This is a genomic window from Gottfriedia sp. ABJ_BB2_2 (assembly GCF_055484705.1).
The window spans coordinates 461,374-519,044 of record NZ_JBVFKR010000002.1 but is presented as its reverse complement, the minus strand read 5'-3'; the positions used below and the strand labels follow the sequence as shown (position 1 = coordinate 519,044).

The following is a 57,671-nucleotide window of genomic DNA, read 5'->3' as shown; positions in this document are numbered from 1 at the left end:
ATTATCATTTGCAGTTCGAGAATTAAACTGCTTTGGCGGTATTGTTATCACTGCAAGTCATAATCCGCCTGAGTACAATGGTTTTAAGGTTTATGGGGATGATGGTGGACAATTACCTCCTGCTGCTGCAGATCAAGTAATCGACCTTGTTAATTCTTTCCATAATGAACTTGAAATCGATGTGAAGGATGAAAAGGAATTAATCGAAAAAGGTTTCATACATACATTAGATGAAAAAATGGATACATTATATGTAGAAAAATTAAAAACCGTTATTGTGAATAATGAGCTTGTTCAAAAAGAAGGTAAAGATTTAAAAATTGTATTTACACCATTACATGGGACAGCTCTAGTACCAGCAACGATGGCATTAAAAGCAGTTGGCTTTGAAAATGTCACGATTGTTGAAGAGCAAGCAAAAGCAGACCCTAATTTTACAACAGTTAAATCACCTAATCCGGAAGAACATGCTGCATTTGAATATGCAATTCGATATGGTAAAGAAATCGATGCAGATGTATTAATTGCAACTGATCCTGATGCCGATCGACTTGGAATTGCAACAAAGGACCAAAATGGAGAATATGTAATTTTGACTGGTAATCAAACAGGAGCATTAATGCTTCATTACTTACTAAGTCAAAGTGAAAATGTTCCATCGAATGCTGTGTTACTTAAAACAATTGTTACATCAGAATTTGGCCAAGTCATTGCTTCATCATTTGGTACAAAAACAATTGATACTTTGACAGGTTTTAAATTTATTGGTGAAAAGATTAAAGAATACGAACAAACTAACGAGTATTCTTTCTTATTTGGTTATGAGGAAAGTTATGGCTACTTAATCAAACCATTTGTACGTGACAAAGACGCTGTACAAGCAACTGTTCTTGCAGCTGAAATTGCAACTTACTATAAATCAAAAGGTATGACATTGTTTGAGGGATTACATAGCTTATATGAAAAGTATGGCTTCTACTTAGAGGGACTAAAATCATTAACTTTAAAAGGAATAGAAGGTACGGAGAAAATCCAAGAGATTTTAACTAATTACCGTCAAAATCCGCCTAAGCAAATTAATGGTTTAGACGTGCTATCAGTTGAAGACTATAAACTTCAAGAAAAAACACTACTTAAGACGGGTGAAAAAGAAGAAATTCTTTTACCAAAGTCTAATGTATTAAAGTATCATCTTGAAGATGGTTCATGGGTATGCCTACGTCCTTCTGGAACAGAACCAAAAATTAAATTTTATTTTGGCATCGTAGGCGAAAATCATCAGGATAGTATCCAAAAATTAAGCAGTTTAGAACAGTCTTTTATGGAGAAAATTCAAATATTAGTTTAAAAAAAGAGCGACTAATTTAGTCGCTCTTGTATTTTGAAAATGAAATTGTATGCTCTAGACCATTAAAATAGTCTGAAGGCTGGTTATGTGCTACAACTCTAAAGATGAAACAAGTGACTCTTCTTCATAGCTTTCATCTCTAGTTGCATGTTCAATATGTTGAAACATACCTTTTAATTTTTCGTCAATGACGGCAAGATCTCGCTCGTACTTAAAGGCGTGTAAGAAATGTTCAATTCGTTTTGAGAATAGCTCATCTTTTGTATTCACCATTAGGACGATTAGTTTGTCCCATTGACAACAATATGTGTAATACAATGCTAAATCATAATCGGATTGTGCTTGCATTGTGTACCTCCTTCTTAGGGGGTACAAATAGTTTATGAAGAAATGCCTCAAATAGCCTTGAGAGAATTTAACAATGTGATAAACCCTCATTTAAACGGCTTTTATAAATATTGTTAGGAATATAAGTTTAGGAAGAAGGAAAGGAAGAATGACTGAAAAAGCAAAAAGGGATGGAGAATAACGGTAAAGGATAAAGTTACGAATGAAAAAAAGTGTAATTGGAACAATAAATGTAACTATAAACAGTAAACGCTTTATCATTTTATAATTAGCTAACCGTTTTAGCTTTTTTCTAGTCATTGAAAGGTGTAGAAAATGAAATTTTATATTGCTTCTAGTTTAAATAATAAGGAACAGGTTAGGTATTTAGCGTCTTGTTTAAAAGATAAAGGATTTTTACATACATATGATTGGACAAAAAACGAAAATGTAAATACGATTGAAAAATTAGCAACAATTGGTGAAGCTGAGAAGAGAGCTGTTTTGGATGCAGATTTCTTCATTTTAATTTTACCTGGTGGGTTTGGTAGTCATACTGAACTTGGAATGGCAATTGGAAATGGTAAAAGAATCTATGTATACTCAGCAACAAATGAGCCATTTAATCCAGAAAAAACAACAACATTCTATCATATTGATGGAATCGATAAATATATTGGGGATTTTGACCAATTTGTCGGACGCATAATAAAGATGGAACTTGCATACAACGCATGAAGAGAGATCTTCCTGCGTTTTTTTGTTTTCGAAAAAAGACGAATTTTATTCGTGAAACGCATATGTATTAAGTAGTGAACTAACTATTCGTTTCATGAAATGACATTTCTGTTCATAGAATGATGATAGAAGAGACAGGAGGAGAGTGTGATGAAAGCAAGCGAATATAAAGCCTTGGAATATGCGATTGATGAAATTACGGAGATTGCGAAAGGATTTGGGCTAGATTACTATCCAATGAGATATGAAATTTGCCCTGCAGATATCATCTATACTTTTGGCGCATATGGCATGCCAACACGATTCTCTCACTGGAGCTTTGGGAAGCAATTTTATAAAATGAAGCTTCACTATGATTTAGGATTAAGTAAAATTTATGAATTGGTCATTAACTCAGACCCATGCTATGCATTCCTTTTAGACACAAATTCACTAGTTCAAAATAAACTGATCGTTGCACATGTATTAGCCCATTGTGACTTCTTTAAAAATAATGTTCGATTCTCTAATACGAAAAGAGATATGGTTGAAAGTATGGCAGCAACAGCTGAGCGGATCAAACAATATGAACATATATATGGAAAACATGAAGTTGAAACATTCTTAGATGCTGTACTGTCTATACAAGAACATATTGATCCTTCGCTTATTCGTCCCAAATTAGCTTATGATTTAGAAACAGACTTTCCATTAAAAGAGAAAAAGCGAGTTACCCCATATGATGATTTATGGAATATGGATGCAAGTAAAGAAAAGCGAAACGATTCAAATCTTATTCCAATTAAACGTAAACAATTCCCACCTCAACCCGAAAAAGATATCCTCTTATTTATTGAAGAATATTCTAGAGAATTGGAAGAATGGCAACGCGATATTATGACGATGCTTCGTGAAGAAATGCTTTATTTCTGGCCACAGCTGGAAACGAAAATTATGAATGAAGGCTGGGCAAGTTTCTGGCACATCCGAATCATGAGAGAGTTGAATCTTGATTCAAGTGAAGCCATCGAATATGCAAAGCTTAACGCTGGAGTAGTCCAACCATCAAAAACAAGCATCAATCCATATTACTTAGGACTTCGAATGTTCGAAGACATAGAAGAACGATATAATAACCCAACAAGGGAAATGAGAGAACTAGGGATCAAGCCAGGCAGTGGACGAGAAAAAATGTTTGAAGTAAGAGAATTAGAATCTGATAGCTCTTTCCTTCGAAACTACTTAACGAAAGAACTTGTGATGAGAGAAGACATGTATTTATTCCAACGCCAAGGAAAAGAATACAAAGTCATAGACAAGGCGTGGGAAGCTGTTCGAGATCAGTTAGTCGTCAGCAGAGTAAACGGTGGATTCCCTTATATAGTGGTGCAAGATGGAGATTATTTAAAAAATGGTGAGCTTTACTTGAAGCATTCTTATGAAACGATGGAACTCGATATTAAATACGTAGAAAAAGTAATGCCATATATCCATCAACTTTGGGGTAGAGGGGTACACTTGGAAACGAATATCGAAGGGAAGTCAGTGTTGTTTAGTTACGATGGAAAGAATATTCATCGGAAATATATTTAAAACCACCTTAGTGTAGGTGGTTTTTCTCTAGCTTTATCTATGTGGGTCTTTTGATATATAAACAAATTATTTACACATAAAACAAAAATCTTCCTTTCAAACAACTATGAAGAACATTAGTTTCGTGTGAACTGATACTTAAGTTTATTCATTTAAAAGTATAATCACCGAACGAATAGTAAGGAGGGTGACATGATCCTAAATGTTGCTGAGATGGGATTTTATGATCTTTTCTCTATATCCCATATCGTTACGCTAATTGTATTTTTTACATTATGTTTTGTAGGAATCATTTACAGAAATAAAATTGAGCCTTATAAGAAACCGATCAAGTGGATTCTTTTTATTACATTACTTTCATGCTTAATCGGCTTTCAAGTATATCTTGTTTTAATTGATGGCTGGAAACCGAAATATCTTCCATTACAACTGTGTTCATTTAGTGCGTATTTTGCATTGTTTTTATTCTTGAAAAAAAATAAAAATGTATTTAATATTTTATTTTTTATCGGCATACTACCTCCCATTCTAAGTATGCTAACTCCTGATTTGGTATACAAATTTCCTCATTTTCGTTTTATTAGGTATTATCTTCAACACTCAGCAATACCTTTATCAGTCTTATACTTTATCCTCTTTGAAGGGTATAGAGTTTCAAAAAAAGCTATTTGGTCGACCTTTATCTTTTTGAACATACTTGCAATACCAATTTATTTGTTGAATATGGTCATTGATACAAACTTTTTCTTCTTGATGAGTCCGGCACTTGAAAGCAAAACCCTGTTAAACTATTTCGGAAATGGAATTATGTATTATATTAATATCGAAATCGTTGCAGTGATCTCACTTTATATAACATATATACCCATGGGAATTTTAAAGAAAAAAGAGAGAGAGAGTCTGATAAAAGTTGAGGTAGAAGGATAAATACTTAAAAAACCACCTTTTTAAAAGGTGGTTTCATTGTGTAGTTAAAGTCTAATAATACTGGCGATTCAATCGGTTAAGGACTGTATTAGCACAATGTAAGTTCTTCAACAAATTAGTCGTGTTTACCATTATAAAACACATGATCATATTAAAGATTTACCTATTAAAATTATATGTTGCATACTGGTTATTTCTTTTACAATTAACAATGAGATTATGATTATCCTACAATATGTATTTCAACCATTTAAATTATAGGAAAAAGAAGAAATTGAAAAATGTAGCAGATTTCATACTAACAGAAGATGAAAACGACAAAGTTGGTGGACAACATGGAGTTGAAACAATTAGATTATTTTATGGCAATTTGCGAGGAAATGCATTTTACAAAGACTGCAGATAAACTAGGAATTGGCCAACCTACATTAAGCTATCAAATCAAAGCCTTAGAGGATGAACTTGGTATACGACTTTTTGATAGATTAGGTAAGAAAATAGCACTTACTGAAGCAGGAAAAATTTTACTAAAACATTCACATAAAGTCTTTAACACAATCAAAAGTGCTAATGATCAATTAAGGGAATTACAAAAGCTTAGTAGAGGTAAGTTAATAATTGGTGCACTTTCAGGCGATTTAGGCCATATTGCATTAATGGCATTACTGGAGTTTCAATCTATGTATCCACAAATACAGCTACAGTTTTTTGTACTTGATGATGTAGTTGAAAAAATAAAGCAAAATAAATATGACTTAGCATTGACGATCATGCCGACAGAAGAAAATGGATTGAATATGCTACCTTTATATGAAGAGGAATTTTATCTTGTTGTCCATTCCGAGCATTTATTAGCTAACAGAACTTATATAGAACTAAGTGATATTGAAGATATTCCCTTCATATTAAGCTCAAGAGAACATAGTTTTAGAAAGTGGTTTGATGCTGTATGTAGAAATAAAGGCATTATCATAGAACCTTTTATAGAATCGACTGATATGAGATTGATCATGAGTCTAGTTATGGAAGGTAGGGGAGTTACAATTCTATCAAAAACACTTTATCACCTAGAGGATAATGCACAATTAAAAGCAATAAGGCTAAACCCAGCACTTCAAAGAAATGTAACACTTATCCATCATAAGGAAAAACAAATCGGAGCTGCCGGACATATTTTTATCAATTTATTGAATTCATATATAGGAAAAGAAAGACGTAAAGAGAGTCTGATAAATGATTTACATAAATTGTAAAAGATGACTTAATAGAACAGAAGGGAATGAAAATTAATAGCTACATTTTTTAACTTGTATTAATAGACATAAAACCCTGTATCCAAAAGAGGATGCAGGGTTATTTTTGTGTTAATCGTGTATATAATTCTAAGCCTTCGCTACATAGCCAGCTTCTGGTCGTTTTATTACTGTAGTAATCGATAAATGCTTGTTTATCTTTTTCTACATTGTTTAGTACAACGGGGTAATGTGTTTGGCAATAGTACTTGAACTTACCGGGTATGTTCCATATTTCAATAGGCGCTACTTTTGTATCTTCAGCACAAAGCATACATCTTCCATTTTTAAGCATTGTATCGCCTCCCAACAATTTTCCTTATTTTATTATGGTTTTCCTAAAATAATCAAGTGATAGTGTTTATTGTAAAAACATGTGTATCCATCAAACCTGCAAAAGAATTGATGCATTGCAAAAATTCAACATAGACCTTTCACATTCTAAATATAGATAGGCGGGAATAAAATTTTTACATAAATAAATTCATGGAAAGAGTGGGGTCTTATGAGATCAATCAAAAATCTTTCTAATGATCAAATGATTTCAATTATACGTAATGGATTACCTAAATCAACTAATCCAAAACGAATTACGATTGTTGGTGCAGGCTTGTCTGGTTTAGTAGCAGCTTCATTATTAAAGGATTCGGGACATCAAATCATCATATTAGAAGCAAATAATCGTGTAGGTGGGAGAGTTTATACAGAACGTAAAGCTTTTACGCATGATCAATACATGGATTATGGGGCGATGAGAATCCCTGATACTCATCAACTGGTTATGGAATATATTAATAAATTTAATTTACCGATAAATAAATTTATTAATACAACACCTAATGATTTGATGTACGTAAATGGTGTTAAAACGACAAAAGCGAAATATGATCAAAATCCGGATATATTAGGTTTTCCCGTTGCCAATTACGAAAGAGGATTAAACTCTGATCAACTATTAAATTTAGTGATAAACCCAATTATTGATTATATTAATCAAAATCCTGATGAGAATTGGAAAAAGGTTATAAATGATTATGACCATTATTCTATGGATCAAATCTTAAAATATAATCCTATGGGTGTTTCATTGTCACAGGGTGCTGTTGAATCAATAAAAACCATTTTAGGAACAAGAGGAATTACCGAATTAGCATTTACTGCGATATTTAGAGAATTGATGGTTTTCTTTTCTAATCCTACTTTTTACGAAATAACAGGAGGAAATGATCAACTACCTATGTCATTCTTAACACAATTAAAAGGAAATATTTTTTTTAGGCAAAAGATGAACAAAATCGTTCAAGATGAAAATCAAGTAAGGATTCATACAGTAAATGTACAAAGTAATGAAACATTTCAAACTGCATCAGATTTCGCAATTATTACGATTCCATTCTCAACCCTTAATTTTGTTGAAATCATACCTCACAACTTCTTTTCATATAACAAATGGAGGGCGATCAGAACAATTCACTATATGGCTTCTACAAAGATCGGATTGCAATTTAATACGAGGTTTTGGGAAAAAGACGGATTATATGGCGGCATGTCAATTACTGATCTTCCAATCAGATTTTCTTATTATCCTAGTAGTGGTTTTGGCTCTGATGGTCCGGGCATCATCGTAGCAAGCTATACATGGGAGGACGATGCTTTATATTGGGACAGTCTGTCTCAAAATGAACAGATACAACAGGCGTTAAATGATCTTTCATATTTATTTGGTGAACAAGTTTATTCAAGTTTTGTTTCAGGATACACCTATAGCTGGACACTAGACCCTAATGCAGCAGGGGCAGTTTCAATGTTAAAACCAGATCAATTAAAAGATCTTGGTCCCTATCTTGCTACACCTGAAGGTAGAGTACATTTTTCAGGAGAACATACTTCATATACACCAGGTTGGATGGAAGGTGCAATTGAATCCGGTATTAGAGTTGCTTTTGAAATAAATGATTTAACAAAGTGACTACTCAAAGAAATGTAATAAAAACTGCTCTTCGGATGGAAGCTAATGGTAGATCCATTTAAAGCTTTTCGAAGGGAATGCACAACTTATGAACAAGAAATATATATTACGATTTGCACTAATATTGACTTTAATTTTAGGGTCAGTGACCATTTGCGCAAATGCCAATGCGAGCGGGGAGCCTCATAGCCTTCAAATATCCAAAACTAAACAAAAAAAGAAAAAAAAGCATGGTAAAGTAAAGAACGCTATTCGTACGTTTCATGTGAATGTACCAAATGACGAACTGATAGAATTGCGCAAGCGTATTAACGCTACAAAATGGCCTGATAGGGAAACTGTGGTTGATACATCGCAAGGCCTACCACTCGGAACGATGAAGAAACTCGCTCACTATTGGGAAACCGATTACGATTGGCGTAAAGTTGAGGCAAAACTTAACTCTCTACCGCAATTTATCACCAAGATTGATGGTTTGGACATTCATTTCATCCATGTTCGTTCGCATCACAAGAATGCGCTACCGATTATCATCACACATGGTTGGCCAGGATCGGTACTTGAGCAAGTCAAACTCATTGGACCACTGACTGATCCAACTGCGTTCGGAGGAAAGGCTGAAGATGCGTTCGACGTCGTCATCCCGTCAATGCCAGGTTACGGATTTTCAGGTAAGCCAAGTAGCACCGGCTGGGGTCCTGAGCGTATCGGGAGAGCTTGGGATGTACTAATGAAGCGGCTAGGCTACACCCGCTATGTCGCTCAGGGTGGAGACTGGGGTGCAATTGTGGTTGACCAAATGGGATTACAGGCACCTACAGGATTGCTCGCCATTCACACTAACCTTCCTGCAACGGTTCCTGATGATGTAAATAGTTCACTCATGTCTGGCGAACCGACGCCTGCAGGTCTTTCCGTGGAAGAGCAACGCGCCTATGAGCAGCTTGTTAGAAACGAAAAGCAATCTACTTACGCTAAATTCATGGCGGCGCGACCCCAAACCTTATATGGAATTGCAGATTCACCCGTTGGTCTTGCTGCATGGCTTCTCGACCATAATGATGGTGAAGGCCAACCAGCAGCGTCGATCGAGTTGGCATTAAATCGGACGATGAGCTCAACCGGAGAACTGACACGTGACGAAATCCTAGATAATATTACACTCTATTGGTTAACGAACACTGGGGTCTCCGCGTCTCGGCTATATTGGGAATATAAGGGTGGTTATTTCAATGTGAAAGGTGTTTCCATTCCAGTTGCAGTGAGCGTTTTTCCCGGGGAGTTATATCAAGCCCCGCGGAGCTGGACAGAGAAGGCATATCCGAATCTCATCTATTACAATAAGGCCGAAAAAGGTGGCCACTTTGCAGCTTGGGAGCAGCCAGAGCTTTTCGCAGCAGAACTAAGGGCAGCATTTAAGTCACTACGTTAAAACACAGTTAGAAAGAGTGTCCTCATATAAAAACGAAGGCTATGAATTGATATCATAGTCTCTTTTTTGTTGTAACTAAGGATTAACTTTATTCATAAAAACAGGTATCCAATTGAAAATATATGATTTTATTACAGTTTTATCTATTCAAATTCTATGTTTCATAATAGTTGGTTCTTTTACAATTATCCATGAGCTTATCAACGGAAAGTAATCTATTGGATGACATGATAATCAACACGAGGAATTTACTTAAGGTTAAGGGGATTTATATTATCTTATAATTCTTGTATGTAAAGAGAATGAATAACGCGAAATGTTCGAGCTTAAGCTTGGTAGGCTTCTCATCTACTGAGGAGCTCTCTCATTTCAAAAAGAAATTCAAAATAGAAATTTTTTGAGGTCTGCTACCTTATGAATTGCCTATTTGGTTGATATGTATAATCCTGTACCAAAGTTTGATTCGTCTGAATTGAACTTTTAAAGAGTAATTTATAGTTGATTTTATTGTGGAAGCCAACAGAGCTAACTGTTGCATATCTCCGAGTGGCGCCTAGTCCGCTTAGATAATTGGCTTTGCCTAATTCAACAAAAATCTATCAACTAAGAGGAGTTTTAAAAATGACAGCAATAACTGAAAAAAATGCAATTCGTCCTTTTCATGTGAGTATTCCTGAAGAAGAACTTACTGAATTACGTAGACGTATTAACACGACTAGATGGCCAAAGAAGGAAACGGTGTCTGATCAAACGCAAGGTGTGCAGCTAGAGACGATTCAGGAGCTTGCGCGTTATTGGGCGAATGAATATGACTGGCGCAAAATTGAGTCGAAATTAAACGCCTATCCACATTATATTACTGAAATCGATGATCTGGACATCCACTTCATTCACGTTCGTTCGAAGCATGAAGATGCCTTACCGCTTATCATTGCGCACGGATGGCCTGGATCAATCGTTGAACAGATGAAGCTTATTGAACCACTAACTAATCCTACGGCATATGGTGGAAATGCATCAGATGCTTTCCATGTGGTCATTCCATCGATGCCTGGATACGGCTTCTCTGGCAAACCAAAGACGACTGGATGGAATCCTAAACGCATCGCTAGTGCTTATGGAGAGTTAATGACTCGCTTGGGATATACGAAGTATGCAGCACAGGGCGGTGACTGGGGTGCGATTATCGTAGAATTTATGGGAGTTCAGGAGCCAGAAGGACTAATCGGTATTCATACTAACATGCCTAACGTGATTCCACCCGAAGTTGATGCGGCGATATGGTCTGGCAATCCGCTACCAGCTGGTCTTTCAGACGAAGAGAAAAAAGCGGCTGAACAAGTTGGAGAAAATAAGTTCGCCTACGCTTTTATGATGGGGACACGTCCGCAAACACTAACAGGACTGGTGGATTCGCCTGTTGGATTAGCTGCCTTTATGATTGACCACGATTGGAAAAGTCATGCCCTAATCTCGAGATCTTTTGCTGGAGTCAAAGAAGGTCTATCGCGCGACGACGTTCTAGACAACATCACGCTTTTCTGGTTGACGAACACAGCGATTTCTGCTGCTCGTCTATACTGGGAGAACACAGTTGCTGGAATCTCCTTCTTCGCTGTTAAAGGCGTTAAGCTACCGGTTGCTGCTAGCGTATTTCCAGATGAGATGTATGTAGCACCTAAGAGCTGGGTAGAGAAGGCATACCCGAATTTGATCCACTACAACAGACTTCCTAAGGGAGGACACTTCGCTGCTTGGGAGCAGCCAGAGCACATCACTTCTGAACTACGCACGGCATTTAAGTCGCTAAGATAAAAGGAGTTACGTGAACACTGTAAATATATTAATAGACAAGCTGATGGCGTTTATCACAGTAAATAGTGCAATATAGAATTAAACTAAGTCAAGCACCATAGTTACTACAAATCGTCATGAATGATTCAGTAGCATTCATCTTGGACTAGAGTATGGAAGTCTTAAAAGCAGTCTAGAAGAACTTAAAGTTAGATTAGTTTTAAAACTAAACTCCTAATGCTACTAAGCGTTAGGAGTTTTTTTGACTTTAATTAGGTAACATAAGAATGCTCTCTGAAGTATTAAATCATTTATCTCAAATTTTATCGAGGGTTATTATTTTTTACGATTAAATAACATCAGCTATGTGAAATTTGAAACGAAAATAATTCTATTTCATAAAAAGGGGGAAAGCATGTATAAATTGCTAATTGTTGACGATGAACCAATTATGCGACAAGGTATTCAAAGGTTAGTTAACTTTGAAGAATTATCAATTTCGGAAGTATATGTAGCTTCAAATGGATCTGAAGCATTGATGAAGTTTGATAATTTTAAACCGGATATTGTCTTATTAGATATTGATATGCCAAAACTTAATGGCTTAGAGTTAGGAAGAAAGATAAAGAACATCAATGAAAATGTATTGATAGCAGTTATAACGGGCTATGATTATTACGAGTATGCGGTAACTGCATTAAAAATTGGAATTGATGATTATATATTAAAGCCTGTTTCAAAAGATGATATTCAAAAACTTTTATGTAAATTTGTGAACAAGTTAAAATTAAGTTTAAAAAAAGAAGAAGTAAATTTACTTGTAGAAGTAATAATGAAAAAGAATACGATAACAAGGGAACATAGTTATAAAAATATAATGATAAAATTAATAGATGAAAATGTATCAGACCCATCATTTTCATTACCATTTTTAGCAAGTGAATTAAACATTAGTATTGGATATAGTAGTAGTTTGTTTAAAAAATTATTTGGAATTTCTTTTAAAGAATATGTAATTACGGAACGATTAGAAACAGCAAAAATATTATTATTAAGTACAGATTTAAAAATATATGAAATTAGTGAAAAAGTCGGGTTTGAGGATCCATATTATTTTAGTACTGCTTTTAAAAAAAGAATTGGAGTTTCTCCAAATAAGTATAAAGAAAGAATAACGGATAGAGTTCTTTCAAGTGAGGGGAACTTATTAATAAATATGACTTCAAGTAAGAGTGAGAAAGCTAAACTGTTAAAAGTGTAGCAATAAAAAACATTTCCTAAAAAAGCGTAAATAAAAAGAGACTATTTAATTCAATAATAGTCTCTTTTTTATTTTCTTCATAGATTTTTCGGATTCCTATTAGAAAGTAGATTATGGATATTTAAACGATTTTGTTAAAAACTAATAAAAGTAATCAATTTAGGTTGGATATGGCATAAATGAAATGCAAATGAACTTATCCCTTAAAAAGGAGGAAAGCATGTATAAATTGCTAATTGTAGACGATGAGCCAATCATACGACAAGGTATTCGAAAGTTTGTTAACTTTGAAGAATTATCAATTTCGGAAGTATATGAAGCGACAAATGGATCTGAAGCATTAGAGCAATTTGATGAATATAGGCCGGACATTGTCCTTTTAGATATTAATATGCCAAAACTTAATGGTTTAGAGTTTGCAGACAAGATCAAAACTATGAATGAAAATGTACTGATAGCAGTTATAACTGGTTATGATTATTATGAATACGCAGTAACTGCATTAAAAATTGGAATTGATGATTATATTTTAAAGCCCGTTTCAAAAAGTGATATTCAAGAGCTTTTATCTAAATTAGTGAATAAGTTAAAGTTAAGATTGAAAAAAGAAGAAGTGAATTCCCTTGTAGAAGGAATTATAGAAAAGAATAAGATAACAGGAGAACATAACTATAAAGATAAAATTATGAAAATAATAGAAGAGAATGCATCAGATCCTTCATTTTCATTACCTATCTTAGCAAAAAAATTAAATATAAGTACTGGATATTGTAGTAGTTTATTTAAAGATTTGTTTGGAATTTCGTTTAAAGAGTATGTCATAAGAGAACGATTAGAAACAGCAAAAATATTATTATTAAGTTCCGATTTAAAAATATATGAAATTAGTACGAAAGTCGGTTTTGATGACCCAAATTACTTTAGTACTTCATTCAAAAAAAGATATGCAATTTCTCCAAATCAATTTAAGGAAAGAATCAAGGATAAATGAAAAGAAAAAGATTGAAAGTACAAATTGCTTATAACTATATAATCATTAGTTTAATTATATTATTGATTATTGGTAGTTTATTGTATTATCTTGTTTCAAACTTAATATTAAAAGAGTCTATTCAGTCTACTAAATCAGCTGTTAAAAATAGTGGAACATATATCGAAATGTATTTAGATAAACTAAAAAATGTTTCTGATTTAATAATAGAGAGCAATGAAATAAAAGATTTTATCAATAGTGGAAATAGAGAAAGTGAAATAAATGCTTTACGTTTCCTAAATGTAGTTAAATCCTCCGATTCATATATAAAATCGATTCTTATTGTAAGTAAACATGGTAAAGTTCTTTCAAATGAAGGGGGATTATATAAGGATATAAACTCCAATACCAATATGATGAAAGAGTCTTGGTATGTTTCAGCAATAAGGAGTGATAGAAAGCCATTCCTTTCCTCAATTCGTATGCAGAAATTTCCAAAGAATAATGATAATTGGGTAATTTCAATGAGCCGTGAGATAAAAGGGGAAAATAATAAACATTTAGGAGTATTATTAATTGATATTGAATATAAGGTCATTAAAGATTATTTAAATGAATTAAATTTAGGAAAAAAAGGGTTTGCATTTATCTTAAATTCGAAAGAACAAGTTGTTTACCATAAAGATCCCACTTATTTTGAGAATCAAAAGAAACGAAGATACTTAGTAAAAATCAAAGAAATGAAAGAAGGCTATACTAGGAGCAAAAACGTATTAACAGAGCACTATCAGTTAAAAAATGCCGATTGGCTAATAATAGGAATAAGTTTCTTAGATGAATTAACCAAATTTAGAATTCAGTTAATTAGCACCATAATGTTAGTTGGTCTTATGATGCTTTTAATTATTATTACTAGTTCGACGTTGCTCGCCAATCGCATTACGAAACCGATTCGCCGACTTGAACATTTGATGAAGGTTGTTGAAAAAGGTGACTTTAATATAGATTTCACAGAAAATATAAATGGAAGTGTCGAAGTCTATAGCTTGTCGAATCATTTTCACAAGATGGTTTTAGAAATTAAGAATTTATTAAGCGAAATAGAAGAAAAAGAAAAAAATGTTAGATTACATGAATTAAGTCTGCTTCATAGTCAAATCAATCCACATTTCTTATATAATACACTTGATACAATTGTCTGGATGGCAGAATTTGAAGAAAAAGAACGTGTTATTTCTATTACAAAAGCACTCGCTAAATTTTTTCAACTTTCATTGAGTGGCGGAAATGAATTTACAACAATTCAAAATGAAATAGAACACGTTGAACAGTACTTATTTATTCAAAAAGAAAGATATGGAGAAAAATTAGCATATTTCATAGACTATAATCCTGTATTAAATAATGTGAAGATTCCTAAAATTTTATTACAGCCAATTGTAGAAAATGCTATTTATCATGGTATTCGTGAATCCGATATAAATGGGAAAATAACGATACGTTTAGAAAGAGAGAATGAGGACATTTTATTTTTTATTCAAGATAATGGAATCGGATTTGATACAAACAAATTGAATTCTATTAACAAAAATAAAAAATCTAAACTTGGCGGTGTTGGAATAACAAATGTAGATACACGAATAAAACTTTACTATGGAGAAAGTTATGGGGTAACAATTCAGTCGATGATAGGTAAAGGTACTAAAGTAACAATTCGAATTAAAATACTAAAAGCCGATTAACATATTTTAGAAGAACAACTATAAACAGAAATATAAGCAATTGCATAAAATCGGTGTAACGTTTAAAGAAATGAAAAAAGTTGTATCGATTGAAATTGGGGTCTTGTTTTTGTTACCGTACATCGTAGCTACCATTCATTCAGCTGTCGCATTAACTGCTCTGCCAAGGATATTTTCAAATCTAGAGGTCGGCTCAGCCGCGGTTATCGTTATGAGCATCTTCTTGCTCCTTCAAATCGGTTTTTACTTGTTTATTAGAAGGAATTATTTGAATGTGATAAAAAAACATCTATCCTTCAGCTAAAGTAGTTTTATATTAAAAGGCATCCAATTAGAGTAATTGGATGCTTTTTTTGTTTACAATTAAATAGAAGGCGTTGTAACGGAAATAATAAAAGTCAGCATTTAAGTAATACCTATCTTAGGTGAAAATTCGGTCAATTTTTTAAGTACTTACTGTGATAGTTGTGACAAATCGTTAATTTAAAAAAGCAAAAGAATATAAATATTCGATTAAATTTATGTTATTACATGTTTCAGAAAATTTACAACTTAATCTCATTTATTTATAGTTTTGAAACATCTAAAAACTATTATTAAGAAGTCTAGCAAGAAAAGAACTAGAAAATCATCTCGTTACAAACAAAAATTGATTTTCTCGATTAGTGTTGTTTTCAAATACAGTCTTGTTTTTTAACCGCTAAAATTATCTGTTTATCTAATTGGAAAGTTACTTAGAACACTTATTGTATGGACAGAATTTTGTACAAGGATCTACAATCTTCCTTCCATTGAAAATATAAATCATTCTAATCGAAAATCTTGTATTGTTATAAAGTCAGAATAATCTTAATATAAAGCTTAGCTTACCTAGAATATGCATAATGTTTTAAGGTTATTTATTCATTTATATGCCGGTCAATTATTAACACGCACCTTTAACTCATATAGTAATTTCTTATTGAACTAGTTGTACTTGTTTCAAATACCTATCAGATGATGAAAATGACAAAGTTGGTGAAAAACATGGAATTGAAACAATTAGAATATTTTATGGCAATTTGCGAGGAAATGCATTTTACAAAAACTGCAGATAAATTAGGAGTTGGTCAGCCAACCTTAAGCTATCAAATCAGAGCCTTAGAAGACGAACTTGGTATACGACTTTTCGATAGAATAGGAAAGAAAATTGCACTGACTGAAGCAGGAAAGATACTACTAGAACACTCACATAAAATTTTCAATACTATCAAAAGTGCTAATTCTCAATTGCAGGAATTACAAAAACTGAATAGAGGAAAGTTAATAATTGGTGCTCTTTCAGGTGATTTAAGCCATATTGCATCAATGGCATTACTTGAGTTTCACTCTATGTATCCACAAATACAGCTACAGTTTTATGTATTAGATGACGTTGTTGAAAAAATAAAACAAAACGAATTTGACTTAGCATTAACAATCATGCCGAAAGATGATGACGGATTATTTATGATTCCTTTATATGATGAGGAATTTTATCTTGTTGTACATTCTGAACATGTATTAGCTAATAGAAAAATTGTGGAACTAAATGAAATTGAAGATATACCATTAATATTAAACCCTAGTGATCATTTTTTTAGAAAATGGTTTGATGCGATTTGTGGAAATCACGGCATTATAATAGAACCAATTATTGAATCGACCGATACAAAATCAATCATAAGTCTAGTTAAGGAAGGTAGAGGAGCTACAATTCTATCAAGAACACTTTACCATTTAGAGGATAACGGTCAGTTAAGAGCAATAAGAATGAACCCTATTCTTCAAAGAAAAGTAACAATCATCCATCATAAGCAAAAGCATATCGGAGCTGCCGCTAATATTTTTAAAAAATTATTGAATTCATATATTGAAAAATATAGTCGCATAGATAGTTTATTAAGTGATTTGTATAAAAAGGGAAATGAAGTTGAAATGAATTCAAAAGAAATGCCCACGTAATTAGTAACGTGGGCATTAAACATATTTGCTACTACAAAAGATTGAACATGTTTCAGGTAATCAACAGTAGAATTCACCAAGGAATTATCTATTAGAGTTGATTTGAAACACATGGAATGTAACATTAAAACTCATGATTATTTTATAGTTTTACCTATTATTATTCGATGTTGAAAATTAGCTATTTCTATTACAATAAATTTATATTTAGAAAGGAAGTAGATAATATGAATTGAAAATCAGAAAGTCAATAAGGTTATCTATTCAATCTCCTCTGCTAAATTTTTGCAGGCTTTATGGAACACGTTTCAAATTTTACTTACCATCTAGTAAGTAAGATTAAGGAGTATAGTCATTGCAGTAACCGTATTTCTTAATAATGACAGGACATAATACAAATATATATCAGAAAGGAGCTGCTCTGGAGGCTAAATAATGCTCTTTTCATTCTTTAATAGGATGAACTCCAAGTTCTGAACAAATGGTATCATGTCTAACAATATAAACACGCTGAATTAATTTCATATCGGGCTCAAACAGACTAATGATTTAAAAAATATAAAGATAATACTGGAGGAAAATTAAATGTATACAGGATCTGTAAAAGTTATTGGTGGACGTGAAGGGAAAATTACTTCATCTGATGGGAATTTAGAGTTAAATTTATCAATGCCTAAGGCATTAGGTGGTTCAGGTGGATCAGGTACAAATCCGGAACAACTATTTGCAGCCGGTCACGCAGCTTGCTTTGAATCAGCGATCAATTTAGTTGCTCGTACAAAACGTATTAATATTGGAACAACTGAACTTAATTCACATGTAACGATTCAGAAAGGTGAAACAGGTTACTTCCTAAGTGTTGTAATGGAAGCCCACATCCCAGGAGTTTCAATAGAGGTAGCTAGAGAATTAGTTGAAGAGGCACATCAAATTTGTCCATATTCTAAGGCAATAAAAGGAAACGTTGATGTAGAATTAAAAGTTGTTTAACAATGTGTAGGGAAAATTTTTAAAACGAACTCAAACAGTCTTATGATTGATAAAAAATATGAAAAATTAGGGGGAAAATTAAATGTATACAGGATCTGTAAAAGTTATTGGTGGACGTGAAGGGAAAATTACTTCATCTGATGGGAATTTAGAGTTAAATTTATCAATGCCTAAAGCATTAGGTGGTTCAGGTGGATCAGGTACAAATCCGGAACAACTATTTGCAGCCGGTCACGCAGCTTGCTTTGAATCAGCGATCAATTTAGTTGCTCGTACAAAACGTATTAAAATTGGAACAACTGAACTTAATTCACATGTAACGATTCAGAAAGGTGAAACAGGTTACTTCCTAAGTGTTGTAATGGAAGCCCATATCCCAGAAGTTTCTTTAGAGGTAGCTAGAGAATTAGTTGAAGAGGCACATCAAAATTGTCCATATTCTAAAGCAATAAAAGGAAATGTTGATGTAGAATTAAAAGTTGTTTAATAATTTTAGTTGAAAATGGCTGCCTCCTTTCTTAAAAAAGGAGGAGGCTAAAAGACTGAAACGTAAGGAGCTTTAAAAAGACGATTTTAAATTCTATTATGGAATTTAAAATCGTCTAAACTATGGAAAATAGAAAAAAACAAATCATTGATTTAGCAATAAAGTTAATACAACAAAAAGGGTATGTAGGGTTCAGTTATGATGACATATCTAAACAACTCGGCGTAACTAAGGCAAGTATTCATTATCATTTTGAAAAAAAAGAGGATTTAGGAATCGCGATTACCGAACGTCTTGCTCAAAGCTTGAAATCCTTTGAATTTGATTCATCGGTTTCAGTGGAAAAGAAGTTAATGAAGTTCATTCAGTTTCAGGCTGAAAGGTTCACGTATTCTGAAATTTGTCCAATTTCTTCATTACAAACGGATTTTAATTCTTTGCCTGAAGTCGTACAAAAAAAAATTGAGGAAGTCAGTAGATTAGAATTATCGATCATGACAGAACTTGTTGCAGAGGCCCAAAGTGAAGAAATCCTAAACAATACTGATGACAAACAAACGGTAGCTGTAACGATATTATCTAGCATTAAAGGAGCGTTATTATACCGACGTGTTTTAGGCGATGATATTCTACCTGGTGTAATAAACCAATTAAACGATTTCTTAAAGAAATCTTGAGAAAACGTTTTTTGGGAGTTTACTTTACTTTTCTACTAGTAAATAAAAAGAGTTACTGATTTTTAGTGATTAAATAATGTTTGAGCAAGATTTGCTTGATTTACGATAATATAATTTTAATTTTAAAAGATGGATAAAATATCTTTAAATTTTGTGAAACTCAATTATTGAAGGGGTGGGAAAGCTGAAATGAAAAGAATGCTTTGGGTAATACTTGTGATGTCATGTGCAGCAACATTTATTTCTTCTTTATTTCCTTTATACAGTCAGTTTTATAAACTAAACAGTTTTCAAGTTACCATCCTATTTGCCATTTAGGCTGTATTTTTGATACCTACTTTACTAATAGTCAGTTCACGTGGGACTTTTTGGGGATTAAAACGAGTAGTTCGTTACAGTATATGGATTTCGATTGTCTCGACTTTGATTTTACTTGTTAGTTTTGATGCTTGGATGCTTTACGCAGCAAGGATATTGGAAGGCATTGCCTATGGCGCTTTTACTGGTACTGCTGTTGCATTTTTAATAAAAAATACTCCACCTAAAAAAATAGGCACTGCTATCAAGTTATCGGGAATTACCGTCTTAATAGGCTTTGGTTTAGGACCGGCTATTGCAGGTTTAATAGTGCAATATGTGCATTTTCAGCAGCTTCGTTTACCGTATTGGGTTCTTCTCTTCATGTTGTTTAGTTCCTTGCTATTATTGGAAATGTTACCGAAACACGAAGATTCTCAAGCAGAAAAACCAGCTAAAACTAAGTTTACGCTCGGTGTTCCAAACGATATTCGTTCCCATTTTTGGTCTTTTATAGGGCTTCCTATCTTTACAGTTTTTACCTTTGGCGGACTTGTATTTGCTCTTATACCTGCATTTATCAAGAATGTCATTCAAACCTCTAATCTTTCTATTTCTGGGCTGTTAACATTGTTGCTTTTAGGCGGGGGGGCCATAATGCAGTTCTTTCCTTGGCCTCATAATCCCGTTACACGGATGCGTATAGGGATTCTGTTTCTTGCACTTGGATCATGGATTGTTGTTTTTTCTGGTCAGACAGCGAATTTATATTTGCTATTTGCAGGTATATTCATCCAAGGAATTGGAGCCGGGTGGACATTTCAAGTAACTTTAAGATTTGCTAGCCAATTGCCGAAGCCAGAAGAACGTCCAAAAGCAATATCAGCATTCTTTATATGTGCATACTCTGGTTTCATTTTTCCGGTTATTGGTGTAGGTGTGTTGACTCAATTCTTTAACTTGAATCTCTCGTTGATTTTAATGAATTTGTTCTTTGGAATTTTCATTATTTATATTCTGGTGTATTCAATCAAATTTAATCGCTATTATATAAAACACTTTAGTAACTAAATGAAAAAAATTTTACATTAATAAATAACTTCCTTTTTTAATTTCTTTCTTGTATTTAACTTGTGGGAAGCTAAAATTTTGAAAAAAAAACCACCTTTCAAAGGTGGTTTTACATTTGATTAAGAACTAGTCATATGGTTCATTGTTGATTCCTTACATACTATATTCCTTTAATGTAATATGAAAGATTTTACGCTCAACCCTTCCCTTATGACCAATAAGCCTGTACCAGTTCTGCCCAATGTAAAAAGGAGTCGAAATCATCTTTTCTATGTAGTTTGAAATTTCTTCGTTTGTTTCATTATTTTCGTTTTTACAAGACAAAGCAATGACAAAATATGAGTTATCATTCTCTAACTCAAGTAACCTAAGGTGTTTATTGCCGTTTTGTTTTTCATTGAATTCTTTTAATACTTTTAAAATACTTTTATGAATATCTATTTCATAATCTTTAGCTTCTTGCCAGCTTGAAATAAGGGAGTCATTCAGAGAAAGTGTCAGTATATAGTAAGAGGCATAATCCTTAGGGTTAAACGCTTCATTTTCAACTTTTTGTTGATCTTGAGGTGGAACAACAAATTTTTTATAGTTTGCAAAAAAGTTTTCACTCATGTTTTATACCTACTTTCTTATGAAATACCCCAAACAGAAGAAGCTTAAAATGTAAGTTCACTAACATCAAATTTAGTAGTTTTGTCTCGATTAAGGAAGCAACTCACTTTATGAAAACAAAATTTATTTTAACTACTTCTCCACCAAACGACAACGATTGTATTCGGAGCCGTCAATTCTTTGAATAAGGAGCTTATTTATCAGTTTTACCCTTTAACGTCAAAATTACACCTAGCTAATTATGTCCAAACTCTCTTGATGGGATTTTTATTTCTAATGGTATTCAACTCTTCCTTAAATAATATTTATTTATTAAATGCAGAATAATAGTATGTGAAGAATAGGCAACTAAGATGGTGATTCAAGTAGGTATCTGATTAGTTTGATTCGTCATCGATTGTTCGTCAGGAGGTCAGAGATTGAAGTATAGAATTGAGAAAGATTCAATTGGTGAGATTAAGGTTCCAGTAGATAAATTATGGGGAGCTCAGACACAAAGAAGCTTTCAAAACTTTAAAATAGGTACTGAAAGGATGCCAGCTCAATTAATACATGCATTAGCAATCATCAAAAAATGTGCAGCATTGGTAAATAAAGAACTAGGTAAATTGGATAATGAAATAGCCGATGCCATTATCGAAGCTGTAAATGAAATTTTAAGTGGGAAGCTAGATGATCATTTTCCCCTTGTAGTTTGGCAAACTGGTAGCGGTACGCAAACAAATATGAATGTAAATGAAGTAATTGCACATAGAGGAAATCAATTATTGGAGGCACTTGGGAGTAAAAAGAGTATTCATCCGAATGATGATGTGAATAAGTCACAAAGCTCAAATGATACATTTCCAACTGCAATGCATATAGCAGCTATCATTGAATTAAATAAACAATTGCTTCCGACCTTAAATGACCTGAAACATACATTCATGCAAAAGGTAGATGAATATCAGCATATTATTAAAATTGGTCGCACTCATTTACAAGATGCAACGCCTTTAACTTTAGGGCAAGAAATTAGTGGATGGCATCGTATGCTTGAAAAAAATGAGCAAATGATATTGGACAGTATGAAATTTATGAGCGAACTTGCTATTGGTGGAACTGCGGTAGGAACTGGACTAAATGCACATCCCATGTTTGGGGAAATGGTTGCGAAAGAAATTAGTTTGTTGACTGGATATGAATTTACATCAGCAAAGAATAAATTTCATGCACTAACAAGCCATGATGAAATGGTCTATACTCATGGTGCGCTCAAAGCCTTGGCAACCGATTTAATGAAAATTGCCAACGATATCAGATGGATGGCAAGTGGACCGAGAAGTGGAATTGGTGAAATAACGATTCCTTCAAATGAACCTGGAAGTTCAATCATGCCAGGCAAAGTAAATCCAACACAATCTGAAGCAATGACAATGGTAGTAACTCAAATCGTAGGAAATGATATGACAATTGGGTTTGCTGCGAGTCAAGGAAACTTCGAATTGAATGTATTTAAACCAGTTATTATCTATAATTTTCTTCAGTCGATTAGACTACTTTCAGACGCGATGAACTCCTTTAACGAGCATTGTGCGAGCGGGATAGAAGCAAATTTAGAAGTCATTAAAAGGCACTTACATCATTCTCTTATGCTAGTAACTGCACTAAATCCTCACATTGGCTATGAAAAAGCAGCTAGTATTGCCAAATTAGCATATGAGGAAGGTAAGACCCTAAAAGAAGCAGCCTTAAAAACAGGATACCTTTCAGAAGAAGATTTTGATCGAATCGTTAGGCCAGAAAATATGACTAAACCAAAAGAATAAATGATTTCAACAAATCAATTAGAAAAATACATTAAATGTTGTGTCTTAAAAAACTGAAAAGTCTAACATTTACTAAATGGGTTGACTCGATTTTTTAAATCGGTTAATCTTGGTTCAATCAGTCGGAAATTTAATAAATACATAAAAATAATCTTATCCAGAGAGGTGGAGGGACTTGGCCCTATGATACCTCAGCAACAGGTTCGTTCCTGAACACTGTGCTAATTCCATCAGGGTAATACCTGAAAGATAAGAAGAGTTGAAATGCTTTTAGTCCTCTTCTATCTTAGAAGAGGATTTTTTTATTAATTTATGTTAAGGATTTAATGCCTGAATAAAAAAATATATCATTTCTTACCCAAAGAGCTGGAGGGACAAGGGGATGGATCTGCATAATTGTAAAACCTAGTATTCTTATGTGAAAAGTATAATTTTTATTTGGAATAGATGTAAATATTTTTGAATCTAAGGAGGAATTGAATTGGAAAATATGTTGAGAAAATTGGTTGAAACTCGAAAAAATGATCTAATTAATAAACTGATAAAAGTTGGAGTATATAAAATAGAATCCTCTCATTTATTTGAAATAACACTAACAGAGTTAGAAGAAGAATACAATCGAGTAATGAATGAGAAAAAGCACAATAAAGTTCATTAATCTGTTAAAAAACTTATTTTTAATAAAGTGAATATGAGTATGAGGGCATTAATCATATATAATTGAAAAAATGAAGCTACCTAAAAAAGGTGGTTCATTTATAGTCAAATTAAAAAAACTAAGAGATTCAGACTACCTGAAAACGCTTGTCTTGCGAAGAGCGGAGTTACCTTTGACGGTAATGAGCACCGCAAGCAGGAGAAGCAACGAAGAAAGCGAGCGTTTGGGCGGGTAGTCTGAAACCACCTATAAAAGGTGGTTTTACTGTAGTCCTCTATTAATTGCTCCCCAAAAATCTGGTCCTTCCATTCCAAGCGCAAAAATAGAAATACCACCTAAATTATATTTATTTGTATACTGAGCTTTTTTTGAAATACTTGTAGCGTCATCGTACCAAACCTCGTGGGTGTGACCTTTTTGATCTTTATAACTAAAATGCATAGAAGCAGATGCTTTGTCTCTAATCGGTGTTGCTCCTGTGCGCTCAAGTAATTGTGGAATTTCACTTAAAGGTACTCTTCTATTTTCTGTTATTTTATGACTCGTGATATTCCAATCATTTCCGTAAGCACCTATACCCATTAAAACTTTTTTCGGATTTATAACGGTTACTGCGTATTTTAGAGATGCATTGATCCATGGAAGACTAGCTACTGAACCTGGGAGATTCCACCAATAACCTGTTTCATCATAGGTCATTATTTGAATAAAATTTGCGCATTTTCCTAGTGTTTTAAAGTCGTATGCTCCTGACCAAGAATCTTTTGGATTATCCTTAACTTTTGCTGGAACAGATACCATTGTTAAATAACCTTCTGCGGATAGCTTCTTTGATACTGCTTGAATAAATTTACTAAATAAAACTCGGTCCTTTGGTGATAATGCTTCAAAGTCTATATTGACACCTTTGTATTGATTTGCTCGAAGTAATGACAATAAATTAGAGATAAATTTTTTTCGGATGTCCGTGTTTGATAAAATTTTATGGGCAAGAGCAGTATCCCAATCAGTTTTCCCAAAGTTCGAGACGACTGCAAAAGGTTGGACATTTTTAGAATTCGCAAGATCAACAATCTCCTTTGGTGCTGTTCCCATGACTTTACCAGTAGCGTCAAACTTATAAGTATCAGTGGCGATTTGATTCATAAATTTATGATTTGTTTGAAAAGAAATCGTTGAACTAGGTTTATTTGTATAATAACCAAGAATTAGTTTTTTTGTCACAGCTGATGGTTGTTCTGGCAAAGTTGATAATGTAAGAAATATAACAGCGACAATTACCGCAAGTCTACGCATCTAAGTGTCATCTCCTTAATAAGTAAGTAACAAGCTCAAAATATGAATTCTAAAAATCTGTTATTATCTGTCATTATTAGTTGTATCGACACCTAATATTCTATATTTAACTGAATATTTAAAATGAATTATAATTTTTGTTTATATTATCAATTATTTTCAAATTCGTTTAATGACTATAAAAAGGAAAGCATATAAAGAGGAGTTACACATATAAAGAAGGATATTTATTGGTAAAGCACGGGTTAGGATAGAAGTTAAATAGTTATTCTTTGGCCACTTTTTGAAAAGTGGTTTTTATTTCGTAGTATCATAAAGCGTTTTCAAAATAGGCAAATAAATGAATTGTCCACTAATAACCATTTTTAGATAATTTCATATAGTGTTATGTAACTTAAAGGAGGGTTTTAATTTGTTTTATAACAATGACGAATATGAATATTACCGTAGTTTATATGATTATTATTATAGAGTAGGTACAGCACCAACTTTAGTTCCACAAGCTACAATTGAAGATCAAATTAAGTTAGGAAGACTAGGGCATTGCTTTAAATCTTTTTGGGGCGGAAGAGAACATACATTTAACTTATTAGGAATAAATGCGGCTACAGGTATGGTTAATATTATGGAAAACGGTATGGCCAATATGGTTCACAAAAATGATATGGTCGGCTTACAATATTTAGGCGTACAATGTCCGCAAATGGGCGGAGGTATGGGCCAAGGCGGAGGTATGGGCCAAGGCGGAGGCATGGGCCAAGGCGGAGGTATGGGCCAAGGCGGAGGCATGGGCCAAGGCGGAGGTATGGGCCAAGGCGGAGGCATGGGTCAAGGCGGAGGTATGGGCCAAGGTGGCGGCATGGGCCAAGGTGGCGGCATGGGTCAACAATGTGGATGGATGATGACGAACCAAGGATGGAAATGGATTTGTAGATAATTGCTTTACGGAATTAATAGATTTGTCTTTAATAAAATAAACTTTTATATTGTGAATAAAAAAAACGTAGGATAGTTAGTACAGTCATGTGTAACTATCCTTTAAATATTCTCTTAGGACAAGTCTTTGAAAATATGAAAAAGACTACAGGCTTCTTTTCACTTAATAATTGTTCTGTAAAGGTCTTAATTCTGATCTAACGTATCAATAAACTGTCTAAACAAAAATTGAAATGTTCGAATGTATACAAGTCATATTTAATAAAGTTTACTAAACTCCTTTATTTTCATATTTGAGAAGACAATTGAATTTGTTTTTTAAGGGGGCTGGTAAATTGAGAAAGAAAAAAAATACGGCTCTGATCTTTTTCTTAGTTCTTTTTTTAATCGTTTTTATCATCGTAAATGCTATTCGTCATATTAAAATCTATATGGTATATAGTTCTGGACTAATGCCGTTTATAATTGTTGGAATTACATGTCTCGTCATTATTTTGTTATTTTTTGGTGGTTCGAGACAAAGGAGATAATATTCAGTTGAAAAATTCATCTAATTGAAGATGGTCTATGAAAGTACTGTGGGAGCCTGTCTATAGGTTCTTTTTTATTTGGACATTTACAATAAAATTGTTTAAAAATTAAATTGACAATGATAATCATTATCATATATCATAATAAATGAAAATGATTATCAGTTTCAACTGATTGAGGATTATCTTTTTTAGAAAGTTAGGATATAAATAGGAATCTTTATAACAAACCAATATAGGAATGTAAAAAAAGTATAGATAAGCAAAGGAGTACAATTATGGATAAAACTTTTATGATACTTGAAACATTTCAACAGGAAGTAACGTGCTGTTGTCCTGGTCAAAAACATCAACATAAAATAGAGTTTCATGAAGGGGATATTTGGACAATTACAAATGAACGTAAATATGTAGATTGCTTAGGATGGCATTATTTAGTAGAGAACAATGATGAATTTGAGTTTTATATTCATGTAGAAGATTTGGATTCATTACATTCAAATGGAAGTATTTGTTCAGCCTGGGATATAGACCTAAAGCTAAATCACTTACAATTTAAAGTTAACGAGGCACTTGATCAAAATAATAGAGAAGCATTTATTTCTAATGCAAATGAACTTCGTTTGTTAAAAGAAATGAAAACGAAAATGATGGAAGCATTTGCACAGACTATTTAAATAATAAAATTGAATGTAAGGGGAGAATACACATGTCAAAAATTTTAATCGCATTCGCTAGTATGTCTGGAAATACAGAGGAAATTGCAGAACTAATCAAAACAAGTATAGAACCTTTAGGTCATGAAATAGAAATGAAGGAAATTGAAAACATCAACACTCAAAAACTATTAGAATACGATGGTATTATTCTAGGTGCGTATACTTGGGGAGATGGCGAGCTACCTTATGAAGTAGAAGACTTCTATGATGACATCGAGACAATGGATTTAACAGGGAAAAAGGTTGCAGTATTCGGATCAGGTGACCACGCTTATCCAAAGTTTTGTGCAGCTGTTGACATATTAGAGGAAAGATTAGTGGCATGTGGAGCGGAAATTGTTGAGCAAGGTTTAAAGGTAGAACTTGCACCAGAAACAGAAGAAGATATTGAACGATGCGTTACATTCGCATTTAACTTTGCAGGGCGATTAGAGGGCGCGGCACTATGAATAACTTACTCAGTTCTACAGCGGTAACAAGAACTGAAGAAGGTAGTATCGTTTTAGCTACTAGTGAGAATATTTTCATAGAAGAAAATGGAAAGTGGATTTGTACACTATCATTATCAAACTACCAAATTAGAGATTTGACTTGTTCAGGCGGAATCATATATGGTGCTGGCGATAATGGAATATTTATTCGAAGTACAAATGGTGGAATTGATTGGTTAGTAGAGCATTTTCCAACTAAAGCAAACGTTTGGAGTATTGTTAGTAATGGAAGAGGGTTAGTAGTTGCCCATGGAGAAAAAGTAATTTACATATCAATTAATTATGGAGAGACTTGGAGTGTTTTATCACCTTTTGGCGTTCAAAATCCTCCATCAATTCGTTCACTTTGCCTATATGAGAAGTATTTGTTTATAGGAACAAAGATTCATCCAGAAAACGGTGGAGTATGGATGATGGATTTAACATCTCATAAAATAACAAAATTGAATGCAAAAACGAATCAAATGATATCAGCAATGCTTGTTACGAATCAACAGTTAGTAACAGTAAGCGGTTCTTGTCGAGGTAAAGACGGAATCATTGAATTTATTTCTTTACATGATATCAAAAGGAAAACAGAATATCATTGGAATCAATGTCATAGCACGGATGTTCAAGGTAGTTATTTAGATATTAGTGCACATAATGGTGTCTTATTTACAACTTCAAGTCAAAATGAATCAGGATATAGTACGGTTTCTAGAGTATATTTAGAAAGTCAGCAAATTGTACCATGTGATTATGTAAGAGGGCATGGCTGGAGAATTTGCAACGAAAACGAGAATTATATAGTTGCTGCACAAAATGAAACAAGATTTTTTGAGAAAAACTCACAAAGAGTTTGTTAATATGAAAAAGGAAATTCATCAATATAAAGATGAATTTCCTTTTTTTATTGTTGATTATCGATTTTATATAAAATAAAACAAACTGGGTTTTAGACAGTCAATATATCTGCAATTGCATATGTAGATTTACGTCGCTCTTTTCGTAAACGTGCTCGTTCATTACCTCCGAAATATAAAGCATACTCTTCATCAGTAGAAGGACGAATTTGTGGAATTGGACGAGGTTTTCCATTTTCATCTAAGGCAACGAATGTGAGAAAAGCAGTAGCAGCGAGTTGCTGTTGACCAGTCCGTAAATTCTCAGTAGTGATTTTTACAAATACTTCCATATACCGTTCATCAGTCCAACTAATAAAACTTTCTAAACAAACAGCATCAGTAGGTAAAATTGGACGTAAAAATTCAACAGAGTCTGTTGAAACTGTTGCACATTCACATAAACATAACTTTGCTGCAGAAATACTAGCAACTACATCGATTTCATACATTAAAACGCCGCCAAATAATGTATTGAAGTGATTAATTTCATTAGGAAATACTCTTTTTGTTCGGATCACTTTTGTCTCATGGCAATATTTATCCATAGATCATTCCCCTCCATATCTCGTACTGTGAATTGTATGTCATAATTTTCTAAAAAGTCATACTCTTATTTTAGCTTGTGACGAAACATGCGTAAACTATTAGTTTTCATAATGGACCATGCGGATGTAGCAAGCCGTCATAAAAAAAGATGCTGGTACAATCGTACCAACACCTGTTTTTTAATATCGATCGGATTCATGCCCCATCGATTTCGATTTATCTACTGCATTGTCTGCTGCATGATTACTTGTATGATCAGATCGTTCACGATTCGCTTTTTCCAAGCCTTCACGAACTCTTTTTCCATAATCTGCATCAGCTTCTGTAAAATAACCAACCATTGTTTTTTGAATATGTGGCTTACATACTTTTAAAGCGTCTACAAGGTTTGAGATTAATTCACTTTTTTCAGTTTCATCGAAAGCACGGTAAGTATCACCTGCTTGAGCAAAATCATTTGGTCTGTCAATTTTTTGACGTACTAATTTTGCGTTATAACTTGGTTCATGATCTTTACCTGTTTTTTGTGCTTCTTTCAAACCTCCAAGAGATGAAGGCTCATAGTTCACATGTGGGTTTTGTCCCGGTGCCATGTCAACTTTATATTCCATTTGGCCGTCACGTTGGTTTGTAGCAACATGTGTCTTAGGTGAATTAACTGGTAATTGTAAATAATTCGTACCCACACGATGACGTTGTGTATCAGAATAAGAAAATGTACGTCCTTGCAAAAGTTTATCATCTGAAAAATCAAGTCCATCTACAAGTACACCAGTACCGAACGCAATCTGTTCTACTTCAGCAAAATAATTCTCTGGATTTTTATTTAATACCATTTTCCCAACTTTTAAAAATGGAAACTTCTCTGGATCCCAAAGTTTAGTAGGATCAAGAGGGTCAAAATCAAGTTCAGGATGCTCATCATCACTCATGATTTGAACACATAATTCCCACTCTGGAAAATTTCCTTGTTCAATTGCTTCATATAAGTCTTGCGTTGCATGATTATAATTTGTAGATTGTATTTCATTTGCTTCACTTTGAAGAAGATTTTTTATTCCTTGATTAAGCGGCTCCCAATGATACTTAATTAGGACTGCTTCTCCTTCTTTATTTACCCATTTGTATGTATTAACTCCAGAGCCTTGCATTTGACGATAATTTGCTGGAATACCCCAAGGTGAAAATAAAAACGTAACCATATGAGTAGACTCAGGTGTTAAATGAAGAAAATCAAACATTCTTTCAGGGTCAGGTAAGTTGGTTACTGGATCAGGTTTAAATGAATGAACCATATCTGGAAATTTTAATGGGTCACGAATAAAAAATATCTTCAGATTGTTTCCGACTAAATCCCAGTTACCATCTTCAGTATAAAATTTAACTGCAAATCCCCGTGGATCACGCAAAGTTTCCGGAGAATGCCCACCACCAACAACTGTAGAAAAGCGTACATAGACAGGTGTCTGTTTGCCAGCTTCCTGAAATAATTTTGCTCTAGTATATTTAGAGATTGCTTCCTCTCCGACCTTCCCATAGGCCTCAAAGTAACCACTTGCTCCAGCACCACGTGCATGTACAACTCTTTCAGGAATACGCTCTCGATCAAAATGAGAGATTTTTTCCAAAAAATCATAGTTTTCTAATGTTGTCGGTCCTCTATTCCCAACAGTTCTAACATTTTGATTATCAGTAATTGGATGTCCTTGACGATTCGTTAATATTTCTTCTTCGTTGTGATGAGTGTCCATTTGTATGCCTCCAATAAACAAATTCAAAGTTTAGAGTGTCCATATATTGGAAGGTATATACAAATATTCCCTACTTACTTTAGTTTTTATTACTCAATTAAGTTCTTATCTTTCGATCTGATTAGCCTATGAATGTTTACAACTTCGAAACATCTGATGACTTATTTTGAAACAACATTGCCATATGATGTAACTACTAAAGGAAAGGAGAAAACAAACATCTTAGACAAAAACAACTAATTTCCTTTTTCAATTACGTAAAGAGACTGAAAAAATTAGTATTAATGGAGGAATAGCTATATGAAAAATAGATTAATAAAAGCATTTGTTTCAACAATCGCATTAACTAGTGCCATAACATTTTCAAGTAGTGGGGTATTATCTTCTCAAAAGGTAAGTGCAGCAGTTATAGATGCACCAATTAGTGTGTATGAAGTAACTGCAACTAAGTTGAATGTTCGTTCTGCTCCAAGTACAAACTCAAAAATAGTTGATTCATTAAGGAAAAAAGATCAAATAGAAATTGTTAAATATACAAATGCAAGCTGGGCTCAGATTAAAACTACAACAACAAAAAGTGGCGTAGCATATATTAGTACAAAGTATTTAGCAAAGGTACAATCAATCATTAAAACGAAAGCGAGTCTAAATTTACGTACTGGTCCAAGTACAAAATACAAAGTATTAACTGTTTTACCTAAGGGGGCAAATGTAAGCTTCTTAGGGTATGCCAAGAACAAAACATCGGTAAATACAGGTTGGGCAATCGTAACTTACAAAGGTCAAAAAGGATATGCAAGCACAGCTTATTTAGATATGAAGTAAAGACATTTAACCAGGTATAAAAAAGAATAAAAAAATGGCAACTAATGAATAAAGGATTAGTTGCCATTTTTTATGCAGTAGAAGGTACCAAATATTAGGTCTGATTTGACCAACGCTTTTTAATTACTCCGGAAGTGTTTCATATGCTAATTTTCTGATAATGTCTTCATGCTCGGAATATTGATCTAATAATTCATTTTGAGTAAATAACTCAAAATCTTCAAATGCAAAACCTGGAGAAACCATACATCCAACTAAAGAAAATGTATTTTGTTCCATTACAGATGAACCAAAAATCGAATTTTTAGGAACTAAATATTGAGGTACCTCTCCATTTTCTAGATTTAAACCTAATTTTATTTCTTCGTACTGTCCGTTTTCGTGGATTACATGAATCGTTAGAGCACTTCCTGCATGGAAATACCATAACTCATCAGATTTTAAACGGTGAAAGTGAGAAACATCCTCAGATTTTAGTAAGAAATAAATGCTAGTGTAAAGTAAACGGTTTCCATTATATTGAACAGATAACTCATGATCAGTAATTTGTTCGGTTGAGTGATATGTAGATTTGTAGTAGCCTCCTTCAGGATGTGAGGTCAAATCCAATTTTGAAATCCAGTATTCAGGTTGATGATTCATCTTGAAATCAATTCCTTTCATATGTAAAGTGTTCACTTATTTATCATAATACCCAAGCAAATGTTTGTTAAGCAATGTAACATATAACGATTGCATGTAGTCCCCTTGCGTACTTACATTGTATATATATAAATTAATAAATTAGTATTCACCTTAATAAAATGAACTAATGATACATTATTAAGGAGGAGAAAATGGACAATTTCATCCAAACTGCTACATACGAGCATTCCTTTTGGTTACATGTATTAAGAGACCACTCTCAGTTTATTTTAGATGGATTGGCTGAAAAAGAAAAAGAGGAGATAAAGCAAGCAAAGGCGTTTAAACATGCATTTCATGAGCTGCTAAATCGTTTGAACACAGGAAGTAATATTGAAGAAATTACAAAAGATGCAGAAGAAATGACTACAGCTTTAAGAAATTTTAAATTGTCCTTATTACAGAAGCAATTAACATCGGATATTACGATTCATCTAAGTCCAACATTTATCAATCATATGGTAAATGAACTAGAAGAGTATGTATTAATCCTTTCTTATTTAAAACAAAATCAAATTCCACCTATTTTCCATGAATTGCATCATCATCTTTTATGGGTATTAGATGCAGCTGGTCATGCTGGCATTATTTCAGATACACTTGATGTCGTTGAAAAAAAATTAAAGAAAAAAAGTGATAAATTCGCAACGCACTTTGAACATTTCTATCTCAAAGCAGTTGAACTTACTGGTTACTTAAGAACGAACCTTAATACTTTTCCTGCACTAAAAAAGATGAATCGTGATATAAAATTAGAAATAGAACTTTTCCAAGTATTTCTAAATGAATTGGAAGAATTAGAAATATCAAACGAAGTACTCGGTACATTCTCGGCTTTAATGGCTGATCACATGATGAGGGAAGAAATGTACTACTTAAATAAATTAGCCCAATCATCGAGTGCCGAACACAATAATGTAGAATGAATAGAAAAACACCTAAAAAAAATAGGTGTTTTTTCATTGGTACAATCGATTTATAGGTCATACTCAGTGTTTTTATAGTTCTTTTGTACTATGTATCATAAAGGGTTGAGAGCGTTCTATTAAATTTATAGCTCATAATTTTCCCAATATACAATTGAAGAAAGATAGCTTACATTAGAATTAACAAAAGACATATGGAGAGTAAGTAAAATGTTTAAAAAAGGAATTCTATTGATTGTTGCAATTTCAACATTATTTTTAATTATTAATGAAACAATTTTGACAAATGAAGAAAAACCACAGGTGAAATTTGTACTAGCAGATAAAGCAATTCCTTATAAAATAACAAACTATTCTTGGGGAAAAGCGCTAAATAAAGATAAATTAATAATGAAAGATACATATAGCAGTGTGAAAGGGGCAGACGGAACAACAGCATTTATGGGAGAATATGTTCATATTCATTTTTCTGATCGTCCTGAAAATGTTGAGATTTTAGAACATAAAAAACATAAAAAAAGTTATATCTATGATCGAAATACAAATGATTATCAAGGTTATGCGTTTCAAATAGATTCACAGAAGGGCGAGAGGGTTTTTGAAGTAAGAGGGATTTGGAAAGGAAATAATTATGTTACATATATCATAAAGTTAAAAGTGAGTTAGTTATTTTTACGGTAATCCTAGGTAAATGTAAACTTCAATTTTGGAAGTAGGGATGATATGAAGAATGAAACATTGTATTTTACTGAGAACTTCTTTTCTACAGGAATGACAGATATATATAATGAAGCAAAAGAAAAAGTAGGGAAACTTGATTTAAAAAGTATGTTTTCCTCTGGGGTGGATGTACTTGACTTACAAGGAAATATTGTTGCGAGCGGGAAGTTCCCATTTTTAAGCTCTAAGTGGAAGATTAGTAATCAATTGAGTCAGGAGATTGGTTGTTTAAGAGGAAGGTTTTCTTTATTTTCTAAGAAATATGAGTATGATGCTTATGGTAACAATATTTATGAGATTAAATCAGGTGGATTTTCTAAACTGTACGAAGTTTTTAAAGATGAAACAACATTAGTATGTAAATTCGAGAAAATTAGTGGATTTTTTTCCTCTCCTGCATTTTGTTTAGAAAGCTTCTCGAGTGAACTTTCACCCGAAGAATTAATCCTAATAGTCATGGGTGTTCATGCTATTCAACGACGAAATAATAGCAGCGCTAATAGTTCCTCAGCAACAATGTGAGTAAATTTCCTTCCAATTAACTTAAAAGAGCCTATTATAGTAACTTCGTATGATAGACTTTGAATTCTAAAATAGTTTTCTTTTTTCCTTCATTTATAATAGAATGAGAATGTGTGTTCTATTATTGTGAGTTTACTATGGAGGATTTTTCAAGATGATAAATGGAGTAGAATTACAACATTATAAACCTGTATTTTTTGAATCGTTAAGTGAGTTTAGTTTACCGGAAGAGCAAGAAAGGTTTACCTCTTTGCCAACAGCAATGTTAGAAGCTTCAGAAGGACGGCATCCAATCGTTATTTTAAGCGAGTCTCGACCAGTTGGATTCTTTATATTACATTCTAGTTCGAGGGTTCAAGATTATACAGATAATCCTAATGCCATGTTATTAACATCATTTTCGATAGACTTTAAGCAACAAGGAAAAGGATATGCAAAAAAAGGATTACTTCAAATTGATCACTTTGTTAGAGAATTTTTTCAACATTGTAATGAAGTCGTCTTAGCAGTGAACCATAAAAATATTGCTGCTAAAAAAGTATATGAAAAGGTTGGTTACCAAGATACTGGTAGAAGGAAAATTGGTAAGATTGGTGAACAATTTATATACAGCTATCCTTTACATAGAAATTAGTAATAATTAAATAAAAAACATCAAAAAAGCTCTTGTTGGAGCTTTTTTTTCATTCGGTTAAAAAAATCGAAGCTAAAGTATCACTTTATACGTCTAATATATGTGGGATGTGGAGGTGCAAAGGATGATTCAGTTAGTTAAGGAAGCGCAAAACGGAGATGATCATGCATTTTTAAAACTGTTCCAAGAATATGAAAATGATATTTATCGAACAGCATTTGTTTATGTGAAAAACCAAGAAGACGCTTTAGATGTAGTACAAGAAACGGCGTATCGTGCATTTAAATCAATCAAAAACTTAAAGGAACCAAAATATTTAAAAACTTGGATTATTAAAATTGCCATCAGTTGTTCGATTGACGTATTACGAAAGCAAAAAAAAGTAGTTGAATTAAAACCGGAAGTTGAAAAAGTGCTTACGTATAAGGAAGAAAAAGATTTATCACTTTCTATGACTTTAGATGATCTAATCGAATTATTAAATGAAAATGAAAAGAAAGTAATTATATTAAGGTATTATTTTGATTTTACAATTAAAGAAGTCTCGGAGACTTTAAACATTCCACTTGGTACGGCAAAGACAATATTGTACAGAGGATTAAATAAACTTCGAAAAGAATTGAATGGAGATGAAATGTATGAGCGATAAAATTAAACAAGAAATGAATCGAATTCAAATTCCAAATGAACTTCATGAAAGAGCAATAATTGGTGTAAAGAAAGTGAAAGGTGAAATAAAAAAACGTAAAAATTATTTATATAAAGTTGTACCAATAGCTGCTAGTATTGCATTTCTATCGATTGGTGGATATAGTGTTTGGAATGCTAATCATCAATCATATGAAAATCAGAAAATAGTATCAAGTCTTCTTGATAAAAGCGGAGTTAAAATACCTGCGATTGAATTACCAAAAGGTGGAGAAACAGCAAAAATGATGCCTTTATTTGTTTATAAAGGAAGAGTATATACGCAGTCATCTACTAAAATCGATTCATCGAAAGTAACAAATTTGTTAGGTGAAAAGCTAGGAAAAACAAGAGCTGGTCTTGATGAGTGGAGTAATCAAGATGATTTTTCAGTCGAATTCGCCTCATCAATTGGAGAAGTAGATGTTTATTCGGTAAATGGATATCAAAAAGAGTTTAGATTAATGACATATGACGTAAGCAGCGGATATGCTGAAGTCTTTGAATGTTTAAATGGTGTGACCATTAGTAGTGGAAGTGAGATCGTAGAAAAATTACATTTGATGAATACCGAAAAGGCAAAATCGAGAACTTACGATGACTGGAACACTAGTACTGAAAAATATACAGAGATAAATGATAAAGAACTATTACTTTCTTTTATAAGTGAATTAAATCATTCTATACCTTATTTAAGAGAAGATGTTGATGCTAAGTTAGGTAACTTTCAAAATAATGAACAATATAAGGAACTAACTTTTTCTCTAACTGATGGAACGAATGTAACATTATGGCTTGTTAAAGAAGGTTATATTAGTTACGGCAATACGCTTTATTTGAAAATGGATCATGAAGTATTTACAAAACTTTGGAATCAAATGAAATAGTAAAGTATATGAAGAAAAATTGTGATCTAACTTTAAAAGCATCCTGACAATCTGTCGGATGTTTTTTGTTTTACATTTCGTAGATTGGAACATAATGATATAGATTCATTCGTTTATATTCGTGAAAAATTTTAAAAATAAGGTATAATATAAGATAGATTATTTGTTAATGTGCTAATAGATTGAGTTAAACTCTATTGAAATAGCATTAGCAAATTATATAATAAATTTGATTTAATGTTGAAAGAGAGTGGAACAAGATGGGGCGTAAGTGGAATAATATTAAAGAAAAAAAAGCATCAAAAGATGCAAATACAAGTCGTATTTATGCAAAATTTGGTCGTGAAATATATGTAGCTGCAAAACAAGGCGAACCTGATCCAGAATCGAATCAAGCTTTAAAAGTTGTGCTTGAACGTGCAAAAACTTATAGCGTACCAAAAACAATTATCGATCGTGCAATTGAAAAAGCAAAAGGTGGTTCTGAAGAGAATTTCGATGAACTACGTTATGAAGGTTTTGGACCAAATGGTTCAATGGTAATTGTCGATGCATTAACAAATAATGTAAATCGTACAGCTGCTGAAGTGCGTGCGGCGTTCAGTAAAAATGGTGGGAATTTAGGTGTAACTGGTTCAGTTTCTTATATGTTTGATGCAACTGCAGTAATTGGTCTTGAAGGGAAAACAGCTGACGAAGTACTTGAAATCTTAATGGAAGCTGATGTTGATGTTCGTGATATTTTAGAAGAAGATGATGCAGTAATTGTATATGCAGACCAAGACCAATTCTATGCAATTCAAGAAGCATTCAAGAAAGAAGGTATCACAGAATTTACAGTTGCAGAATTAACGATGCTTGCTCAAAATGATGTAACATTACCAGAAGACGGTCAAATAAAGTTTGAAAAGATGCTAGACGTACTTGAAGATATTGAAGATGTTCAACGTGTTTACCATAATGTAGACTTAGGAGAATAATTGAAAAGTAGACCTTTTTAAAGGTCTACTTTTTTTACGAGTTCAGGTATTATACACAAGTTGTTTTCTTTTTTTGAAGGTTATGAGTTATGTTGTTTCCGCATTCATTGTTACATTGCCCATTTTCCTAGGAAGTTAGTTGAACTTTTTAAGCAAGTCTAAGTAAATTTAAACCTTGAATGGAGTGGAAAATATGGAATCAAATTCATTCGAAACATTAAAGTTAGTCCATTATGAAGAAAAATACAAAAATGCTGTAAGAAATTATGATTTACCTAAAGAACAGGCAGTTTATACTTCATATCCAATAAAAGCAATAGAGCAAATTGAAAGTGAACAAGAAATACCAGTGCTGATATTTCAAGAAAATGAGGTTGTAGGATTCTTTATTTTAGATGGAAGAACAAAAGCAAATCAATATACAAACAATTGGAATGCAATTGTATTTAAGTCTTTTTCGATCGACATACGATTTCAAGGAAAGAGCTTTGGAGAACAATCATTGAAGGCATTACCTATTTTTACGAAAAAAATGATACCAAATAAAGATGAGATCATTTTAACAGTACATCATACGAATATTCCTGCAATCTGTTTATATAGGAAATGTGGTTTTCTAGACAAGGGAATTAGGTATGCTGGAGAGCATGGTGAAGAATTGGTATTTCATTATGAAATTTAATTTTGTGTTAAAAATTCAGAAAATTGGATAAAATAAATGTGAAAAAGCCATTGAACATTAAGAAAATTTAATGTAATATAGGAAAGTACGTTCTATCAAAGAACATAAGTTCTTGTTTTTGGCATAAACTATAAATTGTTACATATGTTATTTTGACTAGAAAAATAAAATAATTATGGAGAGGTAAAAAATGACGACAACTACAACTAATCCTTCGATGGCATCAATCTTAAAAAATCGTTTTGTCCAGACGATACTGTCAGCTGGTTTATTCATCCAAATAGGTATATGGGTCCGTAATTTTGCCATATTACTATTTGTTATGGAAAAAACGGATGGTGACGCAACAGCAATATCACTTATTTCAGTTGCTGAATTTGCACCGATTTTTATTTTTTCTTTTATTGGCGGAACGTTTGCCGATCGTTGGCGACCAAAGCGTACGATGATTTGGTGTGATCTTTTAAGTGCAGCATCTATTTTTGTTATATTACTAGCGCTATTATATGGAACTTGGAAAATCATATTCTTTGCTACTTTAGTGTCTGCAATTTTGTCTCAGTTTTCACAGCCTTCAAGTATGAAGTTATTTAAAGTACATGTACCAGGGGAACAAATGCAAGCTGGTATGTCTTTATTTCAAACAATGATGGCAATATTTATGATTTTAGGTCCAGTATTAGGTACTTTTGTTTATCAACAATCAGGTATCTTTATTTCAATGGGAATCGTAGGAATTGCATTTTTATTATCAGCTCTTGTTTTAACGAAACTTCCAAAAGATGAAGTTGAAGAAAAAGCTGAGAAAACAACTTCTGTATGGGAAGAAATGAAGCTAGGCTTTCAATATGTCTGGTCTCGTAAGGTTTTAGTTATATTAGGCGGTGTATTTACAGCTGCAGGATTAGCCTTAGGTTTTATCCATCCTTTAGCTATATTTTTAGTAACTGAAAGATTAGGTTTAGATAAGGATTATTTACAATGGTTATTTGCAGCAAATGGGGCTGCAATGATTATCGGTGGTGGTGTTATTATGGTTATTTCTAATAAACTTGCACCACATGTTTTATTAATGCTTGGTATGTCTGTTTCAGCCATCGGCATATTTGTAATGGGTTGGTCAGAAATTTTCTGGATCACTTTAGTCGCTGAATTTTTTATGGGATTATTTATGCCAGCATTACATATTGGAATTAATACAATCATCCTGAAAAATACAGAAGAGAAGTTTGTCGGTAGAGTAAACGGCATTTTAACGCCTTTATTTATGGGCTCTATGGTCATCACAATGAGTTTATCAGGTGTTTTAAAAGAACAGTTCTCATTATTCTCGATGTACCAATTCTCAGCTTTACTATTCATCTTCGGTATTCTTGTCATGATACCGATGTTCAAGATCATGAAACATGTTACTGTTGAAGCAAAATCATAAATAAATCTTAAAACCGATTACCACTAGGTAATCGGTTTTTCTTTGATATGAATACTGTAGTTTTACGTATATACTTATTACCTAAATTTTCTTATAATTAGTTTTGAACGATTTAAAAGTACGATTCATACAAGGAGGATCAGTAGTGGAGGAAATCATTCAGAAACCAGGTTTTACACATAGGGAATTGGCAGTGAATTGCTTTAATAAGGTATGGGATTTGCTTGTATTGGAAAACAGGTCCGAGAAAGAATCAGAAGAAATGGTTCATTTATGTCATAGTTCATTTTGGCATTGGACACAGGTACAGGAGCATACACCTACCAATCTATCAATTGGATATTGGCAATTATCGCGAGTATATTCTGTGATCGGAAAAGAAGACATTGGTTTATACTACGCTGATAAATGCATTGAAATTAGTACAAATGCTGAATTGGATCCATTTTACATAGCGTATGCCTACGAGGCTGCAGCTCGAGCATATAAAGGGCTAGAGGAGAATGCAAAATGTAATGAAAGCTTGAAAACTGCTTTTCATTTTACCAGTCTAGTGGTAGATGAGGAAAGTAAAGGATGGCTTACGAAGGATTTAGAGGATATTCAAAGTTGAAATATAAAAAAAGGATTACTTTACAGAAGTAATCCTTTTTTAAGCTAAATTATTTGTACATTATGTACTTTTTTAATTGTCCATCTTTTATCAATCTTTATTAAATCTATTAGAACATTACATTTGTTTTTTCCTTCATTATAAATTCCTTCAGGATTATAATCTTCCTTAAAGGTTATTTCGTACTTTACTTTTATTGAAACTTTACGATCATTTTTAAGTAAATGAATTGCGGACAGATTATCACCGACATATTTTGAGTCAGTTACATTTGTCATTATTTTAGTAAAATATAGCGAAGACGAATTAATTTTTAATTCATCCACCATTACTGAATTGTATTTTTCTATATCCTGCTTTTTTAATGAAGATATATAGAATCTTACAGTATCTTGGACATTTTGCTCTTCTGTCAACTCAGTAGTTAGTTCATCATCTTTTGTTGTTTGTTTTTCTTTTTCAATATATAAATTTAATGCAAAAAGAAGTATAATAGATATACCAAATATTACCAAATGTAATGAAGCTGGTTTTTTAACCATTGGAATCCCCTTCAAGTTATATTCAAATTAAGGATAATATTTACTGTGTATTAGAATGATTTGATTTCAAGGAATACTTGAAAATATAGTAACAAAACAAAAAAATCGCAAGATGTAGCAATTACATCTTGCTTTAAATTGTTATTAAATGGGGGTGCATTTAAATAATACTAAAAAAGAGACAAAAGTTAGTATCGTTTAATTGCTTATACATAAATGATAGCATTCTCTAAGAGAATTTTGTATTGGGAAAATTTTTAACATGAAAATCGAGGATTTTACGAAAAAATTAATGTATTCGACTGATGAAAAAATGCTGAGAAAAATATATATTTGAATATATAAAGATATTAGTATAATAAAATATAATGGTGTTTTTTAAATGGATCGATTATTTAGAACAGGAGATTCGATATGCAATACGGCAAAATGATCTATCATCATAGAAAGAGATTAGGCTGGACTCAGGAAAAGTTATGTGAGGGCATTTGTTCTGTTTCACATTTAAGTAAAATAGAAAATGGTAATAAAGAGGCTGGGATAGAAACGATTGAACTGCTTCTAAAGAAAATGAAAGTTGAAAAAGAAGATACGATTAATTTAGAAGATGTAATGATTCAGTTAAAAAGACTATGGAATTTAATTGAAAGAGCGGACTACCAACTTAGTAATCAGATATTTGATGAACTTGTCTTAAAGGAGGAATTAATCCATTATACTAGTATATCAAATGAGTTTTCGATTGTTATTTGGAGATACTATGTTTTTATTGAAGATATGGAGAACGCTAGGAAAAAGTGGAAGCAACTTGAGAAAAAGAGGAAAAAATTTTCCCAACATGAATTCATAAAATTTTTGTTTACTCTTTCGATATTTTATATTAAGGAAAAAAGATATGATGATTCACTTTTAGTTATGGATGAAGTACAAGACCTTGTGCCAAATATAGAAGTCGAATTCCAAGAGTTTTGTTTTTATCGAGCATTAATTTATCAAATAATGAATCAACCTTCACTGTCAATGTACTTTTGTAATAAAGCTTTACCCATCTTTATTCAGAATAATAATATCAAACGAATTTTAGAAACTAAGATGTTACTTTCTTTACAATTAATTAAGAGTAAATTACTAGATAAAGCAGAATTATTATTAGAAGAAGTCATAGATAACTCAACTATATTAAATGATAAAACAATCTACATTAATGCACTCCATAATTTAGGTTTTTTATACTATCATTCAAAACAAAATAAAAAAGCCTTAATTTTCTATCAAAGATATTTGGAGCATATTCAGGTAGATACAGAAGAATATTTCACTGCCATTTCAAATATTGCTAATAATATGATTATCTTAAATCAACATTTATCCGCAATGGAATTATTAGAAGAAAATTTATCAAAATTTGAGGATTCAAATAGCTCTGTTTATATCAAAATGAAAGTATTGTACCTTGAGGCTAAGAAAGAGGAAAATCAATTAGTTAATTATTTGCGTGAAATTGCATTTCCAATTTGGGTGAAAAATAATGAAAGTCATAAATTAATTAAATATTATAATTTTGTTAATGAATATTACCTAAAAAATGGTAAAATAAAAGAGCAAAATGTTTTGTTACAAGAATACAATTCGGTTTTGCTTTCAATTTTGGACAAGAAAGGAAATTAGTATGAAGAAAATATTAGTAATATTAAGTGTAATTACTGTTTTAATTATTGGTGGTCTTAAATTTAATCAGAATATATCAGTAGCGATAGACGAGCCTATCAATCCAAAATCAATTAAAGGATTAGCTATAGATGATCCAATCAATCCGAAAGTAATAAAGTTAATTAACCAAGTAGCGATGGATGACCCAATCAATCCGAAGGTAATAAAATCATTTAACCAGGTAGCGATAGATGACCCAATCAATCCAAAAGTAATAAAGTCATTTAACCAAGTAGCGATGGATGACCCAATCAATCCAAAAGTAATAAAGTCATTTAATCAAGTAGCGATGGATGACCCAATCAATCCAAAAGTAATAATGTCTTTTAACCAAGTAGGATAGATGATAAATCATCGTTAATTAAATAGCTGTTTCGTTTTAAGAACAAGAATATAGTAGATTAGTAATTAGAAGGCCAAATCGTATATGATTTGGTCCTCTTTTTTTAATAAGAAATTGGGGAATCCCAAAAAAGTAAATGTAAGTAGTATTAGATAGTTTCTCGTATAGCCACCAAATTGGTGCGCAACTCCTTTGGGAGTTGTGGGACAAATGAGACTCAACAGGATGTGGGGCATGCATACCTTACGACAGGCCGTCGTGGTTTTAGGGTGCATACCTTTTTAGATACTAAATGAAAAGAGGAATTAAAGACGCATTGTGAGATAGACTGATTAAAGCTCTTATTTCAAATTTATCATTTTTACAAACTCAGAAAACAATGGCTTTTTACTTTGTAATTTTTCATGAGTAAGAAGGAATTTTTATTAAACATACGAAATTAACAATCTAGTGAGAAACTATTTAGGAAAGCCTTATTGCTAGTAAAATTTTATCAAGTTGTAGCTAGTAATGAAACGGCGTTCCTACTTAAATACATTAAAAAAGTATATGAATTGGAGAGTAAGATGTTAAAAGGCAAAATTATTTTATTAAACGGTGTATCAAGTTCTGGAAAATCTACTTTATCAAAGGAATTAGTAAAAGAGCTCCCTAATTTTTTTCATTTTAGTATTGATGACTACGATATCATGATAGAGAGAGTGGAAGACCGAGAAAACGAACGATTAATTCCGATTCCTACGGAGGATTTTTTTCACGATACAATTAGAATGTTTTCTGATAAAGGAATAAATCTAATTATTGATCAAATTTTACATAATGATTTTACGATGGAAGATTGTTTGTTTAAATTGAAAGATTATCCAGTGCTTTTTGTAGGTGTTCATTGTCCAATTGAAGAACTTGAGCGTCGAGAAGTGAATAGGGGAGATCGGGCAATCGGACAAGCAAAATCTCAATTACAATACGTACACCAACAAAACGAACTATATGATATTGAAGTTGATACAAACTTAGATAGTATTGAATGTTGTGTATCTCGTATAACTGAAAAAATAAATGGAGATTTTTTGCCTCTAGGATTTGAAAAAACATATGAAATGTTTTTTAAAAACAAATTAAATAGAATGGGAAGCTGATATGAAACAAAAAATTTGAATCATAATTGGCCCAGGATGAAACATGTTTTTGATTTTTGAATACACACCTAATTTTTACGATTTCATACTAAGGTCTGATTTCATTTAATGCGTAAGGCCATTATCTAATAAAACATATATCCATAAAATGAGTGTATGAGAAATCTTATTTATGGAGGCTATAAAATGAAAAAATCATTTTTTATTGCTGTATTACTGGGAACGACATTAGTTGTTACAACAGGTTGTAATATGTTTACAAATGGAAAAGTTAAAGAAGAGTTAATCTCTATTGAAAAAGATAACGCAAAATCATTGGACGTTAATGTGGACTTAGGTGCTGGGAAGTTGAATGTAACAAAAGGCGGAAATGAGTGGGTAGAAGGTATTACGGAATATAGTCATAAACAGCTTAAACCTAAAGTATCCTACAAATTGAAAGGGTCAAAAGGCAAAGTGCAGATCGAACAAGGAAAACATAAATTGCCAAATATGAAGATTGGTAAATTTAAAAATGAATGGAACTTAACGCTCACGGATCAAATTCCTTTAGATTTAAACGTTAATGCCGGTGCTTCAAAAACAGATCTTGATTTGAAAGGATTAAATCTTAATTCTTTAGATATTGAGAATGGAGTTGGAGAACTTACAGTAGACTTGGGTGGAGACTGGAAGAAAGGCTTTAAAACAGAAATTGAAACGGGTGTAGGAAAAACAACAATTATATTACCTGCAGACATCGGTGTGAAGATACATTCAAATAAAGGAATTGGTAAGGCAAACGTGGTTGATTTTATTTCCAAAGGTAATGGTGTTTATGTAAATGAAGCTTATGAAAGTAGTAAAGAAACATTAACTGTTGATATGGATATGGGTGTAGGAGAAGTTTCATTTAAACTAGATTAATAATATTATGTGGGCTGTTTACGAAAACAGTCCATTATTTATATTGGGCAATAAAAGGGGGGCTTATGTTGCAATCAAAAATCGATTCTGTTGTAAAATGTATGACATCAAATAATGACATGTCCGACATCCAAAGAATTCAGACTGAACATCGATTCAAACTGGTAGAATTTTGGGAAATAAAAGAAGGGAGTAAGGTGTTAGAAATAGGTTGTGGACAGGGGGATACAACGGCGGTATTAGCATATACTGTTGGTAAAAATGGATTCGTTCATGGAATTGATAAAGGATCAAGGGATTATGGAAGTCCATCCACATTAGGTGAAGCAGCGGATCATTTACTGAGTTCACCACTAGGAAATCAAATAAAAATGGAATTTGAAATTGACTTACTATCACCTCATTTTGATTTTCCATTGAATACTTTTGATTATATCGTCTTGTCACATTGTTCATGGTACTTAAGTTCAAATGATGAATTAAAAGAGATCCTGAAAAAAGTAAAAAAATGGGGAAAAAAATTATGTTTTGCAGAATGGGATACAAGATTTAGTGAGATAGAACAATATCCTCATTTATTATCAATATTAATTCAGGCACAATATGAGTCTTTCAAGCAAGACAGTGATTCGAATATACGAACACTGTTTACTCCAAGCGATTTGAAAGTTATTACTGAGGCAGCAGGATGGACAATCATTGATGAAAAAACAATTACATCTCCGGATTTACAGGACGGTAAGTGGGAAGTGTATAAAACAATAGATGACATCAACAAAGAACTAAATACAATTCATGATATGCCCGTCAAATTTAGAGATCTCATTCATTCTGAAATGAAAATGTTAGAAGATAGTATAAATTCAAATGGGATTAAACCACTATCTATTTTTGTTTTTGTTGCAGTGTAAAGAAAAAGCATCTAATTTTAGATGCTTTTTTTCGTTTAATACCTATAAGGATAATTTCTTGGATATACATAAGGGTTGTATGAATAATTTCTTGGATCTAGATAAGGGTTGTATTGGTAATTCCTTGAATAGATATATGGGAATGAAGGATAGTGATAAGGGAATAAGTATACTTCTGTTACTGATGATAATGGAACGAGGACCCTATTATAACGACGATATCTTGGTCCAAAGGTTTCGCTGCCATGGCGTCGCTCTTCGTAGTCTGAATCTGGTGGTGCAGGGAGGTCTTCTGGTGTAAGTAAGGTAGCACTTTCATCACTTGATTCTAATAAAATGCCTTCTAATAACGCTCGTTCATTCGTTTGGAACACTACATAACAGTCTTTATATGACTTACATTTGCCACTCAAATTTCTGATGTTTTCGCTCATGAAATCCCTCCCATGATGTACTCTTTACTTAATGTATGAAAACAATGAATGCGCTAGAATATTGTCCAAAATGATTGATTCATACGAACATGCTTCATAAAAAATCGAATGAGATGTTTCGAAATTGTAAATTTTTATATTTTACAAAAAATAATTTAGTAAATGACATATAAGTTATCTATAATTTTAACTTAAGGATAAAATAATTTAAATATGTATGAGTGACAGTGGTTAGTAAGAACACTAAATATAAAAATGGATTTAGGTGAGCACATGCAAGAAAAAATTCTAATCGTAGATGATGAAAAAAGTATTTTAGATCCATTATCATATGCGTTTCGAAGAGAAGGTTTTATTGTAGAGACAGCAGTAAATGGGATAGATGCATTATCAAAAGTTCCTATATTTAAACCAAACATTATGATTTCAGATATCATGATGCCAGAAATGAATGGATTAGATTTATGTAAACAAATAGAAAATAAAGACGGAATGGGGATCATTTTACTGACCGCAAAAGATGATATTATTGATCGAGTTTTAGGGTTAGAATTTGGAGCTGACGATTATATTACAAAACCGTTTGATATCAGAGAATTACTTGCCAGAACGAGATCATTATTAAGGAGACTGAAAAAGTCATCTCATAATGAAGAACAGAAAATTAAAGTTATCACTATTCAAGAACTTGTCATCAATCTTGAACAAAGGAAAGTAAGTATTAGTGGAAATTCAATCGAATTAACTCCAAAAGAATTCGATTTATTAGCATTACTAACTACAAATATAGAGCGTATTTTTCGTCGTGATGATTTACTAGATTTAGTATGGGGAATAGAATACATTGGTGGAACGCGGACTGTCGATATTCATATTCAACGTTTACGTAAGAAGCTTGGTAAGACGCACCAGCATTTAATTCAAACTGTATTTGGTATTGGTTATAAAATGTCAGAGGAAATAAAATGAGGTCCAGTATTAAATTTAAATCAAGTTTGTTTTTAGCCATTCTCCTAATTGGAACTGTCTTTGGATTAAGCTTACTTATTCTAAAAGGGATCCATGAAAATCAAGAAAAGCAAACAGAAGAGATGTTAGCTCAGCAAAGTAAACTTGCAAATGTATATGTAAAACAAGTGTATCTTAGTCAAACTTCAGAAAATCCAAATGAATTTTTTAAACGTTACGGTTTTGAAATTGCTAGACAAATAGGTATTATCAGTAGTCTACATGTAACGATTTATAATATGACTGGAAATATTGTTGGGGATTCTCTTCCTCTAGAGACTGTAACTAATAAAGAGATTGAAGATACACTTCAATTTGGACTAAAAGGCAAAACAGTCTATCAGGAAGCTAATGAAATGCTAAATTATTTCGCACCTATATACAATGCAAATAACCAGATTGGTGTTGTTCAATTTGACTATTCATTAGTTAAGAATAATGAATTTTATGATGATATCATTAAGCTGTTTATAAAAATAGGTATCATCATCATTGTATTAAGTTTTATGATTGGATATTTTTTCTTCAATTCACTCGTTAATAATATATTAAAGCTAAGAAAAGTAACCGAGGAGATACAATCTGGGCAATACCCTAATCGCTCAATTTTAAATCGAAATGATGAGTTAGGTTATTTAAGCCAAGCGATATATTTTATGAGCAATGAAATTCAAAAAAATATAAAGGGCATACAACAAGAAAAAGATAATCTTCAATTGGCCGTTGATAAGCTGAAAATTTTAGAACAACAGCAAAAACATTTTATTGGGTCAATTACTCATGAATTTAAGACGCCACTAACAGTTATTAGAGCTTACATTGATTTATTGGATATGTACGCCGATGATCCTAAATTAATTGATGAAGCAAAAGAAAATATAGGCAAAGAGTCTCGACGCCTTTATGAAATGGTAGAGAAGATTTTAAAGTTAGCTGAATTAGAAAAATATGATTTTGAATTAAATAAAGAAAGTTTTGATGTAAAGGGACTTTTAGAAGATTATTGCTTACGTATGAAAGGGAAAATCACAAAATTTGGTTTAACAATTCAAACTCATTTTCTACCGGCTAATATTTATATCGATAAAGAAAGTTTTACATTAATTTTTATGAATCTATTGGATAATGCAATTAAATATAACAAAACTAATGGTACAATCATCGTTTCAAACGAAATTGTAAATAATCGTGTATTCATTAGTATTAGAGACACGGGGATTGGAATACCTACTAATGTCATTGATAAAATTTTTGAACCGTTTTATACAGTAAATAAGGATCGTTCGCGCCTATCAGGTGGCTCTGGATTAGGATTAGCGTTAACGAAAGACTTGATAGAAAAGCAAAATGGGACGATTACAGTTGAATCAAAAGAGGGAATTGGCTCTAATTTTATTATTGCATTTCCTAAAATAGATTAAATAAATTTACAATTTAGAAACATCTAATGCGCTAAATTGAAACATGAAAAACATATCATACAAATGGTAAGAGATAAGGAGAGTGATATGGTGGATATAAAGAAGGTGAATATATTGATTTTGATCATAGCATCTTGTTCATTTATCTTAACTAGCTGTGGGTTGCAAAATGAAAATGATAGTGTAGTCATAGAGAAGAAAAATAAAAAAATTACTGTTCTTACTAAAAATGAAGAAGTTGTTACGAATGAACTTGCGTTAGAAAAAATAGACAGATATGAAGGTATTCGAGGAACGGATTGGTTAAGTGAAGATTCAATTTTAATTGAACAAAAAAATACTGAAATACCAAAGACATCAATGACTGATGAAGGGCAGTACGTTCATCACGTAAATTTATTTAGTTACGATATACTAACAAAAACAGCTAATATTATTTCCGGAGAAGAAAGTGGACAGATAGGTGCAATCGTCTCTCCTGATAAAAAGCATATTTTTTATAAACAATCGATCGATGGAACTACTGGGACTGGTTATATCATTAATATTGATAGTAAGAAAAAAGTAAAAGTAACCGATGTAGATAGAATTTTTGCATTTTCAACTGAAGGTAGATGGTTAAACAATAGAACAGTCATCTTTCCAACTATTGATCAACAAATGTATACTGCAGATGTTTTTGGAAAAGTAACGAAAATAGATCCAAATAAAGATGTAGTAAATGTTTTAAAAAAGAAATTCGGTGGAATAAAAGTTGAGTGGGTCATACCGTCACCGAATAATAAAAAATTTGTAGTTGTAAGGAAAATATCTCAAACGAAAAGAGAAATACTAATCTCTGATGTAAATGGCAAAAAAACAGTTTCATTAGCTAAAGGTACTCAAATATTTGGATCTAGCTGGTCACCGAATTCAAAAACAATCGCATTTTCCGTTATTTCCGAAGATAAAGGGGAACGTGGATTATTTGTTATTGATGTGAATACGAGGAAGATTACTCAACTTTCCACTGATTTAGAGGAAATTTCAGGACCAATTACTTGGAGTCCATCCGGTAAGAAATTACTCGTCTCAAAAGTAATCAAGAAAAATAATCAAAATGAATTTGTAGCGTATGTTTTAACTTTAAAAAGTTAGAAATGAATAAATTTAGATTCAAATCAAGTGAGTGACAAAAAAGCTCACTTTCTTTTTTTTACAAAATTTTTAAAAGATGTTTTAATATAGTTAGGTATTATTTAATTATTTTAAATATTTTAAAAATATTCTACTTGATATTCTTTAATACAATATAAGGAGATTTATAATATGAGGAGCAAAAAAAATAATCCGAGGGGAAGCAAGAGTAAAAAAACTGTAGTTTGGATAATGATTTTAGCTCTATTTGGATTTATTACGATTATTAGTCATTATGTATATTCAACCATAATAGATCACCAACAGAATATGGCAGAAAATAAAGAAAATCAAAAGTCTGCTGAAGATAAAAGTCCAATTAAAAAAGCAGAAAATAAACCAGAAGACAAACCAATCGTAAAACCACCAGTAAAGAAACCACCTGTAAAACCAGTTACAGAAACAACAATCAAAGTTAGTGCAGCTGGAGATTTTACAATAGGAACTGATGAAAATTTTTATTTTACTGGTTCATTTGTGGACGAGGCTAATAAGCATGGATTAGAACATTTTGTAAAAAGATTGGATAATATTTTTAAACAAGATGATTTTACAACAGTTAATTTAGAAACAACTCTTACAAAAGCAACAAAGAAAGCAGTAAAAAAGTTCCGCTTTAAAGGGGATCCTTCATACGCTAAAATATTAACTTTTGGTGGAATTGAAGCTGTCAATCTTGCAAATAACCATAGCCACGATTATTTACAAAAAGGTTATGAAGACACAATTGTTTCTTTAAAAAAGGAGAACATTGGTTATTTTGGCTACAATGATTCGTATATAACTACTGTAAAAGGAATAAAAATCGCAGCACTCGGTTATGAAGGATGGAATGACTCACCGGAATTACGAGTTAAAATAAATAATGACATTCAACGATTAAGAAAAGCTGGAGCCAAGATAGTACTCATCCATTTTCACTGGGGGATAGAAAGAGTATATGTTCCAAATCAAACACAGAAAAATTTAGCGCATTATGCCATTGATCATGGCGCAGATCTAATCCTTGGTCACCATCCTCATGTAGTTCAAGGGATTGAGGAGTATAAAGGAAAATTCATAGCATATAGTTTAGGAAACTTTATGTTTGGTGGAAATAAAAATCCAAGTGATAAAGATACATTCGTATTCCAGCAAACTTTCCATTTTAAAAATGACACTTTAACAAATCAAAAACAGATTAAAGTAGTACCTTTTTCAGTTTCATCTGTATCATACCGAAATAATTATCAACCAATGTTGTTAAAAGGGTCAGAAGCAAAAAGAGTTAAAAATAAAATTATTAATGTTTCAAATCAAATTAATGGGTCTGCTTGGACTAAATATGAAAAATAACGTGTTCGGATGAAGATAAAAATAAACAATCATAAAAAGCATTGCTTTGAGAGCAATGCTTTTTATGATTGTTGTTATTTTGACATGCAACTTACGTTGGCTGTATAACAAAAGTTACATTTATGGTTTGTATTATTGTAGGTATTCTTTCTTAAAAATGGAAAGCTTCTTTTTGATAGAAGGAATTTGATAAATTTATAGAGAATCAAAGTTAATACCAGTAAAGTTAGAGGATTACCAAATAAAATATAGGAGGAATAAGAATGGATTTACAATTTATTGCTTTCCTTAGTTTTATTTCCGTATCACTTATTTTATCAGTTTGGTTAGAGGTCAAAATGCAAAAAAATACGAATAGTATTTTGGCTACTATGTCGATTGCATTTAATATTAATTTACTTGTATTGGGTAGTGGGAGTGTGTGGTTATTATTAAATGCAGATTATGGCTTTAATATTTATTCAGGTATCTATACATTAATTGTTGCTTTCATTGGAATATTCATGATCAATATTTTGGTTATGTTTTTCTTAAGACAGAGAACGGTTGAATAACATTACTTTTATAGAAATCGGATGAGCATTACTTCTTTTTTAAGGGGTAATGCTTTTTAATTACATGTTTTCGGATTTGTTGCCGTTTTAGAATTCATAACATCGGTATGAACCATTTCTGCTCTTGCTCAAGCTTCCTACATCTCCAAAGGAGTCTGGCACATTCCGATGTAATCAACTCTTAGACTTTAGGCTTTAACAAAGAGGAATTTCGATATAGTACATAGAAATTAGTTTCATTGTTAAAATGGGGGGATTCACATGTATATTGTAAACGTTGAAGCTGCAATCAACCATGAAGGAAAATGGTTAATAATAGAAAGAAGTAAGAAAGAAGAGCATGCAGGTGGATTGCTTTCATTAGTTGGAGGAAAAGTTGAACAAGAACAACAACCAGTAGAAATTTTAGAGAGCAATCTAAAGAGGGAAGTTCTTGAAGAAGTAGATATTAAAATAAAAAATGTAAACTATCTATATAGTTCTTCTTTTGTAACAGACAAAAATGAACATGTTTTGAATATTGTATTCTTATGTGAATATAAATCAGGCATTCCTTACCCAAAAAGTTCTGAAGAGGTGGAAGATGTAAAATGGATGTCATCAGATGAAATAGAAAGTCATAGTAAAGCACCTGTTTATTTAAAAGAAAGTATTAAACAAGCCGATTTAAAAATAGGTTTGAATCGAGAAATTAGTTTGTAGGAGAGAGCCTGTATGAAGAAAATATATATTGTTAGACATTGTGAGGCAATCGGACAACCACCTGAATCTAATCTTACTCAAAAGGGGATTGAACAGTCTTTAGAGCTAAAACAGTTTTTTTCTAAGCTTCAAATTGAACGCATCATTTCTAGCCCTTATTTAAGAGCGGTTCAAACAATCCAACCAACAGTTAATCAGAAAAAACTGAAGTTAGAAACGGATAATCGGTTGGCTGAACGAGTGTTAAGTACTGAAGTATATCAAGATTGGCTTTCGAAATTAGAAGAAACATATAATGATTTAGAACTAAAGTTCGAAGGTGGAGAATCAAGTGAAGAAGCGATTGAGCGAGTTCTTTCATTAGTTGAAGAAATCATCAATCATGAAAGTGATCATACGATTATTGTTACCCATGGTAACTTAATGTCATTATTGCTAATGCAATTCGATTCAGAATTTGGATTTGCGCAATGGAGAAAGCTTAGTAATCCAGATGTATATGAACTGAGCATTGATAATCACCAAAATAAGTTTAAACGGATTTGGAAGGTGTGAAGATAGACCGTTAAACAAAAAAGCGAGGAATGACAGATACATCTGCTGCACGTTAAAGCAAATAGCCATGAGCTGGAATTAACAATATGAAAGAGCCTATCATAATGGTAGGCTCTTTTGTGGTCTTTCATTCCTATTTCAAAATTGATTTTATTTCAAGTAAGTCATTAACGATTATATCTGCGTGTTTAAGCTCAGCCTCTAGTGCAAAATCAAATCGACAGCCGATAGCAGTTAAGGAATTCTTTTTAGCAGATTGAAAGTCTGAAAGTCGATCACCTACAACAAAACCTTCTGACAAATGATATTTATTAAGAATCATTTTTGCTAAAAGACCTTTATCAAGTGAGTCTATTTGCTGGATACTAAAAATCTCTGTGACATATGTATTTAATTGGTAATAGTTTACGATGGTTTGAAGATACTCAGTTTGACCATTACTTGCAATGAAAATTAAATAATCTTGTTCTAATAAGTGTTCAAAAACTTCAATCACGTTAGCATATAAAGCTCCATTGCCCAATTGTATGTTCTTGATTAGGCGCGTATGGAAAAATGCATTCGCCTGCTCTCTATTGACATTTGAATGATTCGGTAATAAGGTTTCCCAAACAACAGGTAAAGGTACACCCATAATTTCGTTATATTGATCTAATGGTGTAATGCTATCCCACAATTTTTGTTGACGTAAGGACTCAAAGACATCTTCAAGAGAAGTAGCTAAAATTCTTTGCGTTTGGAATAATGTACCATCCATATCAAATATTGCTGCTCGTTTCATAAACAAATTCCCCCAATTTTGCTTTCTTTCATTAATGGTAGCACATTTGGCTTTAACGAATTAATATTTTGTATTAGCACCTTCAATCAGAAATAATAAGTTGATATATAAACAATACTGATTGAAGTATTGTTTGTTTTTTATTCATAGAAATAAAATAGTTGGAAAACATAGTTGTGAAAATATTGTTGACATGAAACCAAAAGGTTGTATATAATTCGATATGTAACCAAAAGGTTTTATATTAATGAAAGAGGGATCGGATAATGAGCGTTCAAAATCAAGTAGAAGATATTAAACAAACAGTCGTTTACAATGCACCAATTCAAAAGGTATGGAATTTTGTTTCAACTGCAGAAGGTATTTCAGCATGGTTTATGCCGAATGATTTTCAGCCGGTTGTTGGACATGAGTTTCACTTACAGTCGCCATTCGGACCATCTCCTTGTAAAGTATTAGAAGTAGATGAACCAAACAAAATTACTTTTAAATGGGATCTTGATGGTTGGGTTGTTTCATTTCTATTAAAAGAAGTTGGAGACAAAACTGAATTCACATTAATTCACGGTGGTTGGAAAACAGCAGATGAGATTTTACCAAAAGCACAAGAAAAAAGTGGCGTTATTCGCGAGCGCATGAATGGCGGATGGGTTGGCTTAGTTGCGAGACTTAAAGAAGTTGTTGAGAAATAGTGTCTACTTCCCCACAAAAATATGATGTATTCCAAGCAATAGCTGATCCGACTAGGAGAGAAGTTCTCAGATTACTTGCAAACAAAGAGTTACCAATTTCTGAGATATCAAGTAATTTCCCGATGAGCCGAACTGCAATTGCTAAGCATTTGCATATACTTTCTGATGCTGAGCTAGTAACTGATCGGAAGGTTGGAAGAGAAAGAAGATATACATTACAACCTGAAGCTTTTCGTGAATTGAAACAATGGATATCATATTATGATCAGTTTTGGACGAATAAGTTATCCATTCTCCAACATCTTGTTGAAGACAATGATGATAATAGTATTAAAGTTGTACAGCCAAAAGATGATAAAGATTGATAATTAGTTTGATAAAAGACGAGCCTAACATTAGGTTCGTTTTTTTAATGTGGTGCTTTTAAAGTTCACATTTTTACATGGAACCTTATTTTACATAGACATTTGTATCGATAAAGCTATAATAAAATAATGTGGCAAAAATAAAGGAATAGAAAGCTCATGTTTGAGAGGTATTGAAATGCATAAAGGTATTTATATTTTAGCAATAGCTACGTTTGTAGCAGGAACCGTAGAATTTATTATTACAGGGTTATTGGCAATGATTGCAGGTGATTTACATGTTTCAGTAGGAATCGTTGGTCAATTAGTTTCGATCTTCTCCTTAGTTTTTGCTATAGGAGCACCCGTTTTTATCGCGATTACATCAAAAATCGAACGAAGAAAGTTATTATTAATAGCAATGACAGTATTCTTAATTGGAAATGTCATATCTATCATTAGTCCTAACTTTACTATATTATTAATAGCTCGAATCATACTTGCAGCAAGTTGCTCAGTCGTTATAGTTGTATCAATTACTACCGCAGCAAATATCGTGTCTAATGAAATTAGAGGCAGAGCAATTGGTGTTATTTTTATGGGAATTAGCTCTTCTTTAGTATTTGGAGTTCCTTTAGGCACATTAATTGGAGAACATTATGGATGGAGAATGACGTTTGCTTTAGTTGGCGTTTTAAGTTTATTATCTATGGTCGGAATCATTAAGTTTCTTCCAAAGGTTAATCCACAGCCTTCAATTCCATTAGTAAAACAAATCGCCACATTAAAGAACAAGCGCATCTTATCAATTCAGTTAATTTCATTTTTGCAGTTAACAGGTCATTTTACAATTTATACGTACTTTACTCCTTTCCTGCAAAGTACGATGGGGTTATCTACCAAAATGATTAGTATTTCATTACTGATTTTTGGGGTAGCTGGTATTTTAGGCGGCTGGATTGGTGGTTGGTGTACAGATCGGTTTGGTGGAGCTAAAACGATTTTAATTATACTAGGCTTGTTAGCTATTTCAATTTTATTACTTCCGATTGCAACAAATTCTATTATCAGTTTAATGATGATTGTCACCTTATGGGGCTGTTTATCTTGGTCTCTTAGCCCAAGCATTCAGGATAGTCTTGCAAAAGCAGCGAAAGATTCAGCTGATATTCAAGTAGGACTAAATAATTCGTTTTCACATATTGGAATCGCATTAGGTTCAAGTTTGGGTGGGATACTTATAAACGAGTTTCCAGCTAGGACGAACGCAATAGTAGGAGGAATGATTGTCATTTTAGCATTGGTCTCAGCGGCCTATTCATTCTCACTAAACAGCAGGGCAGTCATGAAAACGAATTAGGTATAATTTCATAAGAAATTTAAAGAAAGCGATATGTAAATGTATCGCTTTTTTTTATTTTTTTGTCGATTTATATTTTTAAATACCTATAATTTGACTAAATTCTGTAGTAAAGATAGCCGATAAAATGAATGAAAATATAAAACATGTTATCTTTGGGGGGAGCATCCAGTGAAATGGACGATAGGTAAAAAATTATTTACTACATCAATGTTAATCATGTGTATCATGGTTATATTAAGTGCTTTTTCATTAAGAAATACTTATACGCTAAATAATAATACACAGCAATTAAGTAAAACAGTCTTACCAAAAGTCTCACTCATAGGGGATATTAATTATTATACCGAGCATGTTATGACGTTAACTCAAAGTCACTTATTAAATGAGGATCAAGTAACAAAAGACGAATATGAAAATAAAATAACTGAAACAACAAATGCATTAGATGATACATTTCAAAAATATGGTAAGTTAATCGAAAGTGAAGATGAAAAAAACTATTATAATCAATTAAAGGACCGATGGACTGTTTTTTTAAATAAGAAAGATAAAGTGATTAGTGAAAGTAATGGCAATAACAAGGAAGTGGCTAATCAAACATTTCGAGATGGTGTTCTTCTTTTTGATAAGATGCAAGGCGATTTAGATACATTAACAAAGCTTAATAGCCAAAATTCAGATAAGATTACGGTAATGAGTGATGAACAATCTAAAAATGCGTTAAATATCAACTTTACTATCGTTTTAGGTTCCCTGATATTTACAATCTTAATTACATATTTACTAGTTCGTAGTATTAGAAAGCCACTAATCTTATTATCTAGTCAGGTAAAAGAAGTAGCTGAAGGTAATCTAGGAATAGAACCAATTCACATTAAAAATAAAGATGAAATTGGTGAGCTTGCAACTCATGTCAATTTGATGACAGAGAATTTAAAAGACTTAATTGAAAATGTAATGTACAACTCTCAGCTAGTTGCTGCGACATCTGAAGAACTTTCTGCAAGTGCTGAAGAGACAAGTCGTGCTTCAGAACAGATTACTAGTTC

General features: G+C 32.4%; 60 protein-coding genes, 1 pseudogene and 1 riboswitch (2 of these 62 only partly in view). Of the genes and pseudogenes, 51 read left to right on the top strand and 10 right to left on the bottom strand.

The features are described from left to right. Positions 1-1,348, top strand: partial view of a phospho-sugar mutase gene (locus ACX6U0_RS07535; RefSeq protein ID WP_464959340.1) — the 3' portion only. Its footprint begins 380 nt before the window's first position; the window shows 1,348 of its 1,728 coding nt (coding positions 381-1,728); its start codon lies beyond the left edge, outside the window; the stop codon is at positions 1,346-1,348. Positions 1,349-1,438: 90 nt separating this feature from the next. On the opposite strand, the gene ACX6U0_RS07530 is transcribed toward ACX6U0_RS07535, so the two are convergent. Continuing rightward, a complete protein-coding gene (locus ACX6U0_RS07530) occupies positions 1,439-1,696 on the bottom strand; it encodes a YhdB family protein (RefSeq protein ID WP_464959339.1) in 258 nt (85 codons plus the stop codon). 315 nt (positions 1,697-2,011) lie between these two features. Between ACX6U0_RS07530 and ACX6U0_RS07525 the strand changes: the two genes are divergently transcribed. From ACX6U0_RS07525 to ACX6U0_RS07510, 4 genes are all read left to right on the top strand, one after another. Next, on the top strand, positions 2,012-2,413 hold the full coding sequence (locus tag ACX6U0_RS07525; RefSeq protein WP_464959338.1) for a group-specific protein: 402 nt from the start codon (positions 2,012-2,014) through the stop codon (positions 2,411-2,413). A 150-nt stretch (positions 2,414-2,563) separates the two neighbouring features. Beyond that, a complete protein-coding gene (locus ACX6U0_RS07520) occupies positions 2,564-3,985 on the top strand; it encodes a SpoVR family protein (RefSeq protein WP_464959337.1) in 1,422 nt (473 codons plus the stop codon). A 192-nt stretch (positions 3,986-4,177) separates the two neighbouring features. Beyond that, positions 4,178-4,912, top strand: a complete 735-nt coding sequence (locus ACX6U0_RS07515) for a YwaF family protein (RefSeq protein WP_464959336.1) — start codon at positions 4,178-4,180, stop codon at positions 4,910-4,912. Positions 4,913-5,247: 335 nt separating this feature from the next. Further along, positions 5,248-6,165, top strand: a complete 918-nt coding sequence (locus ACX6U0_RS07510; RefSeq protein WP_464959335.1) for a LysR family transcriptional regulator — start codon at positions 5,248-5,250, stop codon at positions 6,163-6,165. Between the two features lie 100 nt (positions 6,166-6,265). Here ACX6U0_RS07510 and ACX6U0_RS07505 read toward each other — a convergent pair whose 3' ends face one another. Then, positions 6,266-6,499 carry a hypothetical protein gene (locus ACX6U0_RS07505; RefSeq protein ID WP_464959334.1) on the bottom strand — a complete coding sequence of 78 codons (234 nt, stop codon included), beginning with the start codon at positions 6,497-6,499 and terminating at the stop codon, positions 6,266-6,268. 210 nt (positions 6,500-6,709) lie between these two features. Here ACX6U0_RS07505 and ACX6U0_RS07500 point away from each other — a divergent pair, with 210 nt between their 5' ends. The 12 genes from ACX6U0_RS07500 to ACX6U0_RS07445 all read left to right on the top strand — a co-directional run bounded on the left by ACX6U0_RS07500 (position 6,710) and on the right by ACX6U0_RS07445 (position 20,880). Then, positions 6,710-8,173 (top strand): flavin monoamine oxidase family protein, encoded by a 1,464-nt coding sequence (locus ACX6U0_RS07500; RefSeq protein WP_464959333.1) that lies wholly within the window; start codon positions 6,710-6,712, stop codon positions 8,171-8,173. Between the two features lie 88 nt (positions 8,174-8,261). Next, positions 8,262-9,605 carry an epoxide hydrolase family protein gene (locus ACX6U0_RS07495; protein WP_464959332.1) on the top strand — a complete coding sequence of 448 codons (1,344 nt, stop codon included), beginning with the start codon at positions 8,262-8,264 and terminating at the stop codon, positions 9,603-9,605. A gap of 621 nt (positions 9,606-10,226) precedes the next feature. Then, entirely contained in the window at positions 10,227-11,420 is a 1,194-nt protein-coding gene (locus tag ACX6U0_RS07490; RefSeq protein ID WP_464959331.1) for an epoxide hydrolase family protein, read from the top strand. 394 nt (positions 11,421-11,814) lie between these two features. Continuing rightward, a complete protein-coding gene (locus ACX6U0_RS07485) occupies positions 11,815-12,660 on the top strand; it encodes a response regulator transcription factor (RefSeq protein ID WP_464959330.1) in 846 nt (281 codons plus the stop codon). Positions 12,661-12,880: 220 nt separating this feature from the next. Then, on the top strand, positions 12,881-13,651 hold the full coding sequence (locus ACX6U0_RS07480) for a response regulator transcription factor (protein ID WP_464959329.1): 771 nt from the start codon (positions 12,881-12,883) through the stop codon (positions 13,649-13,651). Continuing rightward, entirely contained in the window at positions 13,648-15,375 is a 1,728-nt protein-coding gene (locus ACX6U0_RS07475; protein WP_464959328.1) for a sensor histidine kinase, read from the top strand. Before ACX6U0_RS07480 ends, ACX6U0_RS07475 begins: the two co-directional genes overlap by 4 nt. A 40-nt stretch (positions 15,376-15,415) precedes the next feature. Further along, a complete protein-coding gene (locus ACX6U0_RS07470; protein WP_464959327.1) occupies positions 15,416-15,679 on the top strand; it encodes a hypothetical protein in 264 nt (87 codons plus the stop codon). A 722-nt stretch (positions 15,680-16,401) separates the two neighbouring features. Then, positions 16,402-17,358, top strand: a complete 957-nt coding sequence (locus ACX6U0_RS07465; RefSeq protein WP_464959326.1) for a LysR family transcriptional regulator — start codon at positions 16,402-16,404, stop codon at positions 17,356-17,358. Between the two features lie 585 nt (positions 17,359-17,943). Further along, a complete protein-coding gene (locus tag ACX6U0_RS07460; RefSeq protein ID WP_464959325.1) occupies positions 17,944-18,348 on the top strand; it encodes an organic hydroperoxide resistance protein in 405 nt (134 codons plus the stop codon). A gap of 82 nt (positions 18,349-18,430) precedes the next feature. Next, positions 18,431-18,835 (top strand): organic hydroperoxide resistance protein, encoded by a 405-nt coding sequence (locus tag ACX6U0_RS07455; protein WP_464959324.1) that lies wholly within the window; start codon positions 18,431-18,433, stop codon positions 18,833-18,835. A gap of 122 nt (positions 18,836-18,957) precedes the next feature. Then, positions 18,958-19,512 carry a TetR/AcrR family transcriptional regulator gene (locus ACX6U0_RS07450; protein WP_464959323.1) on the top strand — a complete coding sequence of 185 codons (555 nt, stop codon included), beginning with the start codon at positions 18,958-18,960 and terminating at the stop codon, positions 19,510-19,512. A 327-nt stretch (positions 19,513-19,839) separates the two neighbouring features. Further along, complete coding sequence (locus tag ACX6U0_RS07445; protein WP_464959322.1) at positions 19,840-20,880, top strand: MFS transporter; 1,041 nt, start codon at positions 19,840-19,842, stop codon at positions 20,878-20,880. Positions 20,881-21,033: 153 nt separating this feature from the next. Here ACX6U0_RS07445 and ACX6U0_RS07440 read toward each other — a convergent pair whose 3' ends face one another. Continuing rightward, a complete protein-coding gene (locus ACX6U0_RS07440) occupies positions 21,034-21,492 on the bottom strand; it encodes a hypothetical protein (protein WP_464959321.1) in 459 nt (152 codons plus the stop codon). Positions 21,493-21,911: 419 nt separating this feature from the next. Here ACX6U0_RS07440 and fumC point away from each other — a divergent pair, with 419 nt between their 5' ends. Beyond that, positions 21,912-23,300 (top strand): class II fumarate hydratase, encoded by a 1,389-nt coding sequence (gene fumC, locus ACX6U0_RS07435; RefSeq protein WP_464959320.1) that lies wholly within the window; start codon positions 21,912-21,914, stop codon positions 23,298-23,300. Positions 23,301-23,450: 150 nt separating this feature from the next. Next, a riboswitch (SAM riboswitch) is annotated at positions 23,451-23,556 on the top strand. A 234-nt stretch (positions 23,557-23,790) separates the two neighbouring features. Further along, a complete protein-coding gene (gene fbpA, locus ACX6U0_RS07430) occupies positions 23,791-23,958 on the top strand; it encodes a Fur-regulated basic protein FbpA (RefSeq protein WP_464959566.1) in 168 nt (55 codons plus the stop codon). 261 nt (positions 23,959-24,219) lie between these two features. Here the strand turns inward: fbpA and ACX6U0_RS07425 are convergent, their stop codons facing one another. Further along, on the bottom strand, positions 24,220-25,254 hold the full coding sequence (locus ACX6U0_RS07425; protein ID WP_464959319.1) for a glycosyl hydrolase family 18 protein: 1,035 nt from the start codon (positions 25,252-25,254) through the stop codon (positions 24,220-24,222). Positions 25,255-25,666: 412 nt separating this feature from the next. Here ACX6U0_RS07425 and ACX6U0_RS07420 point away from each other — a divergent pair, with 412 nt between their 5' ends. The 5 genes from ACX6U0_RS07420 to ACX6U0_RS07400 all read left to right on the top strand — a co-directional run bounded on the left by ACX6U0_RS07420 (position 25,667) and on the right by ACX6U0_RS07400 (position 28,778). After that, positions 25,667-26,191 (top strand): hypothetical protein, encoded by a 525-nt coding sequence (locus tag ACX6U0_RS07420; RefSeq protein WP_464959318.1) that lies wholly within the window; start codon positions 25,667-25,669, stop codon positions 26,189-26,191. Positions 26,192-26,525: 334 nt separating this feature from the next. Then, complete coding sequence (locus tag ACX6U0_RS07415; RefSeq protein ID WP_464959317.1) at positions 26,526-26,720, top strand: hypothetical protein; 195 nt, start codon at positions 26,526-26,528, stop codon at positions 26,718-26,720. A gap of 278 nt (positions 26,721-26,998) precedes the next feature. Next, positions 26,999-27,397 carry a hypothetical protein gene (locus tag ACX6U0_RS07410; protein WP_464959316.1) on the top strand — a complete coding sequence of 133 codons (399 nt, stop codon included), beginning with the start codon at positions 26,999-27,001 and terminating at the stop codon, positions 27,395-27,397. A gap of 32 nt (positions 27,398-27,429) precedes the next feature. After that, entirely contained in the window at positions 27,430-27,888 is a 459-nt protein-coding gene (locus ACX6U0_RS07405) for a flavodoxin (protein WP_464959315.1), read from the top strand. Next, a complete protein-coding gene (locus tag ACX6U0_RS07400) occupies positions 27,885-28,778 on the top strand; it encodes a WD40/YVTN/BNR-like repeat-containing protein (RefSeq protein WP_464959314.1) in 894 nt (297 codons plus the stop codon). The genes ACX6U0_RS07405 and ACX6U0_RS07400 overlap by 4 nt, the downstream gene beginning before the upstream one ends. 89 nt (positions 28,779-28,867) lie before the next feature. Here ACX6U0_RS07400 and ACX6U0_RS07395 read toward each other — a convergent pair whose 3' ends face one another. Further along, positions 28,868-29,362 (bottom strand): acyl-CoA thioesterase, encoded by a 495-nt coding sequence (locus ACX6U0_RS07395; RefSeq protein ID WP_464959313.1) that lies wholly within the window; start codon positions 29,360-29,362, stop codon positions 28,868-28,870. Positions 29,363-29,542: 180 nt separating this feature from the next. Then, positions 29,543-31,102, bottom strand: a pseudogene (locus ACX6U0_RS07390) (catalase); the annotation flags it as partial. 312 nt (positions 31,103-31,414) lie between these two features. Here ACX6U0_RS07390 and ACX6U0_RS07385 point away from each other — a divergent pair. Next, positions 31,415-31,939 carry an SH3 domain-containing protein gene (locus ACX6U0_RS07385; protein ID WP_464959312.1) on the top strand — a complete coding sequence of 175 codons (525 nt, stop codon included), beginning with the start codon at positions 31,415-31,417 and terminating at the stop codon, positions 31,937-31,939. A 123-nt stretch (positions 31,940-32,062) separates the two neighbouring features. On the opposite strand, the gene ACX6U0_RS07380 is transcribed toward ACX6U0_RS07385, so the two are convergent. Further along, on the bottom strand, positions 32,063-32,581 hold the full coding sequence (locus tag ACX6U0_RS07380; RefSeq protein WP_464959311.1) for a cupin domain-containing protein: 519 nt from the start codon (positions 32,579-32,581) through the stop codon (positions 32,063-32,065). A 194-nt stretch (positions 32,582-32,775) separates the two neighbouring features. Here ACX6U0_RS07380 and ACX6U0_RS07375 point away from each other — a divergent pair, with 194 nt between their 5' ends. The 10 genes from ACX6U0_RS07375 to ACX6U0_RS07330 all read left to right on the top strand — a co-directional run bounded on the left by ACX6U0_RS07375 (position 32,776) and on the right by ACX6U0_RS07330 (position 40,706). Beyond that, positions 32,776-33,549, top strand: a complete 774-nt coding sequence (locus tag ACX6U0_RS07375; protein WP_464959310.1) for a DUF2935 domain-containing protein — start codon at positions 32,776-32,778, stop codon at positions 33,547-33,549. A gap of 210 nt (positions 33,550-33,759) precedes the next feature. Further along, the gene (locus ACX6U0_RS07370) at positions 33,760-34,215 is read left to right on the top strand and encodes a hypothetical protein (RefSeq protein ID WP_464959309.1); all 456 of its coding nucleotides are present in this window, start codon (positions 33,760-33,762) and stop codon (positions 34,213-34,215) included. Positions 34,216-34,272: 57 nt separating this feature from the next. Beyond that, on the top strand, positions 34,273-34,791 hold the full coding sequence (locus tag ACX6U0_RS07365; protein ID WP_464959308.1) for an LURP-one-related family protein: 519 nt from the start codon (positions 34,273-34,275) through the stop codon (positions 34,789-34,791). A gap of 154 nt (positions 34,792-34,945) precedes the next feature. Continuing rightward, the gene (locus ACX6U0_RS07360; RefSeq protein WP_464959307.1) at positions 34,946-35,425 is read left to right on the top strand and encodes a GNAT family N-acetyltransferase; all 480 of its coding nucleotides are present in this window, start codon (positions 34,946-34,948) and stop codon (positions 35,423-35,425) included. 124 nt (positions 35,426-35,549) lie between these two features. Next, positions 35,550-36,074 (top strand): sigma-70 family RNA polymerase sigma factor, encoded by a 525-nt coding sequence (locus ACX6U0_RS07355; protein ID WP_464959306.1) that lies wholly within the window; start codon positions 35,550-35,552, stop codon positions 36,072-36,074. Then, positions 36,064-36,999 (top strand): hypothetical protein, encoded by a 936-nt coding sequence (locus ACX6U0_RS07350; protein WP_464959305.1) that lies wholly within the window; start codon positions 36,064-36,066, stop codon positions 36,997-36,999. Before ACX6U0_RS07355 ends, ACX6U0_RS07350 begins: the two co-directional genes overlap by 11 nt. 260 nt (positions 37,000-37,259) lie before the next feature. Next, the gene (locus ACX6U0_RS07345) at positions 37,260-37,979 is read left to right on the top strand and encodes a YebC/PmpR family DNA-binding transcriptional regulator (protein WP_464959304.1); all 720 of its coding nucleotides are present in this window, start codon (positions 37,260-37,262) and stop codon (positions 37,977-37,979) included. 193 nt (positions 37,980-38,172) lie between these two features. Beyond that, a complete protein-coding gene (locus tag ACX6U0_RS07340; protein WP_464959303.1) occupies positions 38,173-38,661 on the top strand; it encodes a GNAT family N-acetyltransferase in 489 nt (162 codons plus the stop codon). Positions 38,662-38,851: 190 nt separating this feature from the next. Continuing rightward, entirely contained in the window at positions 38,852-40,093 is a 1,242-nt protein-coding gene (locus ACX6U0_RS07335) for an MFS transporter (protein ID WP_464959302.1), read from the top strand. Positions 40,094-40,238: 145 nt separating this feature from the next. Then, positions 40,239-40,706, top strand: coding sequence for a hypothetical protein (locus ACX6U0_RS07330; protein WP_464959301.1), 468 nt, complete (start codon positions 40,239-40,241; stop codon positions 40,704-40,706). Between the two features lie 44 nt (positions 40,707-40,750). Here the strand turns inward: ACX6U0_RS07330 and ACX6U0_RS07325 are convergent, their stop codons facing one another. Then, on the bottom strand, positions 40,751-41,248 hold the full coding sequence (locus tag ACX6U0_RS07325) for a hypothetical protein (RefSeq protein ID WP_464959300.1): 498 nt from the start codon (positions 41,246-41,248) through the stop codon (positions 40,751-40,753). Positions 41,249-41,662: 414 nt separating this feature from the next. On the opposite strand from ACX6U0_RS07325, the gene ACX6U0_RS07320 reads away from it, so the two are divergent. From ACX6U0_RS07320 to ACX6U0_RS07300, 5 genes are all read left to right on the top strand, one after another. Continuing rightward, positions 41,663-42,916 (top strand): helix-turn-helix domain-containing protein, encoded by a 1,254-nt coding sequence (locus ACX6U0_RS07320; RefSeq protein WP_464959299.1) that lies wholly within the window; start codon positions 41,663-41,665, stop codon positions 42,914-42,916. 1 nt (position 42,917) lies between these two features. Next, on the top strand, positions 42,918-43,301 hold the full coding sequence (locus ACX6U0_RS07315; RefSeq protein ID WP_464959298.1) for a hypothetical protein: 384 nt from the start codon (positions 42,918-42,920) through the stop codon (positions 43,299-43,301). 566 nt (positions 43,302-43,867) lie between these two features. Next, positions 43,868-44,440 (top strand): chloramphenicol phosphotransferase CPT family protein, encoded by a 573-nt coding sequence (locus tag ACX6U0_RS07310; protein ID WP_464959297.1) that lies wholly within the window; start codon positions 43,868-43,870, stop codon positions 44,438-44,440. 186 nt (positions 44,441-44,626) lie between these two features. Then, positions 44,627-45,346, top strand: a complete 720-nt coding sequence (locus tag ACX6U0_RS07305) for a toast rack family protein (RefSeq protein ID WP_464959296.1) — start codon at positions 44,627-44,629, stop codon at positions 45,344-45,346. Between the two features lie 65 nt (positions 45,347-45,411). Then, a complete protein-coding gene (locus ACX6U0_RS07300) occupies positions 45,412-46,257 on the top strand; it encodes a class I SAM-dependent methyltransferase (protein WP_464959295.1) in 846 nt (281 codons plus the stop codon). A 35-nt stretch (positions 46,258-46,292) separates the two neighbouring features. On the opposite strand, the gene ACX6U0_RS07295 is transcribed toward ACX6U0_RS07300, so the two are convergent. Next, the gene (locus ACX6U0_RS07295; RefSeq protein ID WP_464959294.1) at positions 46,293-46,691 is read right to left on the bottom strand and encodes a hypothetical protein; all 399 of its coding nucleotides are present in this window, start codon (positions 46,689-46,691) and stop codon (positions 46,293-46,295) included. 273 nt (positions 46,692-46,964) lie between these two features. On the opposite strand from ACX6U0_RS07295, the gene ACX6U0_RS07290 reads away from it, so the two are divergent. The 7 genes from ACX6U0_RS07290 (at position 46,965) to ACX6U0_RS07260 (ending at position 53,442) form a co-directional block, all read left to right on the top strand. Next, complete coding sequence (locus ACX6U0_RS07290) at positions 46,965-47,660, top strand: response regulator transcription factor (RefSeq protein ID WP_464959293.1); 696 nt, start codon at positions 46,965-46,967, stop codon at positions 47,658-47,660. Beyond that, positions 47,657-49,120: a sensor histidine kinase gene (locus tag ACX6U0_RS07285; protein WP_464959292.1), complete on the top strand. Its 1,464-nt coding sequence runs from the start codon at positions 47,657-47,659 to the stop codon at positions 49,118-49,120. Before ACX6U0_RS07290 ends, ACX6U0_RS07285 begins: the two co-directional genes overlap by 4 nt. A gap of 90 nt (positions 49,121-49,210) precedes the next feature. Next, positions 49,211-50,257: a TolB family protein gene (locus ACX6U0_RS07280; RefSeq protein ID WP_464959291.1), complete on the top strand. Its 1,047-nt coding sequence runs from the start codon at positions 49,211-49,213 to the stop codon at positions 50,255-50,257. A 309-nt stretch (positions 50,258-50,566) separates the two neighbouring features. Continuing rightward, a complete protein-coding gene (locus ACX6U0_RS07275) occupies positions 50,567-51,631 on the top strand; it encodes a CapA family protein (protein WP_464959565.1) in 1,065 nt (354 codons plus the stop codon). A gap of 263 nt (positions 51,632-51,894) precedes the next feature. Then, a complete protein-coding gene (locus ACX6U0_RS07270; RefSeq protein WP_464959290.1) occupies positions 51,895-52,185 on the top strand; it encodes a hypothetical protein in 291 nt (96 codons plus the stop codon). A gap of 261 nt (positions 52,186-52,446) precedes the next feature. Further along, on the top strand, positions 52,447-52,887 hold the full coding sequence (locus ACX6U0_RS07265) for an NUDIX hydrolase (protein ID WP_464959289.1): 441 nt from the start codon (positions 52,447-52,449) through the stop codon (positions 52,885-52,887). Positions 52,888-52,899: 12 nt separating this feature from the next. Continuing rightward, positions 52,900-53,442, top strand: a complete 543-nt coding sequence (locus ACX6U0_RS07260; RefSeq protein ID WP_464959288.1) for a histidine phosphatase family protein — start codon at positions 52,900-52,902, stop codon at positions 53,440-53,442. Positions 53,443-53,575: 133 nt separating this feature from the next. Here the strand turns inward: ACX6U0_RS07260 and ACX6U0_RS07255 are convergent, their stop codons facing one another. Further along, on the bottom strand, positions 53,576-54,223 hold the full coding sequence (locus ACX6U0_RS07255; RefSeq protein ID WP_464959287.1) for an HAD hydrolase-like protein: 648 nt from the start codon (positions 54,221-54,223) through the stop codon (positions 53,576-53,578). A 266-nt stretch (positions 54,224-54,489) separates the two neighbouring features. Here ACX6U0_RS07255 and ACX6U0_RS07250 point away from each other — a divergent pair, with 266 nt between their 5' ends. The 4 genes from ACX6U0_RS07250 to ACX6U0_RS07235 all read left to right on the top strand — a co-directional run. Then, complete coding sequence (locus ACX6U0_RS07250; RefSeq protein WP_464959286.1) at positions 54,490-54,915, top strand: SRPBCC family protein; 426 nt, start codon at positions 54,490-54,492, stop codon at positions 54,913-54,915. After that, entirely contained in the window at positions 54,915-55,280 is a 366-nt protein-coding gene (locus tag ACX6U0_RS07245) for an ArsR/SmtB family transcription factor (RefSeq protein WP_464959285.1), read from the top strand. The genes ACX6U0_RS07250 and ACX6U0_RS07245 overlap by 1 nt, the downstream gene beginning before the upstream one ends. 178 nt (positions 55,281-55,458) lie before the next feature. Continuing rightward, the gene (locus ACX6U0_RS07240) at positions 55,459-56,619 is read left to right on the top strand and encodes an MFS transporter (RefSeq protein WP_464959284.1); all 1,161 of its coding nucleotides are present in this window, start codon (positions 55,459-55,461) and stop codon (positions 56,617-56,619) included. A gap of 171 nt (positions 56,620-56,790) precedes the next feature. After that, positions 56,791-57,671: the 5' portion of a methyl-accepting chemotaxis protein gene (locus ACX6U0_RS07235; protein ID WP_464959283.1), read on the top strand. 820 nt of this gene lie beyond the right edge of the window; only the first 881 of its 1,701 coding nucleotides appear in the window; it begins with the start codon at positions 56,791-56,793; the stop codon falls past the right edge of the window.

Excerpts from the sequence above, each read along its gene's own strand:
- ACX6U0_RS07500 (WP_464959333.1), top strand. The coding sequence starts at position 6,710 with ATGAGATCAATCAAAAATCTTTCTAATGATCAAATGATTTCAATTATA.
- ACX6U0_RS07325 (WP_464959300.1), bottom strand. The coding sequence starts at position 41,248 with ATGGTTAAAAAACCAGCTTCATTACATTTGGTAATATTTGGTATATCT.
- ACX6U0_RS07455 (WP_464959324.1), top strand. The coding sequence starts at position 18,431 with ATGTATACAGGATCTGTAAAAGTTATTGGTGGACGTGAAGGGAAAATT.
- ACX6U0_RS07515 (WP_464959336.1), top strand. The coding sequence starts at position 4,178 with ATGATCCTAAATGTTGCTGAGATGGGATTTTATGATCTTTTCTCTATA.
- ACX6U0_RS07480 (WP_464959329.1), top strand. The coding sequence starts at position 12,881 with ATGTATAAATTGCTAATTGTAGACGATGAGCCAATCATACGACAAGGT.
- ACX6U0_RS07275 (WP_464959565.1), top strand. The coding sequence starts at position 50,567 with ATGGCAGAAAATAAAGAAAATCAAAAGTCTGCTGAAGATAAAAGTCCA.
- ACX6U0_RS07385 (WP_464959312.1), top strand. The coding sequence starts at position 31,415 with ATGAAAAATAGATTAATAAAAGCATTTGTTTCAACAATCGCATTAACT.
- ACX6U0_RS07265 (WP_464959289.1), top strand. The coding sequence starts at position 52,447 with ATGTATATTGTAAACGTTGAAGCTGCAATCAACCATGAAGGAAAATGG.
- ACX6U0_RS07510 (WP_464959335.1), top strand. The coding sequence starts at position 5,248 with ATGGAGTTGAAACAATTAGATTATTTTATGGCAATTTGCGAGGAAATG.
- ACX6U0_RS07450 (WP_464959323.1), top strand. The coding sequence starts at position 18,958 with ATGGAAAATAGAAAAAAACAAATCATTGATTTAGCAATAAAGTTAATA.
- ACX6U0_RS07400 (WP_464959314.1), top strand. The coding sequence starts at position 27,885 with ATGAATAACTTACTCAGTTCTACAGCGGTAACAAGAACTGAAGAAGGT.
- ACX6U0_RS07335 (WP_464959302.1), top strand. The coding sequence starts at position 38,852 with ATGACGACAACTACAACTAATCCTTCGATGGCATCAATCTTAAAAAAT.
- ACX6U0_RS07460 (WP_464959325.1), top strand. The coding sequence starts at position 17,944 with ATGTATACAGGATCTGTAAAAGTTATTGGTGGACGTGAAGGGAAAATT.
- ACX6U0_RS07410 (WP_464959316.1), top strand. The coding sequence starts at position 26,999 with ATGGATAAAACTTTTATGATACTTGAAACATTTCAACAGGAAGTAACG.
- fbpA (WP_464959566.1), top strand. The coding sequence starts at position 23,791 with ATGTTGAGAAAATTGGTTGAAACTCGAAAAAATGATCTAATTAATAAA.
- ACX6U0_RS07380 (WP_464959311.1), bottom strand. The coding sequence starts at position 32,581 with ATGAATCATCAACCTGAATACTGGATTTCAAAATTGGATTTGACCTCA.
- ACX6U0_RS07340 (WP_464959303.1), top strand. The coding sequence starts at position 38,173 with ATGGAATCAAATTCATTCGAAACATTAAAGTTAGTCCATTATGAAGAA.
- ACX6U0_RS07505 (WP_464959334.1), bottom strand. The coding sequence starts at position 6,499 with ATGCTTAAAAATGGAAGATGTATGCTTTGTGCTGAAGATACAAAAGTA.
- ACX6U0_RS07250 (WP_464959286.1), top strand. The coding sequence starts at position 54,490 with ATGAGCGTTCAAAATCAAGTAGAAGATATTAAACAAACAGTCGTTTAC.
- ACX6U0_RS07525 (WP_464959338.1), top strand. The coding sequence starts at position 2,012 with ATGAAATTTTATATTGCTTCTAGTTTAAATAATAAGGAACAGGTTAGG.
- ACX6U0_RS07305 (WP_464959296.1), top strand. The coding sequence starts at position 44,627 with ATGAAAAAATCATTTTTTATTGCTGTATTACTGGGAACGACATTAGTT.
- ACX6U0_RS07485 (WP_464959330.1), top strand. The coding sequence starts at position 11,815 with ATGTATAAATTGCTAATTGTTGACGATGAACCAATTATGCGACAAGGT.
- ACX6U0_RS07440 (WP_464959321.1), bottom strand. The coding sequence starts at position 21,492 with ATGAGTGAAAACTTTTTTGCAAACTATAAAAAATTTGTTGTTCCACCT.
- ACX6U0_RS07255 (WP_464959287.1), bottom strand. The coding sequence starts at position 54,223 with ATGAAACGAGCAGCAATATTTGATATGGATGGTACATTATTCCAAACG.
- ACX6U0_RS07395 (WP_464959313.1), bottom strand. The coding sequence starts at position 29,362 with ATGGATAAATATTGCCATGAGACAAAAGTGATCCGAACAAAAAGAGTA.
- ACX6U0_RS07465 (WP_464959326.1), top strand. The coding sequence starts at position 16,402 with ATGGAATTGAAACAATTAGAATATTTTATGGCAATTTGCGAGGAAATG.
- ACX6U0_RS07355 (WP_464959306.1), top strand. The coding sequence starts at position 35,550 with ATGATTCAGTTAGTTAAGGAAGCGCAAAACGGAGATGATCATGCATTT.
- ACX6U0_RS07295 (WP_464959294.1), bottom strand. The coding sequence starts at position 46,691 with ATGAGCGAAAACATCAGAAATTTGAGTGGCAAATGTAAGTCATATAAA.
- ACX6U0_RS07290 (WP_464959293.1), top strand. The coding sequence starts at position 46,965 with ATGCAAGAAAAAATTCTAATCGTAGATGATGAAAAAAGTATTTTAGAT.
- ACX6U0_RS07520 (WP_464959337.1), top strand. The coding sequence starts at position 2,564 with ATGAAAGCAAGCGAATATAAAGCCTTGGAATATGCGATTGATGAAATT.
- ACX6U0_RS07360 (WP_464959307.1), top strand. The coding sequence starts at position 34,946 with ATGATAAATGGAGTAGAATTACAACATTATAAACCTGTATTTTTTGAA.
- ACX6U0_RS07315 (WP_464959298.1), top strand. The coding sequence starts at position 42,918 with ATGAAGAAAATATTAGTAATATTAAGTGTAATTACTGTTTTAATTATT.
- ACX6U0_RS07365 (WP_464959308.1), top strand. The coding sequence starts at position 34,273 with ATGAAGAATGAAACATTGTATTTTACTGAGAACTTCTTTTCTACAGGA.
- ACX6U0_RS07320 (WP_464959299.1), top strand. The coding sequence starts at position 41,663 with ATGCAATACGGCAAAATGATCTATCATCATAGAAAGAGATTAGGCTGG.
- ACX6U0_RS07240 (WP_464959284.1), top strand. The coding sequence starts at position 55,459 with ATGCATAAAGGTATTTATATTTTAGCAATAGCTACGTTTGTAGCAGGA.
- ACX6U0_RS07310 (WP_464959297.1), top strand. The coding sequence starts at position 43,868 with ATGTTAAAAGGCAAAATTATTTTATTAAACGGTGTATCAAGTTCTGGA.
- ACX6U0_RS07260 (WP_464959288.1), top strand. The coding sequence starts at position 52,900 with ATGAAGAAAATATATATTGTTAGACATTGTGAGGCAATCGGACAACCA.
- ACX6U0_RS07475 (WP_464959328.1), top strand. The coding sequence starts at position 13,648 with ATGAAAAGAAAAAGATTGAAAGTACAAATTGCTTATAACTATATAATC.
- ACX6U0_RS07300 (WP_464959295.1), top strand. The coding sequence starts at position 45,412 with ATGTTGCAATCAAAAATCGATTCTGTTGTAAAATGTATGACATCAAAT.
- ACX6U0_RS07375 (WP_464959310.1), top strand. The coding sequence starts at position 32,776 with ATGGACAATTTCATCCAAACTGCTACATACGAGCATTCCTTTTGGTTA.
- ACX6U0_RS07425 (WP_464959319.1), bottom strand. The coding sequence starts at position 25,254 with ATGCGTAGACTTGCGGTAATTGTCGCTGTTATATTTCTTACATTATCA.
- ACX6U0_RS07270 (WP_464959290.1), top strand. The coding sequence starts at position 51,895 with ATGGATTTACAATTTATTGCTTTCCTTAGTTTTATTTCCGTATCACTT.
- ACX6U0_RS07345 (WP_464959304.1), top strand. The coding sequence starts at position 37,260 with ATGGGGCGTAAGTGGAATAATATTAAAGAAAAAAAAGCATCAAAAGAT.
- ACX6U0_RS07370 (WP_464959309.1), top strand. The coding sequence starts at position 33,760 with ATGTTTAAAAAAGGAATTCTATTGATTGTTGCAATTTCAACATTATTT.
- ACX6U0_RS07530 (WP_464959339.1), bottom strand. The coding sequence starts at position 1,696 with ATGCAAGCACAATCCGATTATGATTTAGCATTGTATTACACATATTGT.
- ACX6U0_RS07285 (WP_464959292.1), top strand. The coding sequence starts at position 47,657 with ATGAGGTCCAGTATTAAATTTAAATCAAGTTTGTTTTTAGCCATTCTC.
- ACX6U0_RS07495 (WP_464959332.1), top strand. The coding sequence starts at position 8,262 with ATGAACAAGAAATATATATTACGATTTGCACTAATATTGACTTTAATT.
- ACX6U0_RS07490 (WP_464959331.1), top strand. The coding sequence starts at position 10,227 with ATGACAGCAATAACTGAAAAAAATGCAATTCGTCCTTTTCATGTGAGT.
- ACX6U0_RS07405 (WP_464959315.1), top strand. The coding sequence starts at position 27,430 with ATGTCAAAAATTTTAATCGCATTCGCTAGTATGTCTGGAAATACAGAG.
- ACX6U0_RS07350 (WP_464959305.1), top strand. The coding sequence starts at position 36,064 with ATGAGCGATAAAATTAAACAAGAAATGAATCGAATTCAAATTCCAAAT.